This window comes from Paracidovorax citrulli (assembly GCF_900100305.1).
Lineage (GTDB): Bacteria > Pseudomonadota > Gammaproteobacteria > Burkholderiales > Burkholderiaceae_C > Paracidovorax > Paracidovorax citrulli.
In genome coordinates this window covers 1-43,151 of sequence record NZ_FNEY01000038.1, presented here as the reverse complement: position 1 = coordinate 43,151, position 43,151 = coordinate 1, and the positions used below count along the sequence as shown (strand labels likewise).

The 43,151-nt window shown below is 68.0% G+C and carries 37 protein-coding genes and 1 rRNA gene; 10 read left to right on the top strand and 28 right to left on the bottom strand.

Translation table 11 applies throughout. The features are described from left to right. From BLR99_RS19760 to surE, 23 genes are all read right to left on the bottom strand, one after another. Positions 1 to 130 (bottom strand): 16S ribosomal RNA (locus tag BLR99_RS19760); the annotation flags it as partial. Positions 131 to 610: 480 nt separating this feature from the next. Next, positions 611 to 1,135 carry a phosphoribosyltransferase gene (locus tag BLR99_RS19755; protein ID WP_011794576.1) on the bottom strand — a complete coding sequence of 175 codons (525 nt, stop codon included), beginning with the start codon at positions 1,133 to 1,135 and terminating at the stop codon, positions 611 to 613. Between the two features lie 54 nt (positions 1,136 to 1,189). Then, positions 1,190 to 2,569, bottom strand: coding sequence for an adenylosuccinate synthase (locus BLR99_RS19750; protein ID WP_011794575.1), 1,380 nt, complete (start codon positions 2,567 to 2,569; stop codon positions 1,190 to 1,192). 27 nt (positions 2,570 to 2,596) lie between these two features. Next, positions 2,597 to 3,751, bottom strand: coding sequence for an ATP phosphoribosyltransferase regulatory subunit (locus BLR99_RS19745; protein ID WP_011794574.1), 1,155 nt, complete (start codon positions 3,749 to 3,751; stop codon positions 2,597 to 2,599). A gap of 151 nt (positions 3,752 to 3,902) precedes the next feature. Continuing rightward, the gene (hflC, locus tag BLR99_RS19740; RefSeq protein WP_011794573.1) at positions 3,903 to 4,802 is read right to left on the bottom strand and encodes a protease modulator HflC; all 900 of its coding nucleotides are present in this window, start codon (positions 4,800 to 4,802) and stop codon (positions 3,903 to 3,905) included. A gap of 18 nt (positions 4,803 to 4,820) precedes the next feature. Continuing rightward, positions 4,821 to 6,185 carry an FtsH protease activity modulator HflK gene (gene hflK, locus BLR99_RS19735; RefSeq protein WP_017438085.1) on the bottom strand — a complete coding sequence of 455 codons (1,365 nt, stop codon included), beginning with the start codon at positions 6,183 to 6,185 and terminating at the stop codon, positions 4,821 to 4,823. 57 nt (positions 6,186 to 6,242) lie between these two features. Beyond that, a complete protein-coding gene (hflX, locus tag BLR99_RS19730) occupies positions 6,243 to 7,415 on the bottom strand; it encodes a GTPase HflX (RefSeq protein ID WP_011794571.1) in 1,173 nt (390 codons plus the stop codon). Between the two features lie 61 nt (positions 7,416 to 7,476). Continuing rightward, positions 7,477 to 7,728, bottom strand: coding sequence for an RNA chaperone Hfq (gene hfq / locus BLR99_RS19725; RefSeq protein WP_011794570.1), 252 nt, complete (start codon positions 7,726 to 7,728; stop codon positions 7,477 to 7,479). Between the two features lie 95 nt (positions 7,729 to 7,823). Next, a complete protein-coding gene (der, locus tag BLR99_RS19720) occupies positions 7,824 to 9,167 on the bottom strand; it encodes a ribosome biogenesis GTPase Der (RefSeq protein ID WP_011794569.1) in 1,344 nt (447 codons plus the stop codon). Positions 9,168 to 9,198: 31 nt separating this feature from the next. Beyond that, positions 9,199 to 10,356: an outer membrane protein assembly factor BamB gene (gene bamB, locus BLR99_RS19715; protein ID WP_011794568.1), complete on the bottom strand. Its 1,158-nt coding sequence runs from the start codon at positions 10,354 to 10,356 to the stop codon at positions 9,199 to 9,201. Beyond that, complete coding sequence (locus tag BLR99_RS19710; protein WP_011794567.1) at positions 10,353 to 11,018, bottom strand: YfgM family protein; 666 nt, start codon at positions 11,016 to 11,018, stop codon at positions 10,353 to 10,355. Before BLR99_RS19710 ends, bamB begins: the two co-directional genes overlap by 4 nt. Before the next feature lie 21 nt (positions 11,019 to 11,039). Beyond that, a complete protein-coding gene (gene hisS, locus BLR99_RS19705) occupies positions 11,040 to 12,386 on the bottom strand; it encodes a histidine--tRNA ligase (RefSeq protein WP_046060880.1) in 1,347 nt (448 codons plus the stop codon). 82 nt (positions 12,387 to 12,468) lie between these two features. Further along, entirely contained in the window at positions 12,469 to 13,713 is a 1,245-nt protein-coding gene (gene ispG, locus BLR99_RS19700; protein ID WP_158533900.1) for a flavodoxin-dependent (E)-4-hydroxy-3-methylbut-2-enyl-diphosphate synthase, read from the bottom strand. A 36-nt stretch (positions 13,714 to 13,749) separates the two neighbouring features. Next, positions 13,750 to 14,706 (bottom strand): helix-turn-helix domain-containing protein, encoded by a 957-nt coding sequence (locus BLR99_RS19695; RefSeq protein WP_011794564.1) that lies wholly within the window; start codon positions 14,704 to 14,706, stop codon positions 13,750 to 13,752. Further along, positions 14,699 to 15,541: a type IV pilus biogenesis/stability protein PilW gene (pilW, locus tag BLR99_RS19690; RefSeq protein ID WP_011794563.1), complete on the bottom strand. Its 843-nt coding sequence runs from the start codon at positions 15,539 to 15,541 to the stop codon at positions 14,699 to 14,701. The genes BLR99_RS19695 and pilW overlap by 8 nt, the downstream gene beginning before the upstream one ends. Positions 15,542 to 15,567: 26 nt before the next feature. After that, the gene (gene rlmN / locus BLR99_RS19685; RefSeq protein ID WP_011794562.1) at positions 15,568 to 16,689 is read right to left on the bottom strand and encodes a dual-specificity RNA methyltransferase RlmN; all 1,122 of its coding nucleotides are present in this window, start codon (positions 16,687 to 16,689) and stop codon (positions 15,568 to 15,570) included. A 70-nt stretch (positions 16,690 to 16,759) separates the two neighbouring features. Further along, a complete protein-coding gene (gene ndk / locus BLR99_RS19680; protein ID WP_011794561.1) occupies positions 16,760 to 17,185 on the bottom strand; it encodes a nucleoside-diphosphate kinase in 426 nt (141 codons plus the stop codon). A 92-nt stretch (positions 17,186 to 17,277) separates the two neighbouring features. Next, positions 17,278 to 18,729, bottom strand: a complete 1,452-nt coding sequence (locus BLR99_RS19675) for a pseudouridine synthase (RefSeq protein ID WP_011794560.1) — start codon at positions 18,727 to 18,729, stop codon at positions 17,278 to 17,280. After that, on the bottom strand, positions 18,726 to 19,550 hold the full coding sequence (scpB, locus tag BLR99_RS19670; RefSeq protein WP_011794559.1) for an SMC-Scp complex subunit ScpB: 825 nt from the start codon (positions 19,548 to 19,550) through the stop codon (positions 18,726 to 18,728). Before scpB ends, BLR99_RS19675 begins: the two co-directional genes overlap by 4 nt. A 269-nt stretch (positions 19,551 to 19,819) precedes the next feature. Continuing rightward, a complete protein-coding gene (locus BLR99_RS19665; protein ID WP_011794558.1) occupies positions 19,820 to 20,839 on the bottom strand; it encodes an RluA family pseudouridine synthase in 1,020 nt (339 codons plus the stop codon). Next, a complete protein-coding gene (locus BLR99_RS19660) occupies positions 20,836 to 21,735 on the bottom strand; it encodes a peptidoglycan DD-metalloendopeptidase family protein (protein WP_011794557.1) in 900 nt (299 codons plus the stop codon). The genes BLR99_RS19665 and BLR99_RS19660 overlap by 4 nt, the downstream gene beginning before the upstream one ends. Positions 21,736 to 21,746: 11 nt before the next feature. Beyond that, on the bottom strand, positions 21,747 to 22,532 hold the full coding sequence (locus tag BLR99_RS19655; RefSeq protein WP_011794556.1) for a protein-L-isoaspartate(D-aspartate) O-methyltransferase: 786 nt from the start codon (positions 22,530 to 22,532) through the stop codon (positions 21,747 to 21,749). Then, positions 22,532 to 23,323 carry a 5'/3'-nucleotidase SurE gene (gene surE, locus BLR99_RS19650; RefSeq protein ID WP_011794555.1) on the bottom strand — a complete coding sequence of 264 codons (792 nt, stop codon included), beginning with the start codon at positions 23,321 to 23,323 and terminating at the stop codon, positions 22,532 to 22,534. The genes BLR99_RS19655 and surE overlap by 1 nt, the downstream gene beginning before the upstream one ends. Positions 23,324 to 23,464: 141 nt before the next feature. On the opposite strand from surE, the gene BLR99_RS19645 reads away from it, so the two are divergent. The 5 genes from BLR99_RS19645 (at position 23,465) to BLR99_RS19625 (ending at position 30,845) form a co-directional block, all read left to right on the top strand. After that, the gene (locus tag BLR99_RS19645) at positions 23,465 to 24,439 is read left to right on the top strand and encodes an NADPH:quinone oxidoreductase family protein (RefSeq protein WP_011794554.1); all 975 of its coding nucleotides are present in this window, start codon (positions 23,465 to 23,467) and stop codon (positions 24,437 to 24,439) included. A gap of 145 nt (positions 24,440 to 24,584) precedes the next feature. Next, a complete protein-coding gene (locus BLR99_RS19640) occupies positions 24,585 to 26,135 on the top strand; it encodes a GGDEF domain-containing protein (RefSeq protein ID WP_011794553.1) in 1,551 nt (516 codons plus the stop codon). Further along, on the top strand, positions 26,119 to 27,708 hold the full coding sequence (locus BLR99_RS19635; protein WP_011794552.1) for an alkaline phosphatase D family protein: 1,590 nt from the start codon (positions 26,119 to 26,121) through the stop codon (positions 27,706 to 27,708). The genes BLR99_RS19640 and BLR99_RS19635 overlap by 17 nt, the downstream gene beginning before the upstream one ends. 105 nt (positions 27,709 to 27,813) lie before the next feature. Next, on the top strand, positions 27,814 to 29,643 hold the full coding sequence (locus tag BLR99_RS19630) for a gamma-glutamyltransferase family protein (RefSeq protein WP_041827279.1): 1,830 nt from the start codon (positions 27,814 to 27,816) through the stop codon (positions 29,641 to 29,643). Positions 29,644 to 29,864: 221 nt separating this feature from the next. Beyond that, the gene (locus BLR99_RS19625) at positions 29,865 to 30,845 is read left to right on the top strand and encodes a TRAP transporter substrate-binding protein (protein WP_017439573.1); all 981 of its coding nucleotides are present in this window, start codon (positions 29,865 to 29,867) and stop codon (positions 30,843 to 30,845) included. Positions 30,846 to 30,854: 9 nt separating this feature from the next. Here BLR99_RS19625 and BLR99_RS19620 read toward each other — a convergent pair whose 3' ends face one another. Further along, on the bottom strand, positions 30,855 to 31,769 hold the full coding sequence (locus BLR99_RS19620) for an EAL domain-containing protein (RefSeq protein WP_041827278.1): 915 nt from the start codon (positions 31,767 to 31,769) through the stop codon (positions 30,855 to 30,857). 243 nt (positions 31,770 to 32,012) lie between these two features. On the opposite strand from BLR99_RS19620, the gene dnaG reads away from it, so the two are divergent. The 3 genes from dnaG to BLR99_RS19605 all read left to right on the top strand — a co-directional run bounded on the left by dnaG (position 32,013) and on the right by BLR99_RS19605 (position 38,590). After that, entirely contained in the window at positions 32,013 to 34,037 is a 2,025-nt protein-coding gene (gene dnaG, locus BLR99_RS19615; protein WP_011794548.1) for a DNA primase, read from the top strand. Positions 34,038 to 34,271: 234 nt separating this feature from the next. Beyond that, positions 34,272 to 36,617, top strand: coding sequence for an RNA polymerase sigma factor RpoD (rpoD, locus tag BLR99_RS19610; protein ID WP_011794547.1), 2,346 nt, complete (start codon positions 34,272 to 34,274; stop codon positions 36,615 to 36,617). Positions 36,618 to 36,943: 326 nt separating this feature from the next. Then, entirely contained in the window at positions 36,944 to 38,590 is a 1,647-nt protein-coding gene (locus BLR99_RS19605; protein WP_011794546.1) for a methyl-accepting chemotaxis protein, read from the top strand. A 36-nt stretch (positions 38,591 to 38,626) separates the two neighbouring features. Here BLR99_RS19605 and BLR99_RS19600 read toward each other — a convergent pair whose 3' ends face one another. From BLR99_RS19600 to BLR99_RS19585, 4 genes are all read right to left on the bottom strand, one after another. Continuing rightward, a complete protein-coding gene (locus tag BLR99_RS19600; RefSeq protein ID WP_041827277.1) occupies positions 38,627 to 39,112 on the bottom strand; it encodes a DUF1240 domain-containing protein in 486 nt (161 codons plus the stop codon). Positions 39,113 to 39,195: 83 nt separating this feature from the next. Continuing rightward, on the bottom strand, positions 39,196 to 39,693 hold the full coding sequence (locus BLR99_RS19595) for a DUF1240 domain-containing protein (RefSeq protein ID WP_011794544.1): 498 nt from the start codon (positions 39,691 to 39,693) through the stop codon (positions 39,196 to 39,198). A 94-nt stretch (positions 39,694 to 39,787) separates the two neighbouring features. Continuing rightward, positions 39,788 to 40,285, bottom strand: coding sequence for a hypothetical protein (locus BLR99_RS19590; protein ID WP_011794543.1), 498 nt, complete (start codon positions 40,283 to 40,285; stop codon positions 39,788 to 39,790). A gap of 24 nt (positions 40,286 to 40,309) precedes the next feature. Continuing rightward, positions 40,310 to 41,257: a hypothetical protein gene (locus BLR99_RS19585; RefSeq protein WP_011794542.1), complete on the bottom strand. Its 948-nt coding sequence runs from the start codon at positions 41,255 to 41,257 to the stop codon at positions 40,310 to 40,312. 289 nt (positions 41,258 to 41,546) lie between these two features. On the opposite strand from BLR99_RS19585, the gene BLR99_RS19580 reads away from it, so the two are divergent. Continuing rightward, positions 41,547 to 42,584, top strand: a complete 1,038-nt coding sequence (locus BLR99_RS19580; RefSeq protein WP_011794541.1) for a ketopantoate reductase family protein — start codon at positions 41,547 to 41,549, stop codon at positions 42,582 to 42,584. 313 nt (positions 42,585 to 42,897) lie between these two features. After that, on the top strand, positions 42,898 to 43,151 hold a 254-nt coding region (locus BLR99_RS19575), incomplete at its 3' end, for a transposase (RefSeq protein ID WP_139160185.1).

Here is a 43,151-nt window from a genome sequence, read left to right as displayed (position 1 = left end):
CGGGCACGTTCCGATGTATTACTCACCCGTTCGCCACTCGTCAGCATCCGAAGACCTGTTACCGTTCGACTTGCATGTGTAAGGCATGCCGCCAGCGTTCAATCTGAGCCAGGATCAAACTCTACAGTTCGATCTTGAAATTTAAAGTCTTTCGACTTCACTCATAAAAACGGAATTGAAGTGAACTTCACTTCTATTCTCATGAGCGTTTGTAGTGCTAAGCACTAGTTCCGAAGAACTTGGCACTCGCCATCAAACGCCCACGCTTATCGGCTGTATATTTTTAAGGAACCGGAAGATCAGATTTCTCTTTTCCTCTGACTCGCTGCAATCAGCGAAGCCTTGAATTTTAACAGATTTTTTAAAGTCCTGTCAAACTTTGTGGTTATTTGTCTTTCGACTCTCAACCACCCGCCAACCTCAACCGCTGCAATTTCTTGCAACACTTCAGATCAGCGAAGCCTTGAATTCTACACCAGTTTTCTCCACCAGCGCAACTCTCAGCAAAACTTTTCTCTTCTACCACCTTCGCCACCTACCTTCATCGCAGCCCACTCAGGAACCGCAGCAATCTCAGTAGCGAAGCCCGCTAGTGTACACATTTTTTTGCTCACAGCGTCCATTTTTCCATCAATTTTTCCGGCGTCAGGTGGTCGTACCCCTCGAACGGTTGGTGGATCCAAGGATTGGTGGGCAGGAACTCCACGGAGTAGTCCGGCGTGAAGGTGGACATCGCCTTCGTCCAGATGACCGCACTGCGCAGTTCGGTGATAGGCGCGTAGTTGGACTTCAGGAGCGAGATGACGGCGTTCAAGGTATGGCCCGAGTCGGCCAGGTCATCGACGAGAAGAACACGACCCGCGATTTCCCCCTTGGGCGTGGTGATGAACCGGGCGATGTCGAGATGGCCCTGCACCGTCCCGGCCTCTGCACGGTAGGAACTGGTGGACATGATGGCCAGCGGCTTGTCGAAGATGCGGCTCAGGATGTCCCCCGGCCGCAAGCCGCCACGTGCCAGGCACAGGATGGTGTCGAATTGCCAGCCGGACTGGTGCACCTTCAGTGCCAGCTTTTCGATCAGGCCGTGGTACTCGTCGTAGCTCACATAGAGGTGCTTGCCGTCTTCAGTCAACATGGGTGAGGGGCTCCGGAATGCGCTTTCAGGAAAAACGGATATGGCGCACCGCGCTCACTGCGCGGCGTAGGGGTGCTGCATCATGATCGTGTGGTCCCGGTCAGGACTCGTGGAGATCATGGCGATGGGCACGGCGGTCACTTCGGCGATGCGCTCCAGGTAGCGGCGCGCATTGGCAGGAAGCGAGTCGTATTGGGTGACGCCGACGGTGGAATCACTCCAGCCCGCCAGGGTTTCATACACGGGAACGCAGCGGGCGATTTCCTCGGCCCCCATGGGCAGGATGTCGATGCGCTCGCCATCGAGTTCGTAGCCGACGCAGAGCTTCAGTTCCTCCAGGCCGTCCAGCACGTCCAGCTTGGTGATGCACAGGCCGGTCAGGCCATTCACCTGGGCGCTTCTCTTGAGCAGTGCGGCATCGAACCAGCCGCAGCGCCGGCTGCGGCCGGTGGTCACGCCTTTTTCGGCGCCGATGGTGCTCATGTGGTAGCCCGGGGTGCCCGGCTTTTCCCATTCCAGCTCGGTCGGGAACGGCCCGCCGCCCACCCGGGTGCAATAGGCTTTCGTGATACCCAGCACGTAGTGCAGCAGGCCTGGGCCCACGCCGGATCCTGCCGCCGCGTTGCCGGCAACGCAGTTGCTGGAAGTCACATAGGGGTAAGTGCCATGGTCCACGTCCAGCAGCGTGCCTTGCGCACCTTCGAACAGAAGGTTGGCGCCCGCCTTGTGGGCTTCGTTCAGTTCGCGGGATACGTCGGCGATCATGGGCTTGAGCAGCTCGGCATGGCGCATCGCTTCCTGGTAGACCGCGTCGAACTGCACCTCTCCATCCTTCAGATAGGGCTGCAGTGCGCTGCCGAACTGGAAGGATCCGGAGTGCAGGAAGGACTTCAGCACATGGTTGTGGAGCGCCAGCAGTTCCTTGAGCTTCGCGGCGAAGCGCTCGGGATGCTTGAGATCCTGGACGCGGAGGGCGCGGCGCGCCACCTTGTCTTCATAGGCGGGGCCGATGCCACGGCCGGTCGTACCGATCTTCTCGCTGCCGCCATGTTCGCGCGCGGCCTCGCGGGCGACATCCAGTGCGGCGTGGAACGGCAGAATCAGCGGGCATGCCTCGCTGATGCGCAGCCGGGAACGCACTTCCACTCCGGCCTTCTCCAGCCCTTCGATTTCCTCGAACAGCTTGGCCGCCGAGAGGACGACGCCATTGCCGATGTAGCACTTGACCCCGGGCCGCATGATGCCGCTGGGGATGAGGTGCAGCGCGGTCTTCACGCCGTTGATGACGAGGGTGTGGCCCGCGTTGTGGCCGCCCTGGAAGCGCACCACGCCCTGGGCGCTTTCGGTGAGCCAGTCCACGAGCTTGCCCTTGCCTTCGTCGCCCCACTGGGTGCCCACCACGACGACGTTTCGCCCTTTGATCGCTGCTTGCATGTCAAACCTGCCTGGATTCAATGTTCATCAATATGGAAGAGGCCGCACCATCCACTGGCCCTGCTCGAGCACCAGCTCGCGGTCGCACTGGAATTCCTGCACCTGGCTTTCGTGGCCCGGCAACACGCAGACCACGGTTTCACCCGCGCTGCGGAGTTGTGCAATGAAGCGATGGGCGTCCGGCGTGGCAGCCCAGGGGGCCCTGATCGCCGCTTTCAGCGTCCGTGGGGGAACAATGCCGACCAGTTGCTTGATGTCGAGGCTGAAGCCCGCGGCCGGCCGGGTCCTGCCGAAGGCCGCCCCCACTTCGTCGTAGCGCCCCCCCCGCACGACGGCATCGGTCGCGTTGCGGGCGTAGATGGTGAAGCGGGCGCCGCTGTAATAGGAATAGCCGCGCAGATCGGCGAGGTCGAACGACACCGTGCGGCCCTCGAGATGCGCGGCGATGGATTTCAGGTTGGCGAGCACCTCTTCGACACCGGCCACGTCGCTGAGCGCGGTCCGGGCCTCGTCCAGGACGCTGGCGTCGCCATAGAGCTCCAGCACGGCGGACAACGCACGCCGGGTTCCGGAAGGCAGCCCCGCCGACGCCTGCGACAGCTCGGAGGCATCCTTGGCAGCGAGCGCCGCGTAGATTCGCCGGACCGTGGCGGAATCCGCGGCGATGGGCTCCAGCAGGGTGCGGACGACGCGGGCGTCGGAAAGATCGACGCTGACGCCCTCGACGCCTGCGAGGTGCAGGCAGTCGAGTGCCAGCAGCACGGATTCCAGGTCGGCCTCCATGCCGGAATGGCCATAGATTTCGGCACCGAATTGCAGGGGTTCGCGGGTCGCGCGGGGACGGTCCGGCCGGGTGTGCAGCACGGGGCCGCAATAGCAGAGACGTGTCACACCGGAGCGGTTCAGCAGGTGGGCATCGATCCGTGCGACCTGCTGGGTCATGTCGGCACGCAGGCCGATGGAGCGGCCGGACAACTGATCCACCAGCTTGAACGTCTGGAGGTCGAGCGCCTCCCCCGTTCCGGACAGCAGGGATTCCAGGTGCTCCAACATCGGGGGCATGACCAGTTCATAGCCATAGCCCCGGGCGGTGTCGATGAGCCCTCGACGCAGTTCTTCGATGTGCCGGGCCTCCGAAGGCAGGACATCGGCAATGTGATCCGGCAGGACCCAAGCGGACATGGGAAGGGGGTGTCTGTTAAAAATGCAATTCTACCGGGCACTGCCGGTGCCGCCGTCTCGCAGCGGACGAGCGGAATGCTGCACAGGCGTGCCAGCCTGCGCGGCTGGAGGTGCCGGCGCGGAGCGGCCGGCCCTCCCGATCGGAATGGACTCAATTGCGAGGAGCGGGGGATGCCGCGTTTCCGCGGAAGTTCTTGAAGAACTCGGTGGACGACGGATCGACCACCACCACATCGCTCTTCTTGCTGAAGCTCGACTTGTAGGCTTCGAGGCTCCGGTAGAACTGGGCGAACTGGGCATCGCGTCCGAACGCATCCGCATAGATGCGCGCGGCTTCGGCATCGCCCTCCCCCTTCAGCTTCTGGGCGTCCCGGTAGGCGTTGGCGATGGTGATCTCACGTTGCCTGTCGGCATCCGCGCGGATTTTCTCGCCCTCGGCCGCGCCGGTGGAGCGGAGTTCGTTCGCCACGCGCTTGCGCTCGGCTTCCATGCGCCGATAGACGGACTCGGTGATGGCCTCGACGTAATCGACGCGGGTGATGCGCACATCGACGACGTCCACGCCCCAGGGCTTGGTGCCCTTGACGACCTCCAGGACTTCCTTTTTCACGTCCGACATGAGCGCATCGCGCTTGGTGGACAGCAATTCCCTGACCGTACGGCGGTTGACTTCTTCCTGGAAGGCATTGCGGACGACGCGGTTGAGCTGCAGGGCGCCGGCGTTCTCGTCGAGACCCACGTTGCGGATGTACTCCGATGGATCGGAAATGCGCCAGCGCACGTACCAGTCGATCACCACGCGCTGCTTCTCGGCGGTCAGCATGGACTCGGTGTCGGTGCTGTCCAGCGTGAGCAGGCGCTTGTCGATGTAGCGCACGTTCTGGAACGGCGGGGGCAGCTTGAAGTTGAGGCCCGGCTCGGTGATGACTTCCTTGATCTGCCCGAGCTGGTACACCACGCCGAACTGGCGCTGGTCCACGACGAATAGCGCGGAGCTGAGCAGGGCGAGCACTACCAGCAGGGAGGAAACGATGAATCCGACTCTGTTCACGACTGTCTCTCCCTCGGGCTAGCGGGCTTCACGGTCCCGGGTGCGGCTGGTGTCGCGCGCGCGGGAATCGATGGGGAATGCCTGGGTGGTACTGGAAGGTATGGATGAGGACGACGATGCCGGGGGCGCTTCCGGGGTGGGCGCCGCGGCGGCTCCGCCCTGGGAAACGTTCTGCATGATCTTGTCCAGCGGGAGATACAGCAGGTTCGAACCCTGGCGCGAGTCCACCAGCACCTTGGTGACGTTCGAGTAGATCTGCTGCATGGCTTCGAGGTACATGCGGTCGCGGGTGACCTGCGGCGCCTTCTGATACTCGGTGAGCACGGAGCTGAAGCGCTGGGCATCCCCCTGCGCCTGGGCGACGATCCGGGCCTTGTAGGCGGCGGCTTCCTCGGTGAGCCTGGAAGCGGAACCGACCGCGCGGGGAATCACGTCGTTGGCGTAGGCCTGGGCTTCGTTCTTCGCGCGCTCGCGCTCCTGACCGGCCTTCAGGACATCGTCGAACGCGGCCTGCACCTGCTCGGGCGGACGCACGCCGCCCTGCTGCAGGTTGATGCCCACCACCTCGACACCGATCTTGTAGCGGTCCAGGATGGTCTGCATGAGGGTGCGGACGCGGGGCGCGATCTGGTCGCGTTCCTCGGCCAGGGCGGTATCCATGCGCATCTTGCCGACGATCTCGCGCACGGCCGTCTCGGCCACCTGGATCACGGCTTCACCGGGGTTGCGGCTCTCGAACAGCCAGGCCCGGGCATCGTTCAGGCGGTACTGGACGGCGAACTTGATCTCGACGATGTTCTCGTCCTCGGTGAGCATGGCCGACTCGCGCAGGCCGGTGCTCTTGATGATGCTGTCCCGGCCGACGTCGGCGGAACGGATCTGGGTGACGAACACGAGTTCGTGCCGCTGGATGGGGTACGGCAGGCGCCAGTTGAAGCCGGCGTTGACCGTGGTCTTGTACTTGCCGAACTGGGTGATGACGGCCTGCTGCCCTTCCTGGACGATGAAGAAGCCGGAGCCCAGCCAGATCAGCACGGCCACCGCGGCGATCAGGCCGACGCCCACGCCGGTGTTCTTCATGTCGGGCTGGAATCCACCGCCCGATCCGTTGCCGGGACCGCGCCCGCCGCCGTTGCGTCCGCCGAAGAGGCCCCCGAGCTTGCGGTTGAGGTCGCGCCACAGTTCGTCCAGGTCGGGCGGCTGGCCCTGGGGATCGCGGCCGCGGTTACCCCCGGGAGGCGGGTTCGGACGATCGGAATCCGGGCGGTTCGCACCATCAGCCTTGTCATCGCCGCGGCCCCAGCGGGGATCATTCAGATTGAACATGCCCCGGATCCGCCCGGGCAGCGATGCCAGACGCCAGGCTCTGAAAGGATGATTCATGCGATAGATCTCTAGTTTTCGAGAAGATGGGTCTCGCGGCATTGTGCCCAACTGGCCTCAAGGCGCTGGAAATTCAGCATCGGCGCCTGGGGTCATGGGGTTTTCGCGGGCGGCCAGTGCCGCAGCGGTCAACTGGCTGCGCAGTTCAGGCAACCCCTGCCCGGTGCGGGCACTGACGAACAGTTTCGGCAACTGGCGCCCGTCCCATTCGTACGTGTCCTGCATGGCCAGCGGTTGCTGTTCGGCGGGCACGGCATCCAGCTTGTTGAAGATCAGGACCTGGGGAATCTCACCGGCCCCGATTTCGCCAAGCACTTTTTCGACCTCGGCGATCTGCTCGGGGAAGTCGGGATTGGATGCGTCCACGACATGCAGGAGCAGGTCGGCATCGACGGCTTCCTGCAGGGTGGCCTGGAAGGCATCGATGAGGCCGTGGGGCAGGTCGCGGATGAAGCCCACCGTGTCGGACAGGGACACGGTGCCGCCCAGTTCGGCCAGGTACAGCTGGCGGGTGGTCGTGTCCAGCGTGGCGAACAACTGGTCGGCGGCATAGGCCCTCGCCTTCACGAGCGCGTTGAAGAGCGTGGACTTGCCGGCGTTGGTGTAGCCGACCAGGGAGATGTTGAAGGTGTCCCGGCGGGCACGCTGGCGCCGCTGGGTGGCGCGCTGGCGCTTGACCTTCTGCAGGCGCTCGCGGGTGCGCTTGATCGCGTCGTCGATCATGCGGCGGTCGAGCTCGATCTGGGTTTCGCCAGGGCCGCCACGCGCGCCGATGCCGCCGCGCTGGCGCTCCAGGTGGGACCAGCGGCGCACGAGGCGGGTGCTCAGGTATTGCAGACGGGCGAGTTCGACCTGGAGCTTGCCCTCGTGGCTCCGGGCGCGTTGCGCGAAGATCTCGAGGATGAGCAGGGTGCGGTCGGTGACCGGCAGCTCGAGATGCCTCTCGAGGTTGCGCTGCTGGGCCGGGCTGAGGGCCTGGTCGAACAGTACCTCCACCGCGCCGTGCATCTGCGCGAGCATGCGGATTTCGTCGGCCTTGCCGCTGCCGACGAACAGCGCGGCATCGGGCGCCTTGCGCTTGCAGGTCAGCCGGGCCACGGGCGCGAGGCCCGCGGTCTGAGCCAGCAGGCCCAGCTCTTCCAGCTCGGCATCGAAATGGGGAAGGCCGAAATCCACCCCCACCAGGATGACGGGAGTGGATTGCGGTTCAGGGGATGAGGAAGAACTCAAGACAGCAGCCTGGACGGGGCATGCGCCCTGTCCAGGGTGTACCTACACGGGCGCAGGAATGTCAATTGCCGGATTCGGCATCCGCGGGTTCGGCCGTCGAGAAATTGACGGCACGTCCCGGAACGATGGTGGAGATGGCGTGCTTGTAGACCATCTGGGTGACCGTGTTGCGCAGCAGCACGACGTATTGGTCGAAGGATTCGATCTGCCCCTGCAGCTTGATACCGTTGACCAGGTAGATGGAAACAGGCACGTGCTCGCGGCGCAGTGCGTTCAGGAAGGGGTCTTGAAGAAGTTGACCTTTGTTGCTCACGATATTCTCCGTGTTCAGGAATATTGTTGTAAAGCTGCACCTTACCACAGCCTTCCGTCGCCCAGGGCGAAGCGGGACATTGACGGGATGCGGGCCTACGCGTCGGAGTCTTCGGCGAAGGGGTTGCGGGATGTCTTCATTTCGATGCGCAGGGGCGTGCCCACGAGGTCGAATTCCTTGCGGAAGCGGCCTTCCAGGAAGCGCTTGTACGCATCGGTGACGTGCTCCAGCGAATTGCCGTGGATGACGATCACCGGAGGGTTCATGCCGCCCTGGTGTGCATAGCGCATCTTCGGGCGGAACATGCCCGAGCGCTTGGGCGCCTGGAACTGCACGGCCTCCAGCAGGAGGCGGGTGAGCACCGGCGTGGGCATTTTGCAGGTGGCGGCCTTGTGCGCCTGGGCGATCGAGGTCCAGAGAGGCCCGAGCCCCTGGCGCTTTTTGGCGGAAATGAAGTGCAGCGAGGCGAACTTCAGGAACGACAGGCGCGTTTCGATGGAGCGCTCGAGCATCTGCCGGCCGTAATCGTCCACGGCATCCCATTTGTTCACCGCGAGGACCACCGCACGCCCGCTCTCGAGGATGTAGCCTGCGATATGCGCGTCCTGGTCGGTCACCCCCTGGGTGGCGTCCAGCAGCAGCAGCACGACATTGGCGGACTCGATGGCCTGCAGGGTCTTGACCACCGAGAATTTCTCGATGGCCTCGAACACCTTGCCCTTGCGCCGCAAGCCCGCGGTGTCGATGAGCTCGAACTGTTGCCCGTTGCGCTCGAAGGGCACGGAGATGGCGTCTCGCGTGGTGCCGGGCATGTCGAAGGCGACCAGGCGCTCCTCGCCGAGCCAGGTGTTGATCAGGGTGGATTTGCCCACGTTGGGCCGGCCGGCGACGGCCAGGCGGATGGGCTTGTCCTCGCCGTCTTCCGGTTCGTCCTCGGGTTCGGGCAACTGCAGGGTGTCCAGCGCCGACTCCAGCATGCTGCGGACGCCCTGCCCGTGGGCCGCGGAGACCGGCAGGACTTCGCCCAGGCCCAGTTCGTAGAACTCGGCCAGTTGCACACCCTCGCGCATGCCCTCGGCCTTGTTGCCCACGAGCAGGCAGGGTTTGCCGAGGCGCCGCAGGTAGTTGGCGATGTCGTGGTCCTGGGCCGACAGGCCCGCGCGCGCGTCCACGACGAAGATGACGACGTCCGCTTCCGCGACGGCCTGCTGCGTCTGCTTGGCCATCTCGCGATAGATGCCCGACGAGGCATCGGGCTCGAAGCCCCCGGTATCGATGACGATGTATTCGTGCTTGCCCAGCTTGCCGTTGCCGTAGTGCCGATCACGCGTGAGGCCCGCGAAATCGGCGACGATGGCGTCGCGCGATTTCGTGAGCCGGTTGAACAGGGTGGACTTGCCCACGTTGGGGCGGCCCACCAAAGCGATGACTGGCTTCATCCGGACACTTTCCTCATTGGCGTGGGACCGCTCATTCGGGACGGAACCCGTAGATGCCGCCGTTGCGCGTGACCACCACCAGCGTGTCGCCTGCAGCAACGGGCGGAGCGGCCACGCCCGAGCCATCGGTCGTGAGGCGGTTCAGGAAGGAGCCGTCCTCGCGGGACAGCAGATGCACGAGGCCCGAATCGTCGCCCACCACCACCGAGCGCCCCAGCAGCAGGGGCGCGCTCAGCTTGCGGTAGCGCAGCTTGTCGAGCGACCAGGCCTGGGCGCCGTCGGCGCGCTTCCAGGCCACCACGGTGCCATTGCTCTCGGTGCCGAACAGCATGGTCGCGTCGCCATGGATGCCTTCGGAGCCGCTGGCGGGATGGGTCCAGGCCACCGTGCCGCGGGAAGTGTCCACGCAGCCCACCGTGGCCTGGTAGGCGCGGGCGCAGACGCTGTCGCCTTCGCGGCTCACGCGGCCGAGCAGTTCCACCAGGCGCTCGACGTCGTTGGTGCCGCGCGGGCTGGCCAGCGGGGCTTCCCAGCGCACGGTACCGTTGTCGGGGTTGAACCCCACCATCCGGCCCGACAGCCCGGCGACCAGGGTGTCGCCGACGGCGGTGATCAGGCCATCCTGGCGCAGCACCAGGGGTTCCCCGGGACGCTGCTGGTTCCAGAGCCTGGCGCCGCCCGCCGCATCGTAGGCGGACAGCGACCGGTCCGCCGCCAGGACGAAAACGCGGTTGCCGGCCACCAGCGGCGCCGTGTAGACCTGCGCCGCGAGCGGCTTGCGCCACAGTTCGCGGCCGGCGGACAGGACGACCAGATGGTTGGAGCTGGTGACGACCGCGGTCCACTTGCCGTCGCTGCCCACGCCCGCGGACAGCGGCTCGCCGACCGTGGCGCGCCAGATGTCCCCACCGGTGCGGGCATCGATGGCGGCCACGGTACCTTCAGCGGATGCGACGGTGACCTGGGTCCCGTTGACGTGGACGGACAGGGGCAGGCGGCCGATCTCTCCGATCTTGGATGTCCAGGCCTGCCGCACGCCGATCACGGGAACCACGGGCCCCAGTTCGGCGGGCTTGGGCTTGGAAGATCCACCCCACAGGGAGCACCCGGAAGCCAGTGTGGCGGCCGCCACGATGAGGGCCAGGCCCGCGCGGCGGGCGCCGCGCTCGAAGTTGTGCTGCTGTGTCACTTTGCGGCCTCTCCGTCTGCACGCGCCTGGACGCCCAGGCTGCCCAGCTTCACCTCGACGACGCGGCGGTATTCGGTTCCGTCCTCGAGGCCCTTGTATGCTTTCTGGTATTCGGCGATCGCCTCGGCCTTCTTGCCCTGCAGTGCCAGCACATCGCCCTTGCGGTCCGCGATCATGGGATCGAATTGGGGCGGGAACTTGCCGGAAAGGCGCGACAGGGCCTCGTCATAGGCCTTCTGGTCGATGAGCAGACTCGACAACCGCAGCGAGGCGATGGCCTTGTAGCCGTCATCGGACGCGTTGTCGGCCAGCCACTGCAGGATGGGCTTGGCCCCGTCGGGGTTGCCGCTGTCCACCATGGCCTTCGCGGCCAGCAGGCCCGCCTGGGCGGCCTGCACGGTGCCGCCGTAGCGGGACTTGAGGTCGTCGAAGGCCTGCGTGGCGCGGGCCGCGTCGCCGCCCTGCACCGCGACCTGCACGGCATCGGACAGCGCGGCGGCCTGCCCTGCCTGCTGGTTCTGCCAATAGTGGTAGCCGTTCCAGGCGGCCACACCGCCAAAGATCACGACCAGCACCCCGCTGATGAGGGTGCCCCAGGCATTCCAGAAATGCTTGAGCTGGTCGAGCTGTTCTTGTTCTTCGAGGTCGAGGTGTTTTGCCATGAATAAGGGTTCGCGACAGGATTAGCGGGAGGATTGTAGGGTGGCGGCCCAGGCGGGGATTTCGTCGAGGCGCCGCTCGACCTGCTCTGCGCCCTGCTCCCGCAGCGGCTTGACGGTGACCGCGCCCCGGGCCAGTTCGTCCGCGCCGAACACCAGGGCGAATGCCGCACCGCTCGCGTCAGCGCGCTTGAACTGGGATTTGAAGCTGCCCTGCCCTTCGGCGCTGGCGGCGTGCATCTGCACGCTGAGCCCCGCCTCGCGCAATTGACGCAGGGTGCGCAGCACGACCGGGGCGGCGGACGCGTCGGGCACGACGGCATAGACGTCGGGCCGGGGCTCGGGAATGGCGGCGCCCTGCTCCCGGAGCAGTTCCAGCACGCGCTCGACGCCGATCGCCCAGCCGACGGCCGGGGCCGGCTTGCCGCCCACCTGGACGATGAGATCGTCGTAGCGCCCCCCGGCACAGACCGTACCCTGGGAGCCGAGGCGGTCGGTGATGAACTCGAACACCGTGAGGTTGTAGTAGTCCAGGCCGCGCACCAGGCGCGGGTTGATGGTGTAGGCGATGCCGTTGGCGTCCAGGATGGCGCGCAGGCCATCGAAGTGGGCGAGCGACTCCTCGCCGAGGAAATCCATGAGCCGGGGCGCCGAATCCACCACGGGCTTCATCGCGGGGTTCTTGGTGTCCAGGATGCGCAGCGGGTTGGTATGCAGGCGGCGCTTGCCGTCCTCGTCGAGCAGGTCCGCGTGCCGCTCGAAGTGGGCGATGAGCTGCTCGCGGTGGCGCGCGCGCTCCGCGGGCTGGCCGAGGCTGTTGAGTTCGAGCCGCACATCGGTGAGCCCGATGGACTTCCAGAGCGCATCCGCCAGCAGGATCAGTTCCGCATCGACGTCCGGCCCTGCGAAGCCCAGTGCCTCGGCGCCGATCTGGTGGAACTGCCGGAAACGTCCGCGCTGCGGCTTCTCGCGGCGGAACATGGGGCCGGTGTACCAGAGGCGCTTGGGACCGTCGTAGAGCATGTTGTGCTCGATGGCCGCGCGCACCACGCCGGCGGTGTTCTCGGGCCGCAGGCTGAGGTGGTCGTTGTCGCCGTATTTGTCGGAACGGTCGTGGAAGGAGTACATCTCCTTCTCGACGATGTCGGTGACTTCGCCGATGCCGCGGACGAACAGCGCGGTGTGCTCCAGGATGGGCGTGCGGACGTTGCGGTAGGCGAACTGTCCCATGAGGCCGCGCACCTTGCCCTCCAGCCATTCCCAGCGGGACGACTCGGGCGGCAGGATGTCGTTCATGCCTTTGACGGCGGCGAGTTTGGCGGGCCTGGAGGCAGGTGCCGGGGACGGGCTGGGGGGATTGCTTGCGGACATACGTCGGAAGGTGGGGGCATGGGCCCCGGGTGCGGGCATGGCCGGCATCACGAAGGGATGCGGCGCTCCTGCCCGGAGCGGATCAGAGAACCTCGGCGGTGCTGCCGAAGCGGCGGGAAATATAGTCCTCGACCACCTGCTGGAAGTCGCGGGCGATGTGCTCTCCCCGCAGGGTCATCGCCTTCTCTCCATCGATGAATACCGGCGCGGCCGGGGCCTCGCCCGTTCCGGGCAGGCTGATGCCGATGTCGGCGTGCTTGCTTTCGCCGGGACCGTTCACGATGCAGCCCATCACGGCCACCTTCATTTTCTCGACGCCAGGATAGCGGGTGCGCCAGACGGGCATCTGCGAGCGCAGGAAGTCGTCGATCTGCTTGGCCAGTTCCTGGAAGGTGGTGCTGGTGGTGCGCCCGCAGCCCGGGCAGGCGGTGACGCTGGGCACGAAGACGCGCAGGCCCAGGGCCTGCAGGATCTCGGAAGCCACGATGACTTCCTGGGTACGGGCCTCGCCGGGCTGGGGCGTGAGCGACACCCGGATGGTGTCCCCGATGCCCTCCTGCAGCAGCACCGACAGCGCAGCCGCGGAGGCGACCGTTCCCTTGGTGCCCATGCCCGCCTCGGTCAGGCCCAGGTGCAGGGCGTAGTCGCAGCGGCGGGCGAGTTCGCGGTACACGGCGATGAGATCCTGCACGCCGCTGACCTTGCAGGACAGGATGATCTGGTTGCCATCGAGCCCCATGGCCTCGGCCCGCTGCGCCGATTCGATGGCGGAGGTGATCAGGGCCTCGTACATGACCTGCCGGGCATCCCAGGGCACGGCACGCCGGCTGTTAGCGTCCATCAGGCCGGCGAGCAGTTCCTGGTCGAGGCTGCCCCAGTTCACGCCGATGCGCACGGCCTTGTTCCACCGCATGGCCGCCTCGATCATCTGGCCGAACTGCCGGTCGCGTTTGTCGCCCTTGCCGACATTGCCGGGGTTGATGCGGTACTTGGAAAGCGCCTGGGCGCAATCCGGGTATTCGGTGAGCAGGCGGTGTCCGTTGTAGTGGAAATCGCCCACCAGCGGCACGGTCTCGCCCATGCGGTCGAGCTGCTCGCGGATGTACGGAACGGCGGCTGCCGCCTCGGGCGTGTTGACGGTGATGCGCACGAACTCGGAACCTGCCTGCGCCAGTTCCTTGACCTGGATGGCCGTGGCGATTGCATCCACGGTGTCGGTGTTGGTCATGGACTGCACGCGCACGGGCGCGTCGCCGCCGACCGTCACCACCCGGTCGCCCCAGGCGATGCGTGCCTGGCGCGACCGCCGCGGCAGCGGCGATGCCATGGCGATGGGGGATTCGGCATTGGGAGTGTGGATCACTTATTTCACCTCGAACCGGGCAACGTTCTCGCGCGCGACGGGCGCCAGATCCATGGGCTGGCCACGCACCAGGACCTCGGTGGCGTCGGCCTTGCCGACCACGACCGACCATGGGGGAGAGCCGGGCACCGCCACCGTTTCCCCGGCGCGCACCAGCTTCTGCAGGACGGTGGCGCCCGTCGCCGCGCGCACCTGGACCCAGGAATCCCCGCGGGCACGGATGACGAGGGCACTCTGCGCGGCCTCGGCACTGGCGGGCGCCGACGCGGCGGCAGCGACGACCGGCGCCGCGGCGGGTGCGCTGGACGCAGCCACGGCCGACGAGGCCACGGGAGCAGGCGGCAGCGGCGCGCCGCCCACCAGGGTTTCCTGGCGCAGCAGCACCGGCTCGGACACCGTCCCGGCCACCGGGGCCGGGGGCGCGCCGCCGGCCCGGGCGGCCTCCTGGACACCCGACGGCTCGTCGGTCACGGCCGACGGGGCGCCCTGCAGGCGGTCGAACCATTCCCTGGGAACGAAGACCAGGGCCACGGCGGCCACCAGCAGGAAGGCGACGGCGAACGCGACCTTGCGCGAACCGGGCGCGGCGGACGAGGATGCGAGCTTGGCGGACCCCGGCTTGAACGATGCGTTGATGCCCTCGTGGGAGGAAAGCCGGGGGGCCTGGTTCTGCGGCAGCAGCGCCAGCACGGGCGCCGCATCGATCTTGAGGGTGCGGCAGATGCTGGACACCAGCGCGCGGACGAAAACGGCATCCGGGAACACGCCGAGGTCGCCCACCTCCAGGGCTTCGAGCTTGTGCACCGGCACCTTGAGCGACACGGCCAACGCGGCGACGTGCATGCCCGCCTGCTCGCGCGCCTGCCTCAGCATCGCGCCCGCGGCGGCGGCGTCCGCCAATGCCCGTTCCACTTCCGCGCTGGAAATCTGTGCGTCCTGCGCCACCGGCTCACTCATTGAATGCTCCCCGATCGAATGCCAACACTTCCTTGGAGTCAGGGAAACGCTTGTGCAATTGTTCACCCAGCTGGCGCATCTCCAGGGCATTGCCCAGGGCGCGCTCGATCTTGATACCCAGCCAGAGCGATTCCGCGTTGGCCAGTTCGCTGTTGTTCAGGCGCCGGCTGTAGAACTGCGCCCGTTTCGCGTCGCCGCGGCGGAACGCCAGCGACGCCAGGTTGTAACCCACCACCGGATTGCCGGCGTCGAGTTCGTAGGCCTTGGCCAGCGTCTTCTCGGCCTCGGCCACCTGTCCCGCGCGCTCCTGGCAGAGCCCCTGCGTCATGAGCGTCTTCGCGCGGGCGGTGTAGGAAGGCACGGCCAGCGCGCGGTCGAAGAAGCGGCCGGCTTCCGCGTAGTTCTTCTGCTGGCAGCGCAGCCAGCCGTAGTTGTGGAGCAGGTAGGGCTCCTGCGGATTGATGTCGAGCGCGCGGCGGAAGCTGTCGTCGGCCGATGGCCAGTCGCCCAGGCGCATGAACACCAGGCCACGGAGGTTGTAGCCGTCCCCGAACGAGGGATCGGTGGAGATGGCCTGCTGGACTTCTTCCAGCGCGACCTGGGTCTGGCCCATTTCCAGGTAATTGGCGGCGAGTTCCAGCCGGATGCGCGCGCGGCGGCGCAGTTCCGCCGCCTCGGACGACGGGTTGGACTCGGGCGCCAGGGCGGCCGCCGTGCTGGCGCCGGTATCGTGCCGGGCAGCGCATCCGCCCAGGACCAGCGCCAGGCACACGACTGCGCCGGCCGCGAGGACGTGGCGGGACGCATGCCGCAGGAACGATCGGGGTTCCACCATCTCAAGCCTCCAGAACGGGGCGGCCTTCAGGCCACCGGTTTGAGAACGATCGTGCGCTGCCTGGCCATGCGTTCGGCCGCCCGGGTGCGGTCCTTCACATCGCCCGCGAGCTGCCCGCAGGCCGCGTCGATGTCATCGCCGCGTGTCTTGCGCACGGTCGTAACGATACCCGCATCGCTGAGCATCTTCGCGAAAGCCGCCACCTGTTGAGGGTTGGAACGGTGCAGTCCGGAAGCGGGAAACGGGTTGAAGGGAATCAGGTTGAACTTGCAGCGCACGCCCTCCCCGCCGCGCGGGCGCACGAGGTCGATGAGCTGGCGCGCATGCTCGGGCTGGTCGTTGACGCCATCGAGCATGCAGTATTCGAAGGTGATGAAATCCCGCGGCGCATGCTCCAGGTAACGCGTGCAGGCGTCGAGCAGTTCGCGCAGGGGGTATTTGCGGTTCAGGGGAACCAGCTGGTCCCGCAGGGCGTCGTTCGGCGCATGCAGCGACACGGCCATCGCCACGGCGCAGTCCTGTGACAGGCGGTCCATCATGGGCACGACACCGGAGGTGGATACCGTGAGGCGCCGCCGCGACAGGCCATAGCCATGGTCGTCGAGCATGGTGCGCAGCGCCGGCACCAGTGCGGTGTAGTTCTGCAAGGGTTCGCCCATGCCCATCATGACCACGTTGGAGATGACACGCTCCTGGGTTCCCAGGCGTGCGCGCAGGGCGTGCTCGGCGAACCACAGCTGGGCGACGATCTCGCCGCTGGTGAGGTTGCGGCTGAAACCCTGGTGCCCCGTGGAGCAGAAGCGGCAGCCCACCGCGCAGCCGGCCTGCGAGGAAATGCACAGCGTGCCGCGGTCATCCTCGGGGATGAACACGGACTCGACCGCATTGCCGTCGCCGACGTCGAAGAGCCACTTGACGGTGCCATCGGCGGACACGTGCTCGCTGATGACCGGCAGGGCCGCGACATGGGCGCAGCCCGAGAGCTTCTCGCGCAGCGACTTCGCCAGGTCGCTCATCCGGGCGAAATCGCTGGCGCCGCGCTGGTGGATCCAGCGGAAAAGCTGGACCGCGCGGAAACGCTTCTCCCCGAGCTGCTCGCAGAAGGCGGCGAGCCCGTCCAGGTCGAAGTCGAGAAGGTTCTTGGTCATCGTCGGGGAGCCGTTCCGGCTGGCAGGGCCCGGGGCATGGCGCAGGCGCCGCGCCGGGCCGCCAGCGGGATCAGCGTGCGTAGATGTTCAGGCCGGGGAAGAAGAAGGAGACTTCCACCTGGGCCGTTTCGGCAGCGTCCGAACCGTGCACGGCGTTGGCGTCGATGCTGTCGGCGAAGTCGGCGCGGATGGTGCCGGGAGCGGCCTTCTTCGGGTCCGTGGCGCCCATCAGTTCACGGTTCTTCAGGATGGCGTTCTCGCCTTCGAGCACCTGGATCATCACGGGGCCGGAGATCATGAAATCCACGAGGTCCTTGAAGAAGGGACGCTCCTTGTGGACGGCGTAGAACTGCTCGGCTTCCTGGCGCGACAGGTGGGCCATGCGTGCGGCGGCGATCTTCAGGCCGGCGGCTTCGAAGCGGGCGTAGATCTGGCCGATCACGTTCTTGGCGACTGCGTCGGGCTTGATGATGGAGAGGGTGCGTTCGATAGCCATGGTTTTTCCTTGGATGGTGAGAAAGACTTTTGCCCTGCGGACAAAGCCCTCGATTCTAATCGGCAGGACTTGTCCACAATGTGGCAGGGCACTCAGCGACCGCCGCGCTTCTGGAAGGCCTTGCGCTTTTGCTTCTGGTCCTGGCGGTGGCGCGCGAGGCTGTCGCTGCCGATGTAGCCCACGGAGGTCTTCATCGGATCGGGCTGGCTGGAGGACGGCGCGGCACGCTTGCCCCGGCCGCCAGCGGGCGGATTGAAATAGTCACCCCGAGGCGCCGGGCCACCGGGGCCACCCTGGCCGCGCCCGCCGCCCTTGCGCGGGCCGCCTCCCTTGCGGTCGCCCGCGGCGGCACCTGGCCCGGCGGGGCGCGGCATGTCGGCGCCGGCGGCCTGCATCAGTGCGCGGATGTCGCGCTCGTCCAGTTCCAGCCACGCGCCGCGCTTGAGGCCGCGCGGCAGCATCATGGAGCCGTAGCGGATGCGGATCAGGCGGCTGACGGCATGCCCCACCGACTCGAGCATGCGCCGCACCTCGCGGTTGCGGCCTTCGGAGATGGTGACGCGGTACCAGCAATTCGAGCCCTCGCCCCCGCCGTCCTCGATGGAGCCGAAGGCAGCCATGCCGTCCTCGAGCTGGACGCCGTCGAGCAGGCGCTGCTTTTCCTCGTTGCTCAGGGCGCCCAGCACCCGCACCGCGTATTCCCGCTCCAGGCCGAAACGGGGGTGCATGAGCTTGTTGGCCAGCTCGCCCGCGCTGGTGAAGAGCAGCAGGCCTTCGGTGTTCAGGTCCAGGCGCCCCACGGACTGCCATTTGCCATGGGCCAGGCGCGGGAGCTTGCGGAACACGGTGGGCCGGTTCTGGGGGTCGTCGTGGGTGACGACTTCGCCGACGGGCTTGTGGTAGGCGATCACCCGGGGCGCGGGCGGATCGATGCGGTAGCGGATGGGCCGGCCATTGACCTTGACCTGGTCCCCGTACTGGACGCGCTGCCCGATGTGGGCCGGCTCGTTGTTGACGGAGATGCGGCCTTCGAGGATGAGCTGCTCCATCTCCAGCCGGGAGCCCAGTCCGGCCTGGGCCAGGACCTTGTGCAGCTTGGGCATTTCCACCTGCGGCGGCAGCACGCGCTTGGCGGGCGCCACGTCGGCGCGGTCTTCATCGGCATCGAGCTGGCCAGAGACCACGTCGTCGAACCGGTAGCCCTCCGGAGCGGCCGGGTTCGGCCGGCCCCGCGGTCCACGCGGCGCCGGCTCCCTGCGCTCCCGCTGTGGCCGCGAGGCAGGCGCGGCCGGGCGCGCTCCGGGTGCGCCGTCGTCCGGGGTGGCTTCCGGTGGAGCGGGTTCGGACACGGCCTGGGCGCTGGCGGCGCCATCGGCAGGCACGCCAGGCGCAGGATCGGACGCCGTGGCGGATTCGGACCCGGCAGCGGCCGCGGCCCGCTTGCGCGGCGCGCGGCGGGCGGGCTTCTGGGCCGCGGAGGCGTCGTCGGCTGCGGACTGCGGGGCAGCGGCGGTTCCGTCGTGATCGGGCTCGGATGGATTCATGGCGTGCTTTCGGGAGGAACCGGAGGTTCGGGGCGCCGGGGCTCCGAATCGTCATCGGTGGTCGTCGGTGATTCTGTGGGTGCGGCGTCTTCCGGGACGGTAGAGGCGGCATCGGTGGCGTCGGCATCGCTGCCGGCGGGCTCCGGGGGACCCGGATGGGGACCGGGATCGAGGTCGGGGTCGCCCGGTGCGTCGGCGGAGTCAGGCTCCGCGGGCGAGGCGGGAGGTGCCTCGGCGGCATCCCCCGGTCCGTCGTCTCCTGGCTCTGCCGCCCCGCGCTCCAGGGCCTCCAGGACGCTGGACTGGACAGCGGGATTTTCCAGCATGGGCAGCTCGTCCAGGGACTTCAGCCCCAGGTCGTCGAGAAACTGGCGGGTGGTCGCGAACAGGGCGGGACGGCCGACGGTCTCGCGGTGCCCGATCACTTCCACCCAGCCCCGGTCCTCGAGTTGCTTGAGGATCAGGCTGTTGACGGTCACGCCGCGGATCTCTTCGATATCGCCACGGGTGACGGGCTGCCGGTAGGCGATGATGGCCAGCGTCTCGAGGGCGGCGCGGGTATAGCGCGGGGGCTTCTCGGGATGGAGCCGGTCCAGGTATTCGCGCATCTCGGGCCGGCTCTGGAACCGCCAGCCCGAGGCCACCTGCACGAGCTCGACGCCGCGCTGGGACCACTCCTGCTGCAGCTCCACCAGCAACCGCTTGATGGTGTCGGCGCCCAGCGCATCTTGAAAGAGCGTGCGCAGCTCCCGCAGCATCGCGGGCTGCGGCGCACAGATCAGCGCGGTTTCGAGGACCCGTTTGGCATCCACCGTATTCATGGTTCAGCGATGGCGGTTGGCGGTGCCGCTGGCCGCGGGGCACCGCACGAGGTTGGGAGGCTCCAGCGGCTGGCAGAACTCTGCTGGCCCGCCATGCAGGCCATGCCGGACTGGGACACGGCCCGCGAGGGGTGCGGACGGGAAGGCAGCGATACAGTTTTGTCAGCCGCTCTGGTGGCAGGCGTGGGCCGCGGGAGCGGCGGGCATTCGATCGGGACGGCACGGCGCGCGGCGGGGCCCGATGAGGCCGGGCGGCCGGAAGGCCGCGTTCAGGCCGGATTGTAGCGTAGGCCCCAGGCCTGGAGCGCGCCGGCCATGTCGCCGGGCAGCGGCGCATGGAAAAGCAGGGGCTGTCCGGTGACGGGGTGGGCGAACGCCAGGCGGTAGGCGTGCAGCGCCTGCCGGGACAGGCCCGCCGCCGGCTCGCCGCCATAGAGCGCATCGGCCACGAGCGGATGCCGCAGCCACGCCATGTGAACGCGGATCTGGTGGGTGCGCCCGGTGTGGAGCGTGCAGTGCACCAGGCAGCCGTTTTCGCACGTGTCGAGCACGGCGATGTCGGTGCGGGCCGGCTTGCCGGCATGCACGGCCAGGTCCACCGCCGCCATGCGCAGGCGGTTGCGCGGATCGCGCCCGATGGCCTCTTCCACCACGCGGGTCTGCGCCCCCTGCCAGGCACGGTGCCCCAGGGCCAGGTACTGGCGGCTGACCTCGCGCGCGGCGATCATCCGTACGAGCGCGTCCATCACGGAGCGCTCGCGCGCGACGACCATGAGGCCGCTGGTGTCCTTGTCGAGCCGGTGGACGATGCCCGCGCGCGGCACGTTGCCGGCCCGCGGATCCAGCGCGAGCAGGCCGTTGAGCAGCGTGCCGCTCCAGTTGCCGGGGGCGGGATGGACGACCAGTCCGGCCGGCTTGTTGACGATGCGCAGGTGCTCGTCTTCATACACGGTGTCCAGCGCCATGGCTTCCGGGCGGAATGCCTGGCTCTGGGGCGTGGGCCGCAGCTCGACCGAGAGCACGTCGCCGGCCTGCACGCGGGCCGACGGCTTGGCCGCCGCGCGGCCGTTGACCAGCACCCCGCCCTCGCCCAGCAATTGCTGGAGGTAGCTGCGGGAGAACTCGGGCACGAGTTCGGCCAGCGCCTTGTCGAGCCGGGCCCCGTGCTGCGCGGGCGATGCCTGCACGACCCGGGTTTCCGCGCCGTCGGAGCCGTCTTCCGCTTCGGCCGTATCGTCCGCCAGGCCCTCGGGGAGGCCGCTGGCGGATGGGCGCGAGGCGGAACTCAACGCGCGGGCAGGTAGCGCGCCGGGTCCACGGGCTTGCCCTGGCGGCGGATCTCGAAGTGCAGCTTCACGCGGTCGGTGTCGGAGCTGCCCATTTCGGCAATCTTCTGGCCGCGCCGCACCGACTGGTCTTCCTTGACCAGCAGCGTCTGGTTGTGGGCGTACGCCGTCAGGTAGGTGTTGTTGTGCTTGAGGATCACCAGGTTGCCGTAGCCGCGCAGGCCCGCGCCGGCATACACCACGCGGCCGTCGGCGGCGGCCAGCACCGGGTCGCCCGCCTTGCCGGCGATGTCGTAGCCCTTGTTGCGGGCCTCGTCGAAGCCGGCCACCAGCGAGCCGGATGCCGGCCAGATGAAGGCCATGTCGTCATCGCCGCCACCGGCAGCCGGAGCTGGGGCAGGTGCCGGAGCGGGCGCTGCCGCCACGGCGGACGCACCGCTGCGCGGCGCGCTCGCCCCGGATGCCGCCGGGGCGGGCACGATGGCCGTGGAGATCACGGGACGCGTGACCACGCCGGTGTCGGATGCCACCTGCGCGGGCGGCGTGGTGCCGGGCGGCACGACGCGCAGCACCTGGCCGACCTCGATGAGGTTGGGGTTGTCCAGGTTGTTCCAGCGGGCGATGTCCTTCCAGCTCTGGCCGGATTCGAGCCCGATGCGGATGAGGGTGTCGCCGGGCTTCACGCTGTAGTAGCCGGGCTTGCCGGCGTTCTCAGCCCCCGGGAGGGGCTTCGGCGGCGTGCCGACGACGACGCCGGACTGCGGCGATGTGGACGAGGAGGATACGGCGGTGCCGCGGTCTTCCACCGGAGCCCTGTTGACGCGGGTCCCGCAGCCGGCCAGCACCATGACCGCCAACGCCACCGAACTCCAAGTCACAAGACCACGCGATACCAGCATAAGCAATTCCTTCAGGCAATCCCCGATTTTAGGGGGACAAAATGTACGGCCTCCAACGTGCTCTGCTGAAGCCCGTGGGGAGTCCTGTCGATCACGACGAGGACCTGCCGCCCGCCCGCCGCGGCCATGGGGGCGACGAGGCGCCCTCCCACGGCGAGCTGTTGGACCCAGGCGTCGGGAATGGTTTCACCGCCCGCGGCGGCGATGATGGCGGCATAGGGCGCGCCCTTCGCGTAGCCGACCATGCCGTCGCCCAGTATCAGGTGCACGGTGGCCAGCCGCCAGGGACGCAGATTGTCGCGGGCCTTCTCATGCAACGCGCGCAGCCGCTCGATGGTGTACACCTCCCGCGCCAGCCGGGCGAGCACCGCGGCCTGGTAGCCGCATCCGGTGCCGATTTCCAGCACGCGCCCCAGGCCGCCCGCACGGGCGCCCTCGGCCCCCAGCAGCAGCTCGGTCATGCGGGCCACGATGCTGGGCTTGGAGATCGTCTGCCCGAGCCCGATGGGCAGGCTGGTGTCCTCGTAGGCCTGGTTGACGAGCGCGGTGTCCACGAAACGGTGCCGCTCCACCGAGCCCATGGCCTGGAGCACGGCGGGTGACGTGATCCCGCCGGCGGCGAGGCGCTGCACCATGCGCGCGCGCACGGCGGCCGAATCCAGGCCCAGGCCGTGCGGCACGGGCCCGGCCGCCGGAGCGCCGCCGGGCAGCGGGGGGCGCGAGGGCGCCGGAGCGCGTGGCGCACCGGGCGCGGGCGGCATGTCGAGACGGGCGGGAAAACCGGGCCGCCGCTGCATCACACCGCCCCGGCGGCCTCGGCCGATGGCTGGGCAAGACGTCCCGCCGTGTCGGACCAGTACGCCAGGCCCTCGTGGTCGGTCAGGTCCACTTTCAGGGGGGTGAGCGCCACGTGGCCAAGGGCGGTGGCGTGGAAATCCGTGCCCTCGGAGTCGTCCTTGGCCGGGCCGGCGCCGCCGATCCAGTACATGCGCTCGCCGCGCGGGCTCTCCTGTTCGATCACCCGCTCGGCCGCGTGGCGCCGGCCCAGGCGGCAGACCTGGACCGGGCGCAGCTGATCGAACGGCAGGTTGGGAATGTTGACGTTCAGCAGCCAGGGCACTTCCCCGACCAGGTGCTGCGCATGCATCTGCTCGACCATCTCGCGGGCCTTGCGCGCGGCCGCCTCGATTTCGCCCCATCCCTTGTCCACCTGGGAAAAGGCGATGGCCGGCACGCCGAACAGGTAGCCTTCCATGGCCGCGCCCACGGTGCCGGAATAGATGGTGTCGTCGCCCATGTTGGCGCCGTTGTTGATTCCGGAGACGACCAGGTCGGGCCGGTAGCCCAGCAGCCCGGTGAGCGCGATGTGCACGCAGTCGGCCGGGGTGCCGTTCACGTAGCGGAAGCCGTTGGCCGCCTGGTGGACGTACAGGGGCGAATGCAGCGTGAGCGCGTTGGACTTGGCGCTGTTGTTGTGCTCGGGAGCCACCACGTCGACATCGACGCCGGGGATCTCGCGCAGTGCGGCATGGAGCGCCACGATGCCCGGCGCCTGGTAGCCGTCATCGTTGGAAAGAAGGATCTTCATGGGGTCGCTGAGGGCGGAGTGCGCGAAGATTGTAGGCCCCGTCCCACGGGCGGCCGCCGGTGGGGGGCCGTCGCTCCAGGGACATCGGCCCCGCGCGCAGGGCGCCTATGATGCCCGCGCAACCACAGAAGGAGACCCCGCATGCATGCATGGCTTTGCACCCAGCCCACGGGCGTGGACAACCTCGCCTGGACCGAGTTGCCGACGCCGGTCCCCAAGCGCGGCGAGGTGCTGATCGAGATCCGCGCCGCGAGCCTGAACTTTCCCGATCTGCTGATCGTGCAGAACAAGTACCAGATGAAGCCCGATCCGCCGTTCGTGCCGGGCTCGGAGTACGCCGGGGTGGTCCAGGCCGTGGGCGAAGGCGTGGAGCACCTGCGCGTGGGCCAGAACGTGGCCTGCCTGACGGGAACCGGCGGCTTCGCGACCCATGCCATCGCGCCCGCGGCGCTGTGCATGCCGCTGCCGGACGGTTTCCCGCACGTGGACGCCGCGGCCTTCATCATGATCTACGCCACGTCGCACCATGCGCTGGTGGACCGGGCGCAGCTGCGGGCCGGCGAGACGGTGCTGGTGCTGGGCGCGGCCGGCGGCGTGGGCACCGCGGCGATCCAGATCGCCAAGAAGATGGGCGCGCGCGTGATCGCGGCGGCCTCTTCGGACGAGAAATGCGCGCTGTGCCTTTCCACCGGCGCCGACGCGGTGATCAACTACAGCGCCGAAAACCTGCGCGAGGCGATCAAGGGCCTCACGGACGGCAAGGGCCCGGACGTGATCTACGACCCCGTGGGCGGCGACTTCACCGAGCCGGCCTTCCGCTCCATCGCCTGGCGCGGCCGCTACCTCGTGGTGGGCTTCGCGGCCGGCCCGATCCCCTCGCTGCCCCTGAACCTGGCGCTGCTCAAGGGCGCATCGATCGTGGGCGTGTTCTGGGGCGAGTTCTCCCGGCGCGAGCCCAAGGCGAATGCGGCCATGATGGCGGAGCTGGCCCGCTGGTACGGCGAAGGCTCGGTCAAGCCGGTGATCGACCGCACCATGCCCATGGCCCAGCTGCATGCGGCCTACGAACGGATGGCGTCGCGGGCCGTGCAGGGCAAGCTGGTGCTGGTGAACTGACCTCCCGGCGGCGGGCCCGGCCACGGACGCCGCGTGCCGCCCTGCGGAACTGCCGCGCCGGCCCCGCGGGGCCGCTCCGGCCGCGCTGTTCAAGGTGTCCGCCGTCTGTCACACTCGAGATCCCATCCTCTGCCGTGCATGCCCGATGGCCGACCGCCCCCCTTCAGAGATCGCGCGAGAAACCCTCAAACAGCTGGCGGCCCGCCGCCTCGTGCCCACGCCGGACAACTACCAGGCGCTGTACGAGGAGATCGCCGGCACGCGCACGGCCCCGACCTTCCCCGATGCGCAACTGCGCCACATCCTGCGGGTGCTCCCCGGCCAGACGCCCGCCCAGAAGCGGCTGCTCGGCCAGTTCGAGACGGCCATCGAACAGGCGGACTGGTCGATGCTGCAGGGCGTGCTGGTGGGTTATGCGAACCTCGGTCTGCATGCCGGTGGCGCCACCCCCGTGGAGACGGCCCCGGCACCGCTGACGGGCGGACCGACGGGCACCGCCACGGTGCTGCCCGAAGACATGGCGGAGCAACTGGCCCGTCTGGTCGACAACACGCTGCCGGCGCTGGGCGAGGACGACGCGCGCGTCCATGAACTGGCGGCGCAGCTCACGCATTTCCTGCGCCAGCCCGGACCGCCGGTTTCCACGCTGGTGCTGATGCTCAACAACTTCAGCTACCGCCTCTCCTTCGCGACAGAGGACCAGGCGGCGATCCGCGCCGGCCTGCTGACCCTGCTGCACATGGTGTTCGAGAACATCTCTGTACTGAGCAAGGACGACCACTGGCTGCAGGGGCAGGCCGAGGCCCTCAAGGCGGCCTCCACGCCGCCGCTCACGCTGCGGCGGCTGGACGACGTGCAGCGCCGGCTCAAGGACGTGATCTTCAAGCAGAACGAGGCACGCGAGCGCTCCGTGCAGGCGCAGCAGCAGATGAAGGAACTGCTGGCCACGTTCATCGAGCGGCTCGCGCAGATCACCGCGTCCAGCAGCACGTACCACGAGAAGATGGAGCGCTGCGCCGAGCAGATCGGGCAGGCCACGAGCCTGGACCAGATCACGCCGCTGCTCGAGGAAGTGATGGGAGCGACCCGTGCCATGGCGCTCGACACGCGCCTGACGCGCGACGAGCTGCAGGAGCTGCGCGAGCGCTCCGAGGCCCGGCACGCGGAGATCGCCAAGCTGCAGGAGGAGCTGGACCGGGCCAGCGCCCAGGCGCGGCACGATCCGCTGACCGGCTCGCTGAACCGCAAGGGCCTGGACGAGGCGCTGGAGCGCGAAGTGGCCCGTGCGCTGCGCAACGACGCGCCGCTGTGCGTCGCGCTGCTGGACCTGGACAATTTCAAGGCCATCAACGACCGGCTGGGGCATACGGGCGGGGACGAGGCGCTCAAGCACCTGGCAGGCGTGACGCGCGAGGTGATGCGTCCGCAGGACCAGCTCGCCCGCTACGGGGGCGAGGAGTTCGTGATCATCCTGCCGGACACCGCGCTGGCCCAGGGCGTGGAGGCCATGGCCCGCCTGCAGCGCGAGCTGACCACGCGCTACTTCCTCAAGGACCAGGAAAAGGTGCTCATCACCTTCAGCGCCGGCGTGGCGCAGGTCGCGCCGCAGGAGACGACGGTGGAAGCGATCCGGCGGGCGGACCAGGGGATGTACCTCGCCAAGCGCTCGGGCAAGAACCGTGTCATGGCGGCCTGACCCGGCCCGGCACGCCCCGGACCGCCGCACGCTGCTGCGGCTCGCCGCCGCGCTGGCGGTGCCCGGCGCCCTGCCCCGCTGGGCATGGTCCTCACCCGGCTGGGGCAACGACCCGTTCGCGCTCGGCGTGGCGAGCGGAGACCCGGCACCCGACGGCTTCGTGCTCTGGACCCGGCTGATGCCGCCGGAGCCCGGCGGCGCGGCCGGCCCGGCGACGGTGCGCTGGGAGCTGGCGCACGACGACCGGTTCGGCCGCATCGTGCGCCGGGGCACGGCCACGGCCCTGCCGGAGCTGGCGCACAGCGTGCACGTGGAACTGCGCGGGCTGGAGCCGGGGCGCTGGTATTTCTACCGTTTCCTGCATGGCGACGCCGCGAGCCCCACGGGCCGCACGCGCACCGCGCCATCCCTCGCGGACCCGAGGCCGCATCTGCGCCTGGGGTTCGCCTCGTGCCAGCGCTGGGAGCACGGGCATTACGCCGCATGGAACGACGTCTGCCGCCATGCGCCCGACCTCGTGCTGTTCCTGGGCGACTACATCTACGAATACGCGAGCCCCGCCGATCCGGCGGGCCTGGCGCGCGTGCATGCGCTGCGCCACGCGCGGACGCTGGCCGACTTCCGCGACCGCTATGCGCTGCACCGCAGCGACGCGGCCCTGCAGGCGGCCCATGCCGCAGCCCCCTGGGCCGTGACCTGGGACGACCATGAGGTGGAGAACGACTACGCCGGGCTGTCGGGGCGGGAGCCGGAGGCCGCCTTCGCCGACCTGCGGGCCGCGGCCTACCAGGCGTTCTACGAGCACATGCCGCTGCGCGCGGCGACGCTGCAGGCCGGCGGCGGCTTCGGCGGCCTGCAGCTGTGCCGGCGCCTCGCCTGGGGACGGCTGGCACGCCTGCACCTGCTCGACGCGCGCCAGTTCCGCAGCCGCCAGGCCTGCCGCCCGCAGGGCTCAGGCGGTGCGGGTTCGGTGCTGCCCGCCACATGCGCAGAGCTGGCGGATCCGGCGCGCAGCTTTCTCGGCATGGACCAGGAGCGCTGGCTGGATGCCGGGCTGGCGGAAGATGCCGCGCCAGCCGGCGACGGAAGCACCCCACGCTGGAGCGTGATCGCGCAGCAGACGCTGTTCTCGCCGCGCCGCGCGCCCTCCGGACGGCAGGGCACCGACAGTTGGGACGGCTATCCCGCGGCGCGCGAACGGTTGCTCGCCTCCCTCGCGGGCAGGGCGCCGCGCAATACCGTGTTCCTCGGCGGGGACATCCACCAGAACTACGTCTGCGAGGTACGGGGCCCCGCGCCGGACGGCCCCGTGCTGGCCAGCGAGTTCTGCGGCACCTCCATCAGCTCGCGGGCGGGCACCACGCAGGACCGGGTGGACGCCGTCGCGCGGCTCAACCCCCACGTGCTGCTGGCGCGCGGCGACCTGCGCGGCTGGGGCCTGGCCGACGTCACGCCGCAGCGCTGGACCACGGTGCTGCGGACGGTGGACGACCCGCTGCGGCCCGACAGCGCCTGCTCCACCCTGGCACGCTTCGTGGTGGAAGACCGCCGTCCGGGCCCGGTACGGGACTGACGTACCCGCTTGTAACAAAGCCGCCACGGGCCGGGGCGGGCCGATAGGATGCGCGGCGTTACCCCGAGATCATTCCACTGCACGACGCGAAGGAGGCGTACCCGCATGAAGTTCCCGTCCACCCGCCGCACCGCCCTGGCCCTGGCCGCCGCCACGGCCCTGCTGGCCGCCTGCTCCACCGCCCCGCAACTCGCCTACTCGGTGCCGGACCAGCCCGAAGGGTCTTCGGGATACATGGAGAAGCCCGGCTGGGCCACGCGCCAGTTCGCGGTCGCCGCGGCCAATCCGCTGGCCACCGATGCGGGCTACCAGGTGCTCAAGGCCGGAGGTTCGGCCATCGACGCGGCCATCGCGGTGCAGATGGTGCTCGCGCTGGTCGAACCCCAGTCCAGCGGCATCGGCGGCGGCGCCTTCCTGCTGCATGCCGCGGGCAGCAAGGTGGAAGCGTACGACGGGCGCGAAACCGCCCCCGCCGCCGCCAACGAGAACCTGTTCCTCGGCCGGGACGGCAAGCCTGTGCCGTTCTACGACGGCGTGGTCGGCGGCCGCTCGGTCGGCGTGCCCGGCGCGGTGCGCATGCTGGAGATGGCGCACCGCGAGCATGGGGTGCTGCCCTGGGCACAACTGTTCGAGCCCGCCATCCGGCTGGCCGAAGGCGGCTTCAAGGTGAGCGCCCGGCTCCACAGCCTGCTCGCCAACGAGAAATACCTGGCGCAGGACCCGGCCGCGCGGGCCTACTTCTTCGATCCCGCGGGCAAGCCCTGGCCCGTGGGGCACGTACTGCGCAATCCCGAGCTCGCGGCCGTCCTGCGGGCCATCGCGCAGAACGGCTCCAGGGCGCTGCTGGAGGGCGAGGTCGCCCAGGCCATCGTGGCCAAGGTGCAGGGCCATCCGACGAATCCCGGCCAACTGAGCCTGGCGGACCTGGCGGGCTACCAGCCGAAGAAGCGCGAAGCGCTGTGCAGCGACTACGCCGTGGCGGCCCACGCCTACCGCATGTGCGGCTTTCCGCCGCCCGGCTCGGGAGCGATCGCCGTGGCGCAGATCCTCGGCATCCTGCAGCAGACGCCCGCGGCCGGCATGCCGCTGCAGGCCGGCCCGAACGGGCCCCAGGACCTGCAGCCCGGCGCCGACTGGCTCTACTACTACAACGAGGCCGCGCGCCTGGCCTTCGCCGACCGCGGGCTCTACGTGGCCGATCCGGACTTCGTGCAGCCGCCGGCGGGCAGCTGGTCGAGCCTGGTGGACCCCGCCTATCTGGCGCAGCGCGCGCGCCTCATCGGCCCGCAGAGCCTGAAGGTGGCCCAGCCCGGCACGCCGGGGGCCGCGAGGACGGCCCTGGCGCCGATGCCCGACCAGATCGAGCACGGCACCAGCCACATCAGCGTGGTGGACGCCCGTGGCAATGCCGTGGCGATGACGACGACCATCGAGGACCAGTTCGGTTCCCGCCAGATGGTCAAGGGCTTCCTGCTGAACAACGAGCTGACCGACTTCAGCTTCGCGCCCCGCGACGCGGCCGGCCGGCCCATCGCGAACCGCGTGGAACCCGGCAAGCGCCCCCGCTCCTCCATGGCCCCGACCCTGGTCTTCGACAAGGCCACCGGCCAGCTCGCGATGAGCGGCGGCAGCCCGGGCGGCGCGCTCATCATCCACTACACCGCCAAGACGCTGTACGGCATCTTCAACTGGGGGCTGACTCCGCAGCAGGCCATCAACCTGCCGAACTTCGGCAACCTCAACGGCCCCACCATGCTGGAGGAAAAGCGCTTCCTGCCCTCCACCGTGGAGCAGCTGCGCACGCGCGGCGCCGAGGTGCGCGAGATGAACATGACCAGCGGGCTGCAGGCCATCACCCGCGCCAACGTGCACGGCCAGCCGATGTGGCTGGGCGGCGCCGATCCGCGCCGCGAGGGCATCGTGATGGGCGACTGAGCGGCCATGCGGCCCATCGGGCACGGCCGGACTAGCACATTGCGTGCGCAGCGCCAAGCCCCCGCGCGGCGGGGCTGTGGTTTCGGCGGTGCATGCCCGCCTGGAAATCGCTTGCTTCCACGGAAGAGCCACCCGGAGAATGCTGGGCGATGGCGACACGGCGGCTGCCTCCGCAGCCAGTCTGGGCCACGAACCAATTTTCGCGAGGACGGGGAAAACACATGGGCAAGCATTTCTGGGCAGCATTCGCCACCGTGCTGGCGTTCTGGGCAACGCCCGCCACCAGCCAGACCACCGCGCCGCTGCGGGCATGGAACATCCATCCCGACGGCTATCCGGTCACCGAGGCGATGAAGAGCTTCGCCGCCGAAGTGCAGGCCGGCACCCAGGGCCGCCACCAGATCCAGATCTTCTCCGATGCCGTCCTGGGCGACCAGTCCAAGGCAGTGCAGATGCTCAAGGCCGGCGAGATCGATGTCGCGGAGTTCAACTTGGGCCCGCTCGCGGAAGCGGTGCCGCCGCTGCAGGCCTTCAACCTGCCCTTCCTGTTCAGCAGCGCCACGCACATGTTCCGCTACCTGGACGGCCCGATGGGCGAGCGGCTCGCGGAAAAGCTCAAGGCGTCCGGCTACGTCGTGCTGGGCTGGTACAACGGCGGCGCCCGCTCGTTCTATTGCGCCGACAAGCCCATCACCCGCCGCGAGGACCTGGCGGGGCTGCGCATCCGCGTGCAGCAGGTCGATTCGCACATCGAGATGGTGAAGCTGCTGGGCGCCACGCCGGTGGTCGTGCCCTACAAGGAAGTGCCTGAGAGCTTCCGCGCCGGCAGGATCGACTGCGCGGAAGGCAATATCGTCTCGTACGAGTCCACCGGCCAGTACAAGCTGGCGAAATACATGCTGCTGGACCAGCACATCATCGCGCCCGAGGCGCTGGTGGTGTCCACCCAGCTGTGGAACCGCCTGAACGAGGAGGACCGCAAGGTGTTCCTGAAGGCCGGCAAGGACTCAGCGCTGCTGATGCGCGGCCTCTGGGAAAAGCGGGAACTCGCGGCCCGCACCGCCCTGGCCAAGGAAGGCGTGCAGTTCGTCCACGTGGCAGACTTCTCGCCCTACGTGCGCCGCATGGCGCCGCTCTACAAGAAGTACACCGACAACCCCGATGTGCGGGGCGACCTGCTCACCATCATCTCCAACCAGTGACGGGTGGGCTCAGCCGGGCCCGAATCCCAGCGACATGCCCGCGCCGCCGCGTGCCCGCGCACCGGGCATCGCGCGCAGCGCTGCCGGTGGCGCGCCAGTGCCCCCCGCACCGCCAGGCAGCGCCTCCGCGGCATCGCCGGGGCCCGTCCCGAAGCCCGCGCCCTGGGGCCATTGCACGTCCGGCAGCGCTTCCAGCGCCGGGCGCGCGAAGAGATAGCCCTGGTACAAGTGGACGCCCATGGCCCGCAGGGGACGGAGCTCGTCCTCGGTTTCCACGCCCTCGGCGATCACCGCGATGCCCAGCGCCTCGCCCATCGAGACCACGCCGCGGGCAATCGCCTGGCGTACCGGGTCGGCGCCGATGCCGCGCACCAGCGCCATGTCGATCTTCAGCATGTCGGGCTGGAAGTCCGCCAGCAGCCCCAGCCCCGCATAGCCGGCACCGAAATCGTCGATGGCCGTTCGCAGGCCCTGGCGCCGGTAGGCGCGCAGGATGCGGTTGAGGTGTTCGCGGTCATGGGCGTTCTCGTGCTCCGCCACCTCGAAGATGATGCGCTCGACCGGAAATCCGCAGCGTCGCGCGGCCTCGAGGGTGACCCGGATGCAGGCCTCCGGCTGGTACACCGCGTTGGGCAGGAAGTTGATGCTCAACCGGCAGTCGATGCCCAGCCGGGCGGCCAGCTCCACCGCCCGCACCCGGCAGGCCTGGTCGAATGCATAGCGGTTGCCGTCGTTCACGCGGGCCAGCACCGAAGCAGCCGGGCTGCCGTCCGTGCCGCGCACCAGCGCCTCGTAGGCGAACACGCTGCCACCATGGCGCAGGTCCACGATGGGCTGGAAAGCCATGGTGAAGTCGAAATCCAGTTCCGCAGCGCCGTTGCGGCACGCGGAGCAGGCGGGAGCGGAAGGGGCTGGCGCGTGCATGGAAGTCAGGGGAGCGTTCCCGGAAGTTGCCAGAAGAAAGCTTAGTGCAGCCACGCGCCCGTGCGCGCGCCGGGGCCGCAGCAAGCGGTGGCGTCCTACGCAAAAGCCCGCGCGGCTGCCGCTCACCACACTTCGCGGCACCGAAGTGGCTTGCGCCACACACGGTAGCGATTTTCAGCTACCGTTCGATCGCGTTCATCACCCGACGGGACTGCCCGGCGGCATTCCGGCGAAAATCCCCGCGTGTCCATCCCCCAGTCCTTCATCCAGGAGTTGCTTTCGCGCGTCGATGTGGTCGATGTCGTCGGGCGCTACGTGCAGCTCAAGAAGGGCGGGGCCAACTTCATGGGGCTGTGCCCCTTCCACGGCGAGAAGTCGCCCTCGTTCAGCGTCAGCCCGTCCAAGCAGTTCTACCACTGCTTCGGCTGCGGCAAGAATGGCAATGCGATCAGCTTCCTGATGGAGCATGCGGGCATGGGCTTCGTGGAAGCCGTGCAGGACCTGGCCCAGCAGGTGGGCCTGCAGGTGCCGCAGGACGATGTCTCGCCGCAGGAGCGCGAGCGTGCGGCGGCGCAGCGCCAGAAGCAGGCCACCCTCACCGACGTGCTGGAGAAGGCGGGCGAGGCCTACCGCCGCCACCTGCGCGAGTCGCAGCGCGCCATCGCGTACTTCAAGGGGCGCGGCGTGTCCGGGGCGGTCGCCAAGCGCTACGGCCTGGGCTATGCGCCCGAGGGCTGGCGGTCGCTCGCCAGCGTGTTCCCCGAGTACGACAACCCGCTGCTGCACGAGAGCGGCCTGGTGATCGTGAACGAGGAAGACGGCAAGCGCTACGACCGTTTCCGCGACCGGGTGATGTTCCCGATCCGCAACGTGAAGGGCGAATGCATCGGCTTCGGGGGCCGGGTGCTGGGCGACGACAAGCCCAAGTACCTCAACTCGCCCGAGACCCCCGTCTTCCACAAGGGGCGCGAGCTCTACGGCCTGTTCGAGGCGCGCGCCGCCATCCGCGAGCACGGCTACGCGCTCGTCACCGAAGGCTACATGGACGTGGTCGCGCTGGCCCAGTTGGGCTTTCCGAACGCCGTCGCCACGCTGGGCACGGCCTGTACGCCGGACCACGTCCACAAGCTCTTCCGCTTCACCGACACGGTGGTCTTCAGCTTCGACGGCGACGCGGCGGGCCGGCGCGCGGCGCGCAAGGCGCTCGACGGCGCCCTGCCCTACGCCACGGATACGCGCAGCGTGAAGTTCCTGTTCCTGCCCGCCGAGCACGACCCCGACAGCTTCGTGCGTGCCCATGGCACCGACGCGTTCGCGCGGCACGTGCAGGGCGCCATGCCGCTGAGCCGCTTCCTGGTGGAGGTCGTCGGCGAGGGCTGCGACCTGGGTCTGGCGGAAGGCCGCGCCCGCATGGCGGCGAACGCCCGGCCGCTGTGGACCGCCCTGCCCGACGGCGCACTCAAGCGCCAGTTGCTGGGCGAGCTGGCGGAACTGGCCCAGCTCGCGGCCAGCGACCTCTCGGAGCTCTGGGCCGCACCGGCGCACCCGGCCGGCGGTGGCCGGCAGGCCGCCGGTGGCTCCGCGCCCACCGGCGCGCCGGCCTACGACGAGGCCCCGCCCTGGGGCGGCCCGCGCGACGGCGGCGGCTGGGCGCCCCCTGGGGATGACGGCTACGGCCACGCCCCGGCGGCCTCCTCGGGCTCCAGGCAGCCCTGGCGAAAGGGCAGCGGCGGAGGCGGAGGCGACTGGAAGAAGGGCCGCTGGCGCGACCGCGACGAGCGCCCGCCCCAGCCGCGCCTGCCGTCCACGCCCGCCGCGGGACGCGACGACCACGCAGCGCGGCTGTTGCTGTCGCACATGGAATTCCTGGAAGACCTCTCGCACGAGGACCACGCCACGCTCTGCGCCCAGCCCGCACCCCACGGCCCCCTCTTCACCTGGCTGGAGGCGCAGTGGCACGAGCATGGTCCGCAGGCCTGGGCCGTGCTGCGCGAGAGCCTGCGCGGACACGACGCGGAGGCGTTGGCGGTGCGGGTGATGACCGGTTCGCACGCCCAGACCGAGGGCGACGCGGCCGAGCTGCGGAGCGAACTGCGCGACCTGCTCGACCGCATGCTCATGGAAGACATCAAGCGCCAGGAGAAGGAACTCATCCTGCAGGCGGCGACCGATCCGTCCGCGCTCGAGAAGTACCGCGCGCTGCAGCAGCGGCGGCAGGCCCTGCTGGGCATCGCACCCGCGAACTTGAAAAAGGCGGGCGGGCTATAATATAGGGTTCATCGGCAAGAGCGACAGCAGCACCTCCGGGCCGGGCAACCGTGACACGCACGCACCACCGCCCCCACACCGCAAGGACTGCACACCAAATGATCGCCCACACATCTTGCCCACGGGGGCCCGCCCCTCGAACCGCGGAGGCACCGCCTTCGCCCAGCCACCCGCGCCGGGAACCGACGCGCTTGCGTTTTCTTTGTGTGTCCGTTTTTGAATCTGAGGTCGTCCATGCCCGCTCAAAAGTCCGCGAAGTCGCCCAAGTCCGCCCCCGATACCGCCGCGAAGGCCGCCTCCACCTCGAAAACCGCGACCCAGGCCGCTCCTGCCGCAAAGAAAGCTCCATCCGTGCCCGTGAACAAGTCCGCCGACAAGCCCGAAGCCTCCGAAGAAACCACCGCCAAGAAGGCGAGCCGCGCGAAGGCCGCGGCCCCTGCGGCGGCCGATGACGACGAGACGCCCAAGAAGCGCCCCGGCCGCCCGGCCAAGGCAGCCACCGCCGCCGCCGGCAAGGCCCCCGCCAAGCGCGGCCGCAAGCCCAAGGCCGCCGAGGACGATTCCGCGGGCGACGACGCCGACCTGTCGGACATCGAATCCGAACTCGAGGGCGAGGTCGAGGCCGAGCCGGCCGAGGCGGCGCCCACCGCCGAGAAGGTCAAGCCCCTGCGCATGAAGATCAGCAAGGCGAAGGAACGCGCCTTGATGAAGGAATTCGGCCTGGACGACACCGTCCTGTCCGAGGAAGACCTGGCCAAGCGCCGCTCGCGCCTGAAGGCCCTGATCACGCTGGGCAAGACCCGTGGCTACCTGACCCAGGTCGAGATCTCCGACCACCTGCCCGACAAGCTGGTCGATGCCGAGACCATGGAAGTCGTGGTCACCATGCTCAACGACATGGGCGTGGCCGTGTACGAGCAGACGCCCGATGCCGAGACGCTGTTCCAGAACAACGTCACCCCCACCGCCACCACCGTCGAGGAAGCCGAGGAAGAAGCCGAGGCCGCCCTCTCCACCGTGGACAGCGAATTCGGCCGCACCACCGACCCGGTCCGCATGTACATGCGCGAGATGGGCACGGTGGAACTGCTCACCCGCGAGGGCGAGATCGAGATCGCCAAGCGCATCGAAGGCGGCCTGCAGGCCATGATGGAAGCCATCAGCGCATCGCCCGCCACCATCGCCGAGATCCTGGCGATGGGCGAGGAGATCCGCGAGGGCAAGGTCGTCATCTCCACCATCGTGGACGGCTTCTCCAACCCCAACGAGGCCGACGACTACGTGGCCGAGGAAGACTTCGACGAATTCGACGAAGAGGACGACGACGACGGCAAGGGCGGCTCCAAGGCCCTGACCAAGAAGCTGGAAGAGCTCAAGAACGAAGCGCTGCGCCGGTTCGACAACCTGCGCGGGCTCTTCGAGAAGATGCACAAGATCTACGACAAGGAAGGCTACGGCACGCCGGCCTACATGAAGGCCCAGCACGCCATCTCGGCCGAACTGATGACCATCCGCTTCACGGCCAAGACCATCGAGAAGCTGTGCGACATGGTCCGCGCCCAGGTGGACGACGTGCGCAAGAAGGAGCGCGAGCTGCGCCGCATCATCGTGGACAAGTGCGGCATGCCGCAGGAAACCTTCATCAAGGACTTCCCGCCCAACCTGCTGAACCTGCAGTGGGTCGAGAAGCAGGCCGCCGCCGGCAAGCCCTGGAGCGCCGTGCTCGCGCGCAACATCCCGCCGGTGCAGGAGCTGCAGCAGCGCCTGATGGACCTGCAGTCCCGCGTGGTGGTGCCGCTGTCCGAGCTCAAGGACATCAACAAGCGCATGAACGAGGGCGAGTCGGCCTCGCGCGACGCGAAGAAGGAAATGATCGAGGCCAACCTGCGCCTCGTGATCTCCATCGCCAAGAAGTACACCAACCGCGGCCTGCAGTTCCTCGACCTGATCCAGGAAGGCAACATCGGCCTGATGAAGGCGGTGGACAAGTTCGAATACCGCCGCGGCTACAAGTTCTCGACGTACGCCACGTGGTGGATCCGCCAGGCCATCACGCGCTCGATCGCCGACCAGGCGCGCACCATCCGGATCCCGGTGCACATGATCGAGACGATCAACAAGATGAACCGCATCAGCCGCCAGCACCTGCAGGAGTTCGGCTTCGAGCCCGATGCGTCCATCCTGGCCGCGAAGATGGAGATCCCCGAGGACAAGATCCGCAAGATCATGAAGATCGCCAAGGAGCCGATCTCCATGGAAACGCCGATCGGCGACGACGACGACAGCCACCTGGGCGACTTCATCGAGGACGGTGCCAACACCGCCCCGATCGACGCCGCCATGCAGGCCGGCCTGCGCGACGTGGTCAAGGACATCCTGGACGGCCTCACGCCGCGCGAAGCCAAGGTGCTGCGCATGCGCTTCGGCATCGAGATGTCCACCGACCACACGCTGGAAGAAGTCGGCAAGCAGTTCGACGTGACCCGCGAGCGCATCCGCCAGATCGAGGCCAAGGCGCTGCGCAAGCTCAAGCACCCGAGCCGCAGCGACAAGCTGCGCAGCTTCATCGATTCGCTCTGAGCCGCGCCGCACGGGCCGTCCTGCCCGGCGGCCCCGCCTTCCCGAAAGCCCCGTGCCCACCCGGCCGGGGCTTTTTTCATGGGCCAGCCCGCCTCATGCAGGCCATGCGCTCCCGCCCGGCGGATGCAGCCAAAATCGCACAACTGCCACAAAAAACTTTCAGATTAATTACATTTTCAATCAAAAAATACAAATATTTCATAGGAAACGTAGAATTCAGACAGTGCTCGACCATGAAGCCGTTCAACGGCCACTCGCGGGCACCCATCACACGGGAGGTGCCGGGAGGCCCCGCCCGTCCCTGCCTGTCCTACCCTAATCCCGCCATGAGCGAAAAAACCACCTTCTTCGGCAACCTGCGGATCGGCTACCGCATCGGCCTGGCCTTCCTCGCGGTGATCGCGGTACTGGCGCTGCTGGCCGCCCTGTCGCTCGGCGCGCTGGGCAACGTGAACCAGGCCCTCACCAAGGTCACGCGCGACGCCTATCCGAAGGTCAAGCTGCTTTCGCAGATCACCAACGAAGCGGATGCCCAGGCCCGGTACACGCGCAACATGCTGATCTTCGACAACCCGGACATCCGCGCGCAGGAAACCCGCCGCATCCAGGAGAGCCGGGAGACCGTCACCGCCCTGTTCTCGCAACTGTCGCAACTGGTCCGCTCCTCCACGGGCGTCGAGATGCTGGAGGCCTGCCAGACCACGCGCGCAAACTACATGCGCGAACTGGACCGGCTGCTGCAACTCATGCGCGACAACCATTCCGAGCAAGCCCGGGATCTGCTGGAAACCAGCCTGCGCCCCGCCCAGCAGAAATTCCTGGAAGCCGTCACCCGCCTGTCCGAGCACCAGCAGAAGGTCATGGCCGAAGACAGCGACCGGGCGGACGCGCAGGTGAGCACGGGCCGCGTCACCGTGATCGCGATCGGCGCGCTGGCCGCCGTGCTGGCCATGGCGCTGTGCTGGCTTATCGCCCGCTCCATCACCCGCCCGCTGCACACCGCCGTGCAGGTGGCCGAGGCCGTGGCCGGCGGCGACCTGACGTCGCACATCCCCACGGGACGGCGCGACGAGGTGGGCCAGTTGCTCTCGGCCCTGGCGCGCATGAACGACAGCCTGGTGCGCATCGTGGGCAGCGTGCGCGCGGGCTCCGACTCCATCGCCACCGGCACCGTGCAGATCGCCAACGGCAATGCCGACCTGAGCCAGCGCACGGAAGAACAGGCCAGCAACCTGGAAGAAACCGCCGCCTCGATGGAGGAACTGACCTCCACCGTGGAGCAGAACGCCGCATCGGCCCGCCGGGCCCACCAACTGGTATCGGGCGCCTCGTCCGTCGCGGCCCAGGGCGGCGCGGTGGTGCAGGACGTGGTGCGCACGATGGACTCGATCCGCCAGGGCTCGGACCGCATGGCCGACATCATCGGCACCATCAACGGCATCGCCTTCCAGACCAACATCCTGGCGCTCAACGCCGCGGTGGAAGCCGCCCGCGCGGGCGAACAGGGCCGTGGCTTCGCCGTGGTGGCGACCGAGGTGCGCAGCCTCGCGCAACGCAGCGCACAGGCCGCCGCGGAGATCAAGGGCCTGATCCAAAACAGCGTGTCGCGCGTGAACGCCGGCAGCGAACTCGTGGCCCAGGCCGGCCGCACGATGGAAGACATCGTGACCCAGGTGGCCGAGGTGTCCACCCTGGTCGCGGAAATCAGCGCCGCCAGCGCGGAGCAATCCAGCGGCATCGGCCAGGTGGGCGACGCCGTGCAGCAGCTGGACCAGGTCACGCAGCAGAACGCCGCGCTGGTGGAAGAAAGCGCCGCGGCCGCCGACAGCCTGAAGTTCCAGGCGGAAACGCTGGCGCGCACCGTGGCGCAGTTCCGGCTGCCGCCGGGTGCGGACGGGGCGGGCGCCACGGCAGCCCCGGCACGGCGCGACCCTGCGGGCGGCACGGGCGGGCTGCTGCTGGCAGCGGCCTGAGTGGCGGAGCGGTCCCGGCCGGGGTCGCTCATCGCTTCATGGAGGCGAATGGCGGACTTGCTCGTTCACCCACTCCGGGCTCTTGCCCTTCACGCACAACGCAGGATCTTTCACCCAATCCGTGAACCAGAGGGTCGGGTTGCCCTGCAGTTCGTAGCACGCCGCATAGCCAATGCTCGGCATGTACAGGCGCTGGACGAATGAGGTCACAGGGATCAGCAGCATCACCAAGCCGCTGGCGAGCACGGCGATGGTGAAAGCGCGCTCGAACTTCGCAATCGCGGCTTCACGGCACAGCGCCACGCGCATGGCGCCGAGCACGATGGCCATGATGCAGACGACGGCGACGAACGGAGCCAGCTGGGCAGCGGGCGCAATCCGGACGACCGGAGCCCTTGCCGCGATACCCTGGAACACCGGCACGACTCCATGCAAGGTGGCCCACACGCAGCTCGCCGAGATACCGATAAATAGCGGCGTGCTCCAAAGCATGGTTTTACGCAGCGCGGGAATGTCATGCATTTCGGGTCTGGTGGGTTGACGGCAGAGGGCCCGGTGAACATGCGGGAAAGCAAGCCAGCCCATCCCTTGCTCCGCTACGCGATTCAGGGAACCCCATGCGGTGCGGGCGCCCTCGCCTGCTCGTTGACCCAATCCAGGCTCTTGCCCTTTACGCACCATGCCGGGTCGCGAACCCAATCCGTGAACCACAACGTGGGCTGGCCCTGCAGGACATGGCATTGGGTGTAGCCGATGCTCGGCATCCGAGATCGTGCCAACGCAGCGGTGACCGGAATCAACAGCATCGTCACTACACCCGCAAGCACTGTGGCGATGAACGCACGCTCGAAAGGCTTGATGATGCGGTCGCTACAGGGCATCGCGCGCATGGAAGCGACGACGACGCCGAGGAGACAAAACGCAGCGACAAATGGCGCTACCAGCACGGCTGGTCCGATGCGAACTACTGGGGCGCGTTCGGCAACCCCCTCTATCGTCGGAACCATGATGTAGGCGACCATCAGGATCGAACCTGTGGCCAAGGCCAGGTAGAGCGGGATACCCCAGATCAGAGTTTTTCGAATTCCGGCGACATCAAACATGGAAGGCAGGTTCGGGTGTTCGAGTGAGATACCTGTTCTGACACACCAAGCACCACCAGGCTGCGAGGAGCCAGTAGCGGCACCATTAGGCTGTTCACAGAGGCGCGATCGGCCTGGACTGCTGCACCTGCTCGTTCAACCATTCCGGACTCTTGCCCTTCACACACCATGCTGGATCGCGAACCCAGTCCGTGAACCACAACGTGGGCTGGCCCTGCAGGACATAGCATTGGGTGTAGCCAATGCTGGGCATGTAGTAACGCTGGGCGATAGCGACCACGGGGACCAACAGGAGCGCAATGGCGCTGGCTGCGACAGCCAAGTTGGCCGCAATCTCAAACTTCTTGATGAGGCTGGGGCGGCAAGGGATCGCCCGCATCACCATGACGACGATTGCCAGTGAGCCGAAAGCGACGACGCACGGCATGAGGTGCATGCCCGGCGTGATCCGCACTACAGGCGCCTTCGACAGGATGTCGTGAACCATGGGCACCAAGGCGTTGCGGATCATCAGCAACGCGCCTGCCACGAGCCCGAGATACAGCGGAATGCCCCACCGAATAAGCTTTCGGATTTGATGGATGTCGTGCATGGATGACTTGGCGATGTGATCAGGTCAGTGAGGCGCGTGATGGAGCACGCAGCTTATTCGGCAGAACCACTCCTTCATGCCACGCTCGATGGAGCGGCTCAGTTCTTCTTTTCTTTGCTCCATCGCGGATCGAAGATCGTCCAACCACGCTTGGGATTGTGTGTCGATGTAGTACAAGCCTTGCGAAGCCTGCTCCGGAACCATCTTGAGGCCCGCGATCACCTTGCCTTTCACACCGAATCGGCTGTCCAGGTGATTGAGTCCGATACCGGCAACCACTGCGACCACGGCCATGACAACCAAGGGCGCTACGGCGATTGTCGTGACGCCACTGAAAGCAGCAGCCGCAGAATAAGCCACCAACGCCCCCAACCCACCCTTCACCGCCTCCACCCCGATCCCACCCACCAGGTCATACATGGTCTTCTCATTGTTGAACATGAAGTCCATCAACTCGATGCCGCTGGAGACGACCACGCCCAGGATGAACCCGCCCTTGGCAATGCCCTGCAGGCTCTTCATGCCCAGCCCCAGCTGGATCATCTTCGGATGCGTGGCGAGGTAGCGCGTGCCCTGCAGTGCGGAACTGCGGCGCGCCGAGTAGCCCTTGATGATGATGTAGGTGCCGGTCGCGGTGGTCTTCACGTAGCTGGTGATGCCCGACATGCCGATCGCATTCAGCGTGCGGGTGATGGCGATCGCATCGTTGGCGCCTTGCGCCGCCGGCCCCACCCACGGCTCGCTGGCGTTGGGGCTGAAGGTGTGCTGCCAGTACTGGCCGAATGTTGAACTGGCGAGGATCTTGCGCAGGCTGAATTCCAGCGCCGGGTGGTTCCGGGCCTTGTCCTGCAGGATGCCCATGTACTGGCCCTGGGTGAGCACCAGCACATCCACCCGGTTCTGCTCCATGGACTGCGCCACGGATTGGGCATAGCCCATATTGAAAAACGTCACTGCGAGCTCCGCGCTCATGGTTCCTCCCCTGCTGTCGCGTTTTCGATGGGGGCGAATGCTAGGTTCACCCACTCCGCTCGCTTGCAACAATGCGTTAACCCAACGACGTTTTCCAGGAATCGTTCCGCCTGGAAGAACGCTCAGTACAACCGCCCCTTTTCGCCTTGACAAGGACATCGGCTGACGAATATCGGCTGCGAATGGGCGGCAACGACACATCCGCCATCCCTATCGTGCAAACCCCTGGAGGCAGCAGCCCCAGCCGGGCGTACCATGCTCGACAGAGAAGAGAGAGAGAGATAAACGCATGACTGCATCCCCATCGGCTGCTCCCGCCGGAGGCCTGCCTCCGTCGCCGTCCGATCCGGCAACCCCGCCCCTGCGCATCGCCGTGATGGGTGCCGGCGCCGTGGGCTGCTACTTCGGCGCCCTGCTCGCGCGCGCCGGCCATGCGGTCACGCTGATCGGCCGGCCCGCGCACGTCGAGGCCATCCGCGCGAACGGCCTGCGCCTGCAGACCGCCACGCTCGACGAAAACGTGCCCATGGCGGCCGACACCGATCCCGCCGCGGTACGCGGCGCGGACGTGGTGATGTTCTGCGTGAAATCCACCGACACCGAGGACGCGGCACGCCAGATCCAGCCACACCTCGCGCCCGGCGCGCTCGTGCTCACGCTGCAGAACGGCGTGGACAACGACGAGCGCGTGCGCGGCGTGCTGGGCGATGCCCACCCCGTCGCCGCCGCCGTGGTCTATGTGGCCACCGAAATGGCCGGCCCCGGCCACGTGCGCCACCACGGGCGCGGCGAACTGGTGATCGCACCCTCGCCCCGCAGCGCCGCGGTGGCCCAGCAGTTCAGCGCGGCCGGCATCGCCACGGAGATTTCAGGCAACGTGCGCGGCGCGCTCTGGGCCAAGCTGGTGCTCAACTGTGCATACAACGCGATCTCTGCGCTCGCGCAGCAGCCTTACGGCCGGCTGGTGCAGACGCCCGGCGTGGCAGACGTGATTGCCGACGTGGTGGCCGAATGCCTGGCCGTGGCCGAAGCGGACGGCATCCAGATTCCGGGCGATGTGGGCGCGGCGGTGAACCGCATTGCGGCCACCATGCCTGGGCAGATGTCGTCTACCGCGCAGGACCTGGCGCGGGGCAAGCCGAGCGAGATCGATCACCTCAATGGGTATGTGGTGGCGCGGGGGAAGGCGGTGGGGGTGGGGACGCCGGTGAATCGGGTGTTGTGGGTGTTGGTGAAGGTGGTGGAGGCGGGCAACCGGTCGTTCGACACGGGCGTACTATCGGCCGGCTTAGCCGGCCTACCCTCCGCCGGTCAGCTCCGACGTTAGGCCTTGCAACTATCGCCGGCCCCGCTCAGCAAGAACATGGACTGGCTCACATTCATCAGCAAGCTGATCGATTCAATTGCGTGGCCTGTCGCCGCCGTGCTGCTTGGCCTGATCTTCCGAAAGAAACTAGCAGAGTTGCTGCCATTACTACGCAAGGTTAAAGCCGGCCCTCTGGAAGCTGAGTTCGAGATCGCTACGAAGCAAGTGTTGGCAAGCACGGCCGAACTCGCAGCCAAGGAGCGCAAACCAGACACTCCTAGAGCGTGTTATGAACTTTGCTCCTCGGAGTGGAAGTCAAAGGTAGAGTCTGCGGATGCCCCGCAAGCCCTACCCGACGGATGTCAGCGATGAAGAATGGAGCTTCGCTGCGCCCTACTTGAGCCTGATGGACCAGCGCGCGCCCCAGCGCGAGCACGATCTGCGCGAAGTCTTCAACGCCCTGCGCTGGCTGGTGCGCGCAGGCGCGCCTTGGCGGATGCTGCCCAACGATCTACCTCCTTGGGAGGCGGTCTACCAGCAAACCCGACGCTGGCTGGAAGCGGGCTGCTTCGAGGCGATGGTGTCGGA

Excerpts from the sequence above, each read along its gene's own strand:
- BLR99_RS19755 (WP_011794576.1), bottom strand. The coding sequence starts at position 1,135 with ATGTTGACTGAAGACGGCAAGCACCTCTATGTGAGCTACGACGAGTAC.
- BLR99_RS19750 (WP_011794575.1), bottom strand. The coding sequence starts at position 2,569 with ATGCAAGCAGCGATCAAAGGGCGAAACGTCGTCGTGGTGGGCACCCAG.
- BLR99_RS19745 (WP_011794574.1), bottom strand. The coding sequence starts at position 3,751 with ATGTCCGCTTGGGTCCTGCCGGATCACATTGCCGATGTCCTGCCTTCG.
- hflK (WP_017438085.1), bottom strand. The coding sequence starts at position 6,185 with ATGAATCATCCTTTCAGAGCCTGGCGTCTGGCATCGCTGCCCGGGCGG.
- der (WP_011794569.1), bottom strand. The coding sequence starts at position 9,167 with ATGAAGCCAGTCATCGCTTTGGTGGGCCGCCCCAACGTGGGCAAGTCC.
- BLR99_RS19710 (WP_011794567.1), bottom strand. The coding sequence starts at position 11,018 with ATGGCAAAACACCTCGACCTCGAAGAACAAGAACAGCTCGACCAGCTC.
- hisS (WP_046060880.1), bottom strand. The coding sequence starts at position 12,386 with ATGTCCGCAAGCAATCCCCCCAGCCCGTCCCCGGCACCTGCCTCCAGG.
- ispG (WP_158533900.1), bottom strand. The coding sequence starts at position 13,713 with ATGGCATCGCCGCTGCCGCGGCGGTCGCGCCAGGCACGCATCGCCTGG.
- BLR99_RS19695 (WP_011794564.1), bottom strand. The coding sequence starts at position 14,706 with ATGAGTGAGCCGGTGGCGCAGGACGCACAGATTTCCAGCGCGGAAGTG.
- pilW (WP_011794563.1), bottom strand. The coding sequence starts at position 15,541 with ATGGTGGAACCCCGATCGTTCCTGCGGCATGCGTCCCGCCACGTCCTC.
- rlmN (WP_011794562.1), bottom strand. The coding sequence starts at position 16,689 with ATGACCAAGAACCTTCTCGACTTCGACCTGGACGGGCTCGCCGCCTTC.
- ndk (WP_011794561.1), bottom strand. The coding sequence starts at position 17,185 with ATGGCTATCGAACGCACCCTCTCCATCATCAAGCCCGACGCAGTCGCC.
- BLR99_RS19675 (WP_011794560.1), bottom strand. The coding sequence starts at position 18,729 with ATGAATCCATCCGAGCCCGATCACGACGGAACCGCCGCTGCCCCGCAG.
- scpB (WP_011794559.1), bottom strand. The coding sequence starts at position 19,550 with ATGAATACGGTGGATGCCAAACGGGTCCTCGAAACCGCGCTGATCTGT.
- BLR99_RS19660 (WP_011794557.1), bottom strand. The coding sequence starts at position 21,735 with ATGCTGGTATCGCGTGGTCTTGTGACTTGGAGTTCGGTGGCGTTGGCG.
- BLR99_RS19655 (WP_011794556.1), bottom strand. The coding sequence starts at position 22,532 with ATGCAGCGGCGGCCCGGTTTTCCCGCCCGTCTCGACATGCCGCCCGCG.
- surE (WP_011794555.1), bottom strand. The coding sequence starts at position 23,323 with ATGAAGATCCTTCTTTCCAACGATGACGGCTACCAGGCGCCGGGCATC.
- BLR99_RS19645 (WP_011794554.1), top strand. The coding sequence starts at position 23,465 with ATGCATGCATGGCTTTGCACCCAGCCCACGGGCGTGGACAACCTCGCC.
- BLR99_RS19640 (WP_011794553.1), top strand. The coding sequence starts at position 24,585 with ATGGCCGACCGCCCCCCTTCAGAGATCGCGCGAGAAACCCTCAAACAG.
- BLR99_RS19630 (WP_041827279.1), top strand. The coding sequence starts at position 27,814 with ATGAAGTTCCCGTCCACCCGCCGCACCGCCCTGGCCCTGGCCGCCGCC.
- BLR99_RS19625 (WP_017439573.1), top strand. The coding sequence starts at position 29,865 with ATGGGCAAGCATTTCTGGGCAGCATTCGCCACCGTGCTGGCGTTCTGG.
- BLR99_RS19620 (WP_041827278.1), bottom strand. The coding sequence starts at position 31,769 with ATGCACGCGCCAGCCCCTTCCGCTCCCGCCTGCTCCGCGTGCCGCAAC.
- rpoD (WP_011794547.1), top strand. The coding sequence starts at position 34,272 with ATGCCCGCTCAAAAGTCCGCGAAGTCGCCCAAGTCCGCCCCCGATACC.
- BLR99_RS19605 (WP_011794546.1), top strand. The coding sequence starts at position 36,944 with ATGAGCGAAAAAACCACCTTCTTCGGCAACCTGCGGATCGGCTACCGC.
- BLR99_RS19600 (WP_041827277.1), bottom strand. The coding sequence starts at position 39,112 with ATGCATGACATTCCCGCGCTGCGTAAAACCATGCTTTGGAGCACGCCG.
- BLR99_RS19595 (WP_011794544.1), bottom strand. The coding sequence starts at position 39,693 with ATGTTTGATGTCGCCGGAATTCGAAAAACTCTGATCTGGGGTATCCCG.
- BLR99_RS19590 (WP_011794543.1), bottom strand. The coding sequence starts at position 40,285 with ATGCACGACATCCATCAAATCCGAAAGCTTATTCGGTGGGGCATTCCG.
- BLR99_RS19585 (WP_011794542.1), bottom strand. The coding sequence starts at position 41,257 with ATGAGCGCGGAGCTCGCAGTGACGTTTTTCAATATGGGCTATGCCCAA.
- BLR99_RS19580 (WP_011794541.1), top strand. The coding sequence starts at position 41,547 with ATGACTGCATCCCCATCGGCTGCTCCCGCCGGAGGCCTGCCTCCGTCG.